Raw genomic sequence first — 44839 nt, 5'->3', positions numbered from 1 at the left:
GCTATGCGCGCTTACGCCGCGGCAACGCAACCGGGCATCGGCACGAAGGACGATGAAGTGCGCGCGGTCGTCACCCAGGACAGTGACGGTCATGCGCTCAACGGTGCAAACCGCTACGTGATTCACTTCGCACCGAACCAGTTGCCGCCGGTGCGCGGCTTCTGGTCGATCACCGCCTATACGAAAGACGGCGCGTTAGGGGAAAGCGCGCCGGCGCGTCTGGCGGTCGGCGATCGCAACGGCGCGCGCCGCAATCGCGACGGCTCGCTCGATGTGACAGTGTCGTCGACGCGCGGCAAGAGCGGCAACTGGCTGCCGGCGCCCCGCACCGATCTGCAACTGATGCTGCGTCTGTACGCGCCGAAGCCGGAAGCGACCGATGGCAGCTGGCAACCGCCGGCGGTGATGCGTCAGTGAAGTTCGCCAATGAAATGCCTCAGTGAAGTGCGCCTGTGTAGTGCGACAGTGAAGCGCGTCAGCGATATGCGTCACTGCTGTGACAGCAATGCATGAGTAACGCATAAGTCAGCCCTATGTCCGCCGCTTTGTGCCGGCGGACATAGGGCGCCGCAGCGTGAAACAATGTGTAAGTCGCGGCTTACATTTATATCCCGCGTAAGATTCACCACTTATACTGCCGCTTGCGGGATTTTCATTTCGCGGCGGGCTTGCCGCCGCATTACCCAAGACCGAGCATGGCAAGCCTCAATAAAGCATCAATCGCCTCTTCCATGCAGACCATGCGCAATGTCGCGCAGTCACGCCGCACCCGGCGTGTCATCACGAGTCTGCTGATCTTCCTCGTATTGTTCGGTCTGCTGGGCTTTTTCGCGGCGCCGCCGTTGATTCGCCACATTGCCGAGCAGCAACTCAGCAAGCAACTCGACCGGCCTGCCACGATCAGCCGCATTGCGCTTAATCCCTACACGCTTAAACTCGAAGCCGATCGCGTGCATATTGGCGAGCGGGGTGGCGCGGGCGATTTTGTCGATATTTCGCGGCTCATTGTGAAGGCGTCATGGAGTTCGCTGTTTCGCGCGGCGCCGATTATCGATGAGGTGCAACTCGATTCGCCACGCTTTCATATCGTTCGCTACGATGCGCAGCGCTTTAATTTCACCGACCTGATCGAGAAATTCTCGAAGCAGCCGGCCAAACCCGATAGCAAGCCGACACTGTTCTCGGTCTCGAACATTCGTTTGGAAAACGGCCAGATCACGTTCGACGACAAATTGCTCGGCGCAATCCACGTGATCGATCAATGGAAGCTCGGCATTCCGTTTATCGCGACGCTGCCTTCGAAAACCGACATCTTTGTGGAGCCGTTGCTGCGTGCGCGCATCGACGGCAGTCCGCTTGCCATTGACGGTACGACCAAGCCGTTTGCTGCGTCGCGCGAATCGGAAGTGTCACTGCGCTTCGACGGGCTCGACGTGCCCCAGCTCTTGTCCTACGCGCCGGCCAAGCTGCCGGTGATTGTGCAGAGCGGCAAGCTGTCCACCGATCTCAAGCTCAACTTCGTGATGGCCAACGACGCGCCGTCGTTGCGCGTGGCGGGCACCGTCGATTTGAACGACGTGGACGTGCGCGATCAGAGCAAGGCGCCGTTCTTTGCGGCGCACGCGGTGCATGTCGCTGCCGCGACGCTGGAGCCGTTGAAGAGCCTGTATCACTTCGACGATATCCGCATCGACGCGCCAAGCGCCAATCTTGCGCGTGATAAAGAAGGTGTGTTGAGTGTTGAGCGGATGTTCTCGACTGCGCCCGCGGTGGAGGCTTCTGCCTCTGCGCCGGCCTCCGCCGCGGCCACAACGGCTGAAAACGCAGCGAGCGCACCCGCCGTGGCACCCGGAGCAACCGCCACGGAGAAGACCGCACAGCCTCTGGACCTGTCGATCAAGCGTTTCGCGATCAACGACGGCACCGTGAAAGTTCACGATGAAGCCGCCTCGCGTCCGGTCGACCTTGGCCTGCAAAAACTGGCCGTCACGCTGACCGATTTCTCGACGCTCGCTCCCGCTCCCGCGCACTACACGCTTAATACCGGTTTCAAGGACGCCGCCGGCTCGCTCGGCGTGGCCGGTGCGTTCGGTCTTGTCGCGAAGACCGCCAACGCAAAGCTCGATCTGAAGTCGCTGCCATTGCCGCTGCTGCAGCCTTACCTCGACACGGCGACGGCGGCGCAAGTCGTCGACGGCGCGCTTTCCGCCAACGCGAACGTCGACGCGAACTGGTCGAAGTCGCCGGCCGCTGTCATGGTCAGCGATACGCAACTGGATTTGCAGTCGCTCAAACTCGCGGCGCGTGGCAGCAAGACGCCGGCGATCTCGCTCGCGCAAGGCCAGGTGACGATCAAGCAGGTGGACGTGGCGGGACGCACTGCCGATATCACCGGTGTCGACACGACCGGCTTGATGGTCAATGCGCAGCGTCTGAAGGACGGCAGCATCGACCTCGCCGCGCTCGCCGGTCCGCATCAGGCCGAGCAGCAGCGCACGGCGATCCACGCGGCGAAGAAAGCGGAGGCGGAAGGGCCCGCGTGGCACTACAAGATCGGCGAACTCAGCCTGAAAGACGCGACCGCGAATTTCACCGATAACACCACGCCGAATCCGGTGAAGCTGAGCGTGACGCCGCTGCAGTTGAAGGTGCAGCAGATCAGCGACGATCTGAGTAAGCCGCTGCCGGTCGATCTGCAAGCGACGCTTAACAAGAAGGGCACGCTCGGCATAAAAGGCGATGTCACGGCGACGCCGCTCAAGGTGGCCGTCAAGGTGAACGCGGACCGCCTGGATGCGGCGGCTTTCGAACCGTACTTCGGCAGCAAGCTGAATGCGCTGATCGCGAGCGCGTTGCTGAACGCGAACGGCGACCTCGCGCTGAGTCAGACGAAGGCGCTCAAAGCGACGTACCGCGGCGACGTGGCGCTCGTCGACGTGCGGATGATCGACAAGGCGACCTCGGACCCGTTCGCGGGTTGGGCTTCGCTCGCGCTGACTAACCTGAAGGCCGACTATGACGAACACGGCACGGCGGTCGACGCCGGCCGCGTCACGTTCACGAAGTTCTATGGGCGTGTGCTGCTAGATGCGCAAGGCAAGCTGAATCTCAAGGACGTGGTCGCGCATGAAAGCGGCGCCGCGCAATCGCTGACACGCGACAAGAGCGGCGGCCACGAGCCTGTGCCCTTGACGCCGCAGGCTGCATCGGCACCCGAACTGGCTTCGGCGCCGGTACCGGCGTCGTCGGCGACGCCGGCCACGGTCACCGCCGCCACGCCGCCGCAAAGCCCCGTCAAACTGCACTTCGGCCAACTGGTGCTGCAACAGGGCCGCGTGACGTACACCGACAACTTCATCAAGCCGAACTTCACCGCGAACCTGGTTGGCATTCAAGGTACGGTCGGCGCGTTCGGCACCCAATCGACCACACCCGCGCCCGTGGACATCGCCGCGAAACTGGCCGCCAATGGTCCGCTGTCGATTCGCGGTACGGTCAATCCGCTGATCGCGAAGCCGGCACTCGATTTGACTGCGAGCGCGCACGATATCGAACTCACGAATCTCACGCCCTATTCGGCGAAATACGCCGGCTATCCGATCACCAAGGGCAAGCTGAATGTCGATCTGCACTACAAGCTCGATAACGATCAGTTGAACGCGAACAATCATATTTTCATCGACCAACTCACGTTCGGCGATCACGTCGAGAACAATACGGCGACCAAGCTGCCGGTGCGTCTCGCGATCTCGCTGCTGAAAAACTCGCGCGGTGAAATCGACGTGAATCTGCCGGTGTCGGGGTCGTTGTCGAATCCGGAGTTCAGCGTCGGCGGGCTCATCTGGCATGCCGTGCTCAACCTCCTGGAGAAGGCTGTGACCGCGCCGTTCTCGCTGATTGCCAATGCATTCGGCGGCGGTGGCGAGGAATTGGGCTATGTCGAATTCGATCCGGGTTCGGCGACACTTTCGGACGCTGCCGACAAGAAGCTCGACACCATCGTGAAAGCGCTGGCCGACAAGAGTTCGATCCGTATCGATCTGATTGGCCGTGTCGATCCGGCGGTCGACGGGCCGGGCCTGCGTGCTCAATACGTCGAACGCGAGGTCAAGCAGCAGAAGATCAAGGACGTGGTGGGCAATGGCGAGAGCGTCGATCTGTCAACCGTTACTGTTGATCCGAAGGAATACGACAAGTACCTGACCAAGGCCTACAAGGCAGCCGACTTCAAGAAACCACGCAATTTTGTCGGCTTGACCAAGAGCCTGCCGGACGACGAGATGAAGGCCGCGATGGCCGCCGACGCGCCGATCGACGACGCTAGCTTGCGTCAGCTTGCGCAACAACGGGCGCAAGCCGTGCAGCAGTATTTCGAAGGCAAGATCGACAGCAGCCGTGTGTTTGTCGTCGCGCCGAAGCTGAACGCAGACGGCATCAAGGACAAGGGTGCGACGACGCGGGTGGACTTCGGCTTGAAGTGATGCGTTGAGGACGCACGGTGCTACCTGCCTGCCAGGGCGCCGGCGGCGTGTGATTAAGCGGCGCGCGTCGGCTTTTTCGTCAACACCGTCTGCTCGATCACGCGCGCGAGCGTGTCGAATGCCGGGCCGATCTTCTCGTTCGCCACGCAGGCGTATCCCAGCAGCAACCCGCGTCGCGCGGGCTTCTCGCTGCTGTAGTAGGCGGCGAGCGGCCGCACGATTACACCGGCATCGAAAGCGGCTGCCGTGACCGCGCGATCGTTGGCATGGTCAGGCAGGCCGAGCACCAGATGCAGGCCGGCTTCGTCGCCCATTACCGGAAGTTCGTTGCCGAAACGCGCGGTGATCGCGTCGATCAGAATCTGCCGGCGCTCGCCGTAGAGCGCACGCATACGGCGAACATGCGACGTGAGATGGCCGTCCATGATGAAGTCGGTCATTACGGCCTGCTGCATCAATTGCCCCTCGCGATACAACTCCGCGACGCCCGTGCGGAACGTATCCACCAGATGCTCCGGCGCGATCATGTAGCCGATCCGCAAACCTGGAAACAGCATCTTCCCTAAGCTACCTACGTAGATCACCTGGCCGGCGTCGTCGAGTCCTTGCAGCGACGCGAGTGGGCGGCTGCCGTAGCGGAATTCGCTGTCGTAGTCGTCCTCGATGATCCAGACGTTGTGCTGGCGGGCGTATTCGAGCAGCGTGCGGCGGCGCGCGAGACTCATTACCATGCCGAGCGGATATTGATGCGACGGCGTGACGAGCGCGAGACGCGGTGGCTGTTGCAAATCCTGTTCGCGTGGGTTGAGGCCTTCGGCATCAACCGGCACGGGTACCAACGTGATCCCCGACGATTGCAGCACGCTGCGCGCGCCCCAATAGCATGGCTCTTCTACCCACGCGCGATCGCCGACGTCGGTCAATAGACGCACCGCCAGATCGATCGATTGATGAATACCCGTCGTGATGATGATCTGATCGGGCGTGCAATTCACTGAGCGTGCGACACGCAGGTAATCGGACAACGCGCGCCTCAAAGGCCGATAGCCACCGCCGGGCGCATAGGTCAGGAGATCGGGATTGGCCTCCTTCCACAATCTTGCCTGCAAGCGGCTCCATGTGCGCGCAGGAAATTCGGCGACGTCCGGCACGCCTGGCATGAACGCGCCCCACTGTTTGGCGGATACGCCGGCCTGATCGATGAGCCTGCGTCCGCGCGTGGAAAGGTCGCCGAGATCGCGTTTGGGCGGCTTCACGGTTTCGGCGGCCTGATTGGCACTGTCCACATCGACGCTCGCCACCAGCGAACCCTTACGCGTATTCACTGCTGCCGTGTCCGGCCGCGTGTCGGCAACATAGGTGCCACTGCCGGTGGTCGAGATCACATAGCCTTCGGCGGTCAACTGATCGTAGACGTGCAGCACCGTATTGCGCGCGATGCCGAGGTCTTCGGCGAGCGTGCGCGAACTCGGCAACTTGGTGCCAGGCGGCAGCTGGCCGGTCAGGATGGCCTGCTGCATCAGCCGCAACGTCTGTCTGTAGACCGGTTCGGCGGCGGCGCGGTCGAGCCGCGCGGCAAGCCAATCCGACAAGATCACGGTGTCCAAGTGGTTCTATCCGGAATAATGAAATGGTTCCATATTGTAGAACCGTAAGGGTCTATAGTGGGCCACGCAATTGACACAATCCCGCTGTTTTGCAGGGGGAGCCGGCCGGACCGCAGAGGAGACCAGGGCATGAAAACCGATGACGTGATCGTCAGCTTTCGAGGTGTGCGCAAGACGTACGACGGCGAAACGCTGGTCGTGAAACAACTCGATCTGGATATCTATCAGGGCGAATTCCTGACGCTGCTCGGACCTTCGGGATCAGGGAAAACCACGTGTCTGATGATGCTGGCCGGCTTTGAATTTCCCACCGGCGGCGAGATCTGGCTCGACGGCACGCTGCTCAATACCGTGCCGCCGCACAAGCGCAACATTGGCATGGTGTTTCAGAACTACGCGCTGTTTCCGCATTTGACGGTCGAGCAGAACGTCGCGTATCCGCTCACGGTACGCAAACTTTCCGCGGAAGAGCGCGCCCATCGCACGAATAACGCACTGAAGATGGTGCGCATGGGGAGCTTCGCGAAGCGTTATCCGGCGCAGCTTTCCGGCGGCCAGCAGCAACGTATTGCCTTGGCGCGGGCGCTCGTGTTCGAGCCGAAGCTCGTGCTGATGGACGAGCCGCTCGGCGCACTCGACAAGCAGTTGCGCGAACACATGCAGTACGAACTGAAATCCTTGCACGAGAAGCTCGGCGTCACTTTCGTGTACGTCACGCACGATCAGGGCGAAGCGCTGACCATGTCTGACCGCGTTGCCGTGTTCGACAAAGGCATCGTGCAGCAACTCGATACCGTAGACCGTCTGTACGAATCGCCGTGCAACGAGTTCGTCGCGAACTTCATTGGCGACAGCAACAAGCTGCGCGGCACGATCGCGAACGTCGACGGTGAGTACTGCGAGTTTCATCTGATCGACGGCACGCGACTCACGGGACGCAATATCGGCGGCGCGCGGGCGGGCACGCCGGCAGTCGCGTGTATCCGGCCTGAGCGTATGAAGCTTGCCAACGGCGTGTCACGGCCCGGCGCCAATGCACTCAGCGGCGAGGCACGCGGGCTAATCTATTTCGGCGACCACGTGCGTATGCGTTGTGGCCTGCCGGAGCAGGACGAGTGCTTCGTCAAGGTGCCGCTCGGCACCGACGCACTCGAATCCTTCGCGCCCGGTGCGCCTGTCGCGCTGGAGTTTGCGCCTGAGCATTTGCGGATATTTGCGGGGGCGTGAGCCCGTGTGAAGTCGTGTCAGGCGTGGGTAGTTGAACGCATGAAAGAAGCAGTTCACGTGAGCAGCACATAAAAAGCCGCACCGTACTAAGCTGAAAGTCGAAAGCACACCACCAAAGGAGAGCAACACACCATGAGCAAGATCGGGAAATCGCGCTGCGCCATCGCTGTCGGTGCTGTAGCGCTCGCGCTGGGCGCCGCGCAGGTCAATGCAGCTGAACTGACAGTCGTCAATTTCGGCGGCGCGAATGGCGACGCGCAAAAGGTCGCATTTAACCAGCCGTTCGAAACGCAAACCAGCAACAAGGTGACCGCGGTCGAATACAACGGTGAGCAGGCCAAAATAAAGGCGATGGTCGAAGCGAAGCATGTGAACTGGGACGTGGTGGAAGTCGAATCGGGCGACATTGGCCGCGGCTGTGACGAAGGGCTGTTCGAGAAGCTCGACTGGTCGAAAATCGGCAAGAAGTCGGATCTGATTCCGGAAGCACCGCAGACCTGCGGCGTGGGTTTCTTCGTGTGGTCGACGGCACTTGCCTATAACGCCGACAAGCTGAAAACCGCGCCGACCGGCTGGGCCGATTTCTGGGACGTGAAGAAATTCCCGGGCAAGCGTGCGATGCGCAAGGGTGCGCGTTACAACCTCGAATTCGCGTTGATGGCCGACGGCGTGCCGCCGAAGGACGTCTACAAGGTGCTTGCCACCAAGGAAGGTCAGGATCGTGCGTTCAAGAAGCTCGACGAACTGAAGCCGAACATCCAGTGGTGGGAAGCGGGCGCGCAACCGCCGCAATTCCTGGTTGCGGGTGACGTGGTGATGTCCACCGCGTACAACGGCCGTATCGATGCCGCGCAGAAGGAAGGGAAGAACCTCAAGGTGGTGTGGAACGGCAGCATCTACGACCTCGACTACTGGGCGATTCCGAAGGGCACACCGAACAAGGCGCTGGCTGAGAAGTACATCGCGTATTCGCTTTCGTCGAAGCCGCAGCAGGACTACGCGCACAACATCGCGTACGGTCCGGTGAATTTGGCGGCCATCAAGGCGCTCGATCCCAAGACGTTGGCGAATTTGCCGAACTCGCCGGCTAACGGTAAGAACGCCGTGCTGCAGAACCTCTCGTTCTGGACCGACCATGGTGATGAGCTGGAGCAACGTTTTTCGTCTTGGGCTTCGAAGTAATTAGCCGGGTGTGAGAAGGCGCGGTTCGATTAAGTCGAGTTGCGCTTTGACGAAGCAACGCAAGGCGCGCGCATGTCGGTCCGATGTGCGCGCGGTATGAGGCATGGGACCGGAGTAAGTGCTCTGCATGGGACCAGCGTAACGCGCTAAAGCGCGAACTCTGGTCGACAGCTGAAGCGCTAACTCCAGTCGACAGCTTTGCATGGGACTGGAGTAAGTGCTCTGCATGGGACCAGCGTAACGCGCTAAAGCGCGAACTCTGGTCGACAGCTAAAGCGCTAACTCCAGTCGACAGCTTTGCATGGGACTGGAGTAAGTGCTAAAGCGCTAACTCCAGTCGACAAAGGAGACGGATGTGACTACGATGACGATCGCCGACGATTCGACGCTTGAGTCGAGTGTTCGACTCAAGCGAGAACTGAAGGCCGCGGAAGCGAAGAAGCGCGCGATGGCGCTGCTGCTGATTGCACCGCTCGCCATCTTTCTGCTGCTGATTTTTGTCGTGCCGATCGGTGCGTTGCTGACGCGCGCCGCACAGAATCCGGAAGTGGTCAATGCATTGCCGCATACACTGAGTGCGTTGAGCGGGTGGGATCGCAAGACGCCGCCGCCTGACGCCGCGTATGCCGCATTGGCTGTGGACCTCACTGCCGTCGCCGATAGCGATGGCATGGGCGCGCTGGCACGTCGCTTGAACGTCGAGATTCCCGGTTACCGCTCGCTGGTAGCGAAATCGGCGCGCGCGATGCCGTTCGCCGACGACAACAGCAAACCGCTGACACTCACCCCTGCGCAAATGCACGCCAAGTTCGTCGAGCTCGATGAACGCTGGAACGACATCACCTACTGGCAAGCAATTGCAAAGAATTCCGGCGCCTATTCGCCGTTCTATCTGCTTGCGTCTTTAGACCATAAACAGGACGCGTTCGGCCACATTATCCCGACCGATCCCGACCAACAGATTTATCTCCACGTGTTCAGCCGCACCTTTGTGATCGGCGCGGCCGTGACGTTCTTCGCGCTGCTGCTCGGCTATCCGCTCGCTTACTGGATCTCGACGCTCTCCGACCGTCGCGCGAATCTGGTGATGATCCTCGTGCTGATTCCGTTCTGGACGTCGATCCTCGTGCGTGTTGCCGCGTGGATCGTGATTTTGCAAAGCGAGGGCCTGGTGAACAAGGCGCTGATGGCCACCGGGCTATTGCATGATCCGCTGTCGCTGCTGTTCAACCGCACGGGCGTGTACATCTCGATGACGCACATTCTGCTGCCGTTCATGATCTTGCCGCTGTACAGCGTGATGAAGTCGATTCCGCCGACCTATCAGCGCGCCGCGATCTCGCTCGGCAGTCATCCGTTCGCCGCGTTCTGGCGCGTGTATGTGCCGCAGACTTATCCGGGCATCGGCGCGGGTGCGTTGCTGGTGTTCATTCTGGCGATCGGCTACTACATCACGCCGGCCTTGCTCGGCGGACCGAACGATCAGATGGTCAGCTACTACGTCGCGTACTTCACCAACGTGACGATCAACTGGGGTATGGCCTGTGCACTCGGCGGATTGCTGCTCGCCGCGACGCTCGTGCTGTATGTCATCTATGGACGCTTTACGCGTTCGTCCCTGAGCCTCGGCTGATCGCCTGAACGGAGCTTACTCGCGATGAAACTTGCCAAGCCCTTGTTTGCGCCGCATACGTCCTTGACTGAACGCGTGTGGTATTTCGCGCTGCGCGCGCTGGCCGTGCTCACGCTGCTATATCTGATCCTGCCGGTGCTGGCGATCGTGCCGCTGTCGTTTTCTTCCAGCACGTTTCTGGTGTATCCGATTCCGGGCTGGTCGCTGCGCTGGTATGAGAACCTGATCGGATCCGATGAATGGCGCATGGCGGCGAAGAATAGTTTCATCGTCGCGCCCTCGGCGACGGTCGTGGCGACTGTACTCGGCACGCTGGCGGCAATCGGCCTGACCAAGGCGAACTTCCGCGGCAAGGCGCTGCTCATGGCGATTCTGATTTCGCCGATGATCGTGCCGGTGGTGGTGGTCGGCGTCGGCATGTATCTGTTTTTTGCGCCGCTTGGGCTGGCGAACACCTATATCGGGCTGATTCTCGCGCATGCGTCGCTGGGCGTGCCGTTTGTGGTGACGACGGTGGCGGCGACGTTGCAAGGCTTCAATTACAACCTGGTGCGTGCGAGTTTGTCGCTGGGTGCGAATCCGGTGAAGACGTTCTTTCGCATCACGTTGCCAGTGATTGCGCCGGGGGTGATTTCGGGCGCGCTGTTCGCGTTTGCTACTTCGTTTGACGAAGTGGTCGTGACGCTATTCCTGGCTGGAGCGGATCAGACAACCTTGCCGCGCCAGATGTTTACCGGTATTCGCGAGAACATCAGCCCGACTATCGCGGCGCTGGCGACGATTTTGATTGTGTTTTCGACGTGTCTGTTGCTCGCGTTGGAATGGCTGCGCGGGAGGAATGCGGCGCGGGCGGTGGCGGCGTAGCGGCAGTGCGGTGAAGTGGGATGGCTACGACGTTGAAGTCGCCGTAGCCTGCGACCCGCCACTCAGTGACTGAAGTAACGCAGTCGTATCGGATGGGATCGCTACGGCGTTGAAGTCGCAGTAGCCTGCCACCCGCCTCCCAGCGACTGAAACAAAGCAGCCGTATCGGCGAACCGGTCGGCCTGTGCGCGAGTGCGGTCTAGCGCGGTTTGCAACACCTGACGCTGCGTGTCGAGCAGGCCGAACTGACTGACGCCGCCCGCCGAGTACTGCGCCTGTGCGATAAGCCGGCTCGCTTGCGCCTGCTGGGCGGCATCATCGCGAGCCTGCAGTTCGTGGGCATCGTTTTGCAGTGCCGTCAGCGTGTCAGCAACCTGCTGCAACGCCTGCAGCACCGTCTGCTGATAGTCGGCGAGCGCTGCATCGTAAGCTGCCTGCGCCGAACGCTTCTTCGCGCGCAATTCACCGCCGCGGAAAATCGGTTGGGTGAGATTCAGGCCGAAATTCCAGATATTCAGCCCACTGACCACGTCCTGGATGTTCGTGCGTTCCGAACCGATCCCAGCCGAAATGGAAAACTGCGGATACAGATTCGCCGTCGCCACGCCGACATTCGCGCTCGCCTGATGCAACAACGCTTCCGATGCACGGATATCAGGCCGTTCGCGAGCGAGCGTCGATGGCAACGTGAGCGGCAATGTCTCTGGCAGACGCAGCGAATCGAGCGTCAGGTCGGCGAAGTCCGCCTTCGAGGGCGGCATGCCAAGCAGGATCGCAAGTTGATGTTCGGTCTGCGCAAGTTGTGTCGCGAGTGGCGGCAACGACGCACGCGTCTGCGCGAGCAGCGTGCGCTGGCTGCGCACGTCGAGTTGCGAGACGCCGCCTGCCGCAAGCCGTCCTTCGGTGATCTTGAGTTGCTGCGCCTGGGTGTCCGCAAGGCGCTGCGTCAAGGCGATCTGCTGCTTTAAAGACGCGCGTCGAATCGCAGTCGAAACCACATTGCCCGCGAGCGAGAGCCGCGCCGCTTCGAATTCGAACGACTGATAGTCGACTTGCGCCATGAGCGCTTCCAGCGCCCAGCGATTGCCGCCGAAAATATCGAGCGTATACGACACGCTCACCGACGCGTTGTAAAGCGTAAACGGCCCCTGATTGGGCACGTTCGGAATGCCGAACGCCGCGATATCGACTCGCTGCCGTACGCCGGATACGGTCGCATCGACTGCCGGGAATGCGGTCGCGCCGAATTGTGCGTTGTAGTTTTCGCGCGCCTCGATCAGCTTTGCACGGGCTTGCGTGAGCGAGGGGCTGTGTTGCAGGGCCAGCTCGACGAGACGGTTGAGCGCATCGGATTGAAACTGCTTCCACCACATCGGCGTCGCATGCTCAGCTGCGACAAATGTCTGCGATGCGCCAGCGACACCGCTGGCCGCGACGGTCACAGCGGGTTGCGCTTCATGGGCATAGGTTTGCGTGTCTGGCGCCGCCGGTGGCTGAAAATCCGGCCCCACCGCGCAACCGCACAGCGCGACGACGGATAAGAAAGCGAGCGGTTTCATCGACCGACCCTCCTAATCGAGCGTGCGCCGGTAGAAACGCAGCGCGATGCCCATCACGACGACCATGAACAGCGCCACGGGCCACACCGACGGCCACAGATCGGCCCAGCCGTTTCCTTTGAGCAGGATGCCGCGAACCAGCCTGTTGAAATAGGTGAGCGGTAGCAGATTGCCGATGAATTGCGCCCAGCGTGGCATGCCCGCAAACGGGAACATGAAACCGGATAGCAGCAGACTCGGCAGAAAATAGAACACGGTGAGTTGCATCGCCTGCAACTGATTCTGTGCAATCGACGAAAGCGTGATGCCGACCGTCAGATTCGCTGCGATAAACAGCAACGCAGCGAGATAGATCGCCAGCAGGCTGCCGGCAAATGGCACCCCGAACACGAAGCGTGCCGCAGTCAGAATGATCGATGCCTGCACCAGCCCGATCATCACGTAAGGCACGATCTTGCCGGTCATCACTTCGATCGGCAGCACGGGCGTGGCGAGCAGGTTTTCCATCGTGCCGCGCTCGCGTTCGCGCGTGATCGCGAGGCCAGTCATCATCACCATCGTCATGGTCAGGATCACACCCATCAGGCCCGGCACGACGTTGTATTGCGTGATGCCTTCGGGGTTGTAGAGGCGGTGCACCTGGACGTCGAAAGCGGCCGGGGAGCCGTTCAGATGGGCGAGCGGCCCGGTGATGTCCTTGTCCGCGACCGGCTGCACGAGGCCCGGGAGCGCTGCCAGCGCGGTGTTCGTCGCGGTGGGGTCGGTCGCATCGGCTTCGACCAGCAGCGAAGGGCGCTCACCGCGCAGCAGACGTTTCGAAAAATCCACTGGCACCGACAACACGAACTGCACCCGGCCTTGGGCAAGCGCGCGGCGGCCGGCCTCCTCATTGGGCAAGGTTTCGACGATGTCGAAATAGTCCGAGTTCTTCATCGCCGCGACGAAGCTGCGCGAAAACGTACTGTCGTCGCCGATGATGACAGCGGTTGGCAGATGCTTCGGGTCGGTGTTGATGGCGAAGCCGAACAGCGTGAGCTGAATGATCGGCAGGCCGACGATCATCGCGAACGTGATCCGGTCGCGCTTTAGCTGCAAAAACTCTTTGAGCACGATGCTCCACCAGCGCGACAGCGAGAACAGGACGCGCGTGCTCACGGTTGCGCTCCGTAGTTGTCGGTGGAGTGGCCCATCAGGTAGATGAACACGTCTTCAAGCCCGGTTTCGATGCGCTCGGCGCGCAGCGCGGTGCCCTCGATTGCGTGCCTGACGGCGGTTTCGAGCGCAGCATGGTCGATGCCGCTGACGTGCAGCGCTGAGCCGAACACGACAGTCTGGTCGACGCCGGGCGTCTTGCTTAACTGTTCCGACAATTTGCTCAGGTGTTCGCCGTAGATGGTCCAGGTCGCGAGATTTTGCGATTCAATTACGTCCTTCGAGGTGCCTTGCGCGAGCAGCTTGCCGTACGCAATGTACGCCAGCTTGTGACAACGCTCGGCTTCATCCATATAATGCGTACTGACAAGAACCGAAATGCCCTGCGCGGCGAGGCGATGCAACTCTTCCCAGAATTCGCGGCGTGCGTTCGGATCGACGCCTGCAGTCGGTTCGTCGAGCAACAGCAGCTGAGGCTCGTGCAGCATGCAGGCGGCAAGCGCAAGCCGCTGCTTCCAGCCGCCGGACAGCGCGCCGGTCAATTGATTCGAGCGGCTTTGCAGACCGAGCGATTCGAGCGAGCGGTCAACCGCTTCGCGTCGGTTCGTCATCTGATAGATGCGAGCGACGAAGTCGAGATTCTCGCGAATCGTCAGGTCGTCCCAATACGAGAAGCGTTGCGTCATGTAGCCGACGTTGCGTTTGATCTGAGCGCTCTCGCGCACGATGTCGTAACCGAGACAGGTGCCGCTGCCCGAATCCGGCGTGAGCAGTCCGCACATCAGACGGATCGAGGTGGTCTTTCCGCTGCCGTTCGGCCCGAGAAAGCCGAAAATTTCGCCACGCGCGACCTGCAACGTCACGTCGTTCACGACATGTTTATCGCCGAAGTGCTTGTTGAGCTTGTGCACGTCGATCGCGTATTGCGTGTATTGCGGCGCGGGCTGGTTCATTGCAGGCTCACCGCAACGGGTTGGCCGGGGTGCAGCTTGACTGCGTCGGCGACGGAGGGACGGCCTTCGACCATGAACACCAGCTTCGCGCGGTTTTCGTTGCTGTAGATCACCGGCGGCGTGTATTCGGCTTCGCTCGATATGTACGTGATTTTCGCTGGGACGTCGGCGGCGCAACCGTCGCAATGAATGGAAAGCGCACGGCCTGGGGCAAGCTTGCCGACCACGGTCTCCGGTACGAAGAAGCGGACTTTCACGTTCTGTGGTGGCAGCATCTGGACGACAGGATTGCCAGCTTGTACCCACTCGCCGACGCGATACAGCGTGTCGTAGACGAGTCCTTCCGCCGGTGCGTTGACGCGCTTCTGATCGAGCTTCCATTGCGCCTGTGCGACGGCAGCCTGGGCGGCTTCGACCTGCGCGTTCTGCGCGGTGATTTGTTGCGAACGGCCGGGGAGCAACGCGACATCCACCTGATTGCTGAGTTCGCGGACTTGCGCGGCGGTGGCGTCCGCGTTGGCGCGCGAATCGTCGAGTTGTGCTTTCGGAATGCCGCCCGCGCGGTACTGCGCCTCATCGCGCGTGAGTTGCAACGCTGCCTTGCGCGCATTGGCGACCGCTTGAGCGAGTTGCGCTTTGGTGACGTTCACTTCGGGACGGCGCTTGCCGGTCTGAATATCGGCTAGCTGTGCGCGTGCCGCGGCGAGTTGCTGTTGTGCCTGCTGCAAAGCGGCGGTCTCGTCCACGGATTCGAGCGTGAATAGCGGTGCGCTTGCGTCAATGGTTTGCCCTCGTGCGACCGCCAACTGCGTCAGCGTGCCGGACTGCGACGAGCCGAGATACACGAACTCACCTTCGACGTAGCCTTGATAGACGTTCTCGTCACGATGCGAGCAGGCTGCGAGGGTCATCGCCGCGAGCAGCAGACAAACGCCGGCGCTGAAAGGACGACTCATGACTGGCTCCCTCCGTCTTTGCGGTGGCGGCGTCCTGATGGAGGCTTCGGCTTCGGCTTCGGCTGCTGTGCCTGCGCTCGCACTTGTGCTTGCACCGATGCCGTATGTGGCACCGGCTGCATGCCGCCGATCAGCAGTGCGGTCACATGCCGGCGCAACACATCACGCCCGATGACGGGCAGACCTCGTGCGCTTTGCCAGATCTTTGCCGTGGCGAGCGGCAGCATCACGAGCGCCAGAATTGAGTTGAACAGCAACATGGCTTCCAGGTCGCCATTGACGACGCCGTTCTGCTGCGCGTGTGCAACACGACTGCCGAAGCGCTTGATGTTGTCGAACGGGATGCGCTGCATCATTCGTTCGCGCAACAGCCCGCCTTCGTTGACGATCTCCCGCAGCCAGAGCGGCGGCAACCAGGGCATGCGGTCCGTCACGTCAAAGAGGCGCGCGACGAATTCGTGAACCAGGGCGAACGGATCGCTCGCGGCGTCTTCAACGGCCGGGTGCCAGACGAATTCCGCCGCGGGGGCCATCCGCTCGTCGGCCACTGCATCAAGCAGCTTTTCGCGATTCGTGAAGTAGTAGTGGACTAGTGCCGATGTGACGCCCGCTTCGCTCGCGATCCGCGCGACCGTTGTGGCCGCGATGCCGCGTTCGGAAAAGAGCCGCGTCGCGGTGTCGAGCAGATGTTCGCGCACGTCGAAGTCCTCGACGGCCGGGCGGCGGCCGAGCGGCTTCGCGGGAGAACGTGTCGGGCTCATCAATTCAGATTAATTGATGAGTTAGTTAAATTCAAGACGGGCGTTGCTGTATGCGGTCCGCATTATCGACGGCCTGTCCGTCTGACAGAACTCTAGGAATCTTCCCATTCCATGCTGCTTTGCGCCTGTCCATACTCAAAACTTCTTAAAAGTGAATGCGTTCTTCGCAAGGACTCCATGAAATTTCAGTTAACGCTGCTGGCATGTGCGCTGGCTTTGTCGGGTTGCGCGGGGCAGGCCGCACGAGACCGGCTCGGTATCGAAGACCCGACCGTTCTGAAGACGGGCGTCGGCGTGACACAAGATGCGGCTGCTGGCGCGCCGACGTCCCAATGGCTCAGCACGTACGCACCGATCACGAGCGGCGGCGAGGCGCTTGCTGCCCTGCAACAGAAGCTGAACAAATTGCCCGGTGACAAGAACAGTTATTTCCGCGCGAAGGCTCAGTGCTGGATCGATGCCGGACAGCAGGAATGGCGTGCACATGACCAATGGGGCTTCGTCGAAGAAGCCATCGGCCAAGCCGCGATGATAACGATGAGCCTCGAAAATGACGCGCCGTTGTCCGCTGCTAATCCAGTTCTGCGCACCGTGTCGACAGTGCGTCCTGATCTGTGGAAAATCGTCAATACGATCAAGGGCGATCCCGCCTTCGCTCAGTGTCCCGAAGCTCAACAACCCCTTGCGTGCGCTAAAGTCGAACTGATGCACGCAGGGCATGATGCATGGGCGCGCAGGTTCCCCGCCGCTGAAAAGCGTTTGCCAGAAATACAGGATAACTTACGGAAGTCGGCGGAAACGGCGTTGCAATGCGCGCAAGCGAAGCAGGTGTCGGCAGAACCGGCGCGAGCACCGCAAAAGATTACGCTTCGAGCGGATTCCCTCTTCCGCTTTGATGGCGCTAGCGAGGCAGCAATTTTGCCTGCCGGCAAGAAACGCCTTGATGACGTGGTGACTGGCCTGAAGCAGGCTCCTGCTGTACATGAACTGAAGATCACGGGCTACACCGACCGTCTCGGCAGCGATGCTTACAACGAGCGGCTGTCTTTACAGCGTGCACGGACGGTCACGCAGTATCTGCGCGCTCGTGGTGTGACATTACCGATAACCGCGTTGGGTCAGGGCAGTGCGAATCAGGTGGTCGCTTGTCAGCAAACGAAGCGTGACGAACTGGTGCGATGTCTTGCGCCGAACCGGCGCGTGGAGATCGAATTCGCGGCTGCTGGCTCATAGCTTGCCCGTGCATCGGGAATGACTGTTGGTATCGACGGATGACGCCTTTGTTAAATCGGTCGACACTTCCGCTTATCAACGTCATTTCCTGGTGTTATCTCAGTTCATCAATCTCTTTTCCATTTAGCTTCCGGCCGGGAGGCGGGCAAGCTCGACCGGCAACATATTCGCAGTCTGAATTTTCCGATAGACAACGAGGTAGACTCCTTTGGCTCGAACGCCAATTCTTTGAACTTGTTATCGACAAGAGCCGGTGTGATAAGGGGAAGCTTTCATTAGGCATACAATATATGTCTACAATCTTGATTATTGATGACCACCCCGCATTTCGGATGGTTATCAAGATGCAGCTTATGCAACTGCTTGGCGTCGAGGAGGTGATCGAGGCCGATAACGGGCAAACGGCCGTTGAATTGGCCCGTCAGCACACGCCGAAACTTGCGATACTTGATCTCGATATTCCGCGGATCAGCGGGCTTGATGTCATCCCACGCCTCAAGCTTGCACATCCGTCAATGCGCATGCTGGTGTTGTCAGGCCAGGATCCCGTTACATTTGCGCCACGGGCAATGCGTTCCGGTGCACAAGGTTTCGTTGCCAAGTCGCAGGAAATGAAGGAGATCATGCGCGGCGTAGAGGCCGTGTTGGCTGGGTATACGGTGTTCCCCGTAATCTCGGGCGGCGGTGGGTTCTCGCCCAATGCCGGTGGCGAAAAAGAGGAAGACAAACTCACCCTGTTATCGGACAAGGAACTCGTGATTCTGCAGATGCTTTCGAAAGGTATGTCGAACAAGGCGATCGGAGACGCGCTGTTTATGAGCGACAAGACCGTAAGCACGTACAAGAGCCGTATCCAGGAAAAGCTTGGGCTGTCGTCGTTGGCCGCGCTAATCGAGTTCGCGACATTGCACCGACTGATCGACTGAGTTTTGCGGGCTATGAATAAAATGGGCCGTCTTGGTTCTTCAGCGGGCACGCGTAGTCGTGCGTCGCGTTTCTCGCAGAATGCGGGACTTACTTCGGTCCGCTTCGCGACGGTGCTGGGCGGTCTTTGCGCGTTTGCGCTGCTGTGCATGTTCTCGCTACAGGCCAACGCGGCACTGCTAGCCGACGGCGCACCACGAGTACTACACGCCAGCAATTTGCATCCGGCTGTAGTGTTGGCCGCCCGAGATGCCGTAGCACAACTCGGGCAACCGGCTCACAACACTCATTCGCGCGGCGAGACTGCCGCCAGCGCGCCTTCTGTGCTTGCTTCGCGTGATAGTCGCTACGTCACGGGCCAACCGGCAACGGGCGCACGTGATACCGAGATCGACCGGCAAACGTGGCTATTGGCGCTCGCTGCCACCGCGGTCGTAGCGCTTGCCGGTGCGTGCTTGTCTCGCGCGGCGCTGAGGCGTGCTGCTGAGAAATGGCGCCGCGCTGAAGATGAATGGACGCGCCGTTGCGATGCAGCCGAAGCGCGGGAGCAGGCCGCACGTCTCGAGGTGTCCATCCAGGCAAATGCCGCCGCAAAGCAGGAGCGGCTCTGGCTGCTCGGCGCGATGCGCCTCTATGCAGAAGCTCCTTTGACCGCCGTAACGGGTCTGCTTGAATCGCTCGGAACCGCAGCCCTGCCTTCCGCTCAACGCGCGCGAGCGTTGACGATCCGATCCGCGATGCGCACGTGGGCCCAAACGCTTCACGACCTGCTGGACATTTCGCCGCTGGAGTCCCGCGCCATTGTTCTCGACGAAAGCGTGACGAATCCGCGGGAGGTCATCGACGGTGTCGTCGCGCTGTTGGCTCCGGCCGCAGCGCAGCGAGGCTTGCGTCCGAGCGTGAGCGTTGACCAAACGGTGGCCACGCTGATACTCGCCGATAGCGCGCGGTTCGGTCAGATTTTCTTCCACCTGCTAAACCGTACGATCCAACTCAATACGCGGGGAGAGATTGCCGTCGTTGTGCAGGCGGATCCGTTGAATGCGGGCTCGCAGCGTATTACTATCAAATTGATGGATACCGGAAGCGATGCTGTTCACGTTGCACAACAGCCACTTTTCGGGCCGAGCGCCGATCCAGCGTTCGCTGGAGAATGGCCCGCCCACCTGGATGCTTGCTTGGCGCTTTGCCAGATACTCGCGCAGCGTATGCAAGGCGAGCTTTTAGTCACGAACGACTCAACGTCTGCCATTCGCGCGAGCTTCAGTGCGCCGTTCAGCGTCGAACAATGGGGGCCATCCGCCGAATTGACGAGCAACGCACAGGCGCCCCTGTTCGCCATTGCAGCACCGTCTCAGGACGTTGCCACGAGCGCCTCGTCTGAACCCTTCGAACGACGCTATCTCGACGCGCTGTCGGAAGAGGGTATCAATCTCCACACGTTTCTGAGTGCCTGGCGCCGTTCGATGACGGATGACCTAGACCGCCTGAGCGGCTTGCATCGCCAGCATGACATTGATGGGTTACCCACCTTGCTGCACAGATTGAGTGGGGCCGTGGGTCTGGTCGGTGCGCGCAGTCTGATGGAAGCGCTACGGCGCGCTAGTACGGCACCGGATCAGGAGGCCAGTGCAATCGACTCGCTCATCGAGCGCGGCAGGACCTTGGTCACGCAATTCGACACGGCGATCGACCCACAGTGGAGCACCATACGATGAACCGACCTCTGGCCTTGATTGACGGCGCTCTGGCGTTTCCGAAGCCGCGCCCGTTCGATGGTTTGCCGCCGCCTTTCGGTTCGCGACGACGTACCGCGCGAGCCACGGCACAAGACGCAACGCAACGCGCCTCGCAGCCCATCGCTCAAACCGGAGCACAACGGGCGATGCAGGACGCAGTGCAACGCCGGGCGCAGCAGGCACGCCCCGGTCCGTTTCCTCCGGGTGTGAAGCATCTTTTCTTCTATAAGGTGCCGCCGCAACGTGTAGATTCCCACCGCTTTGACGCGGCGCTGGCTGAAGCAAAGCGCTACCTCGAGGCAGGCAGGGCACGTCCGCGCTCGTCGCGTTCGGATCACATACTCGGTGGGGCGATCTTCGTGGGTTGCAGCATTGCGCTGGCCTGGTTGCTGGCGACATGCGCGATGCGAGACGCCACTAAGGCGAGCGAACTTGCCGTGAAACTGCCGGTTGCGCCGGCGGTCAGCAGTCCGCCCATCGTCGAGACGCAAGAACCGATCAAGCTGGCGCAGTTGGCCGTTGAACAGGCGCGGACAATTCCGCTGAGCGTGCCTTCCGTAGGCAAATCGACCGTTGCGGATATGCAGACTGCGGTTGTCGCGGAGAAGGCGTCGCCGCGGGACATTGGTCCGAAGCGCGCTACCCAGGTATTACCACGGCAGACCGTGCAGGTCATCGCACGTGACGACGAAGTCGCGACGCCGCCAGCAAAACCCGCGAAGCGGGTCAACGTGACGCGTCTGTCTGACGCTCACGTCAGCGAACGTATGGCTCTGAATCGGGCAACCCACCCGACAACGCGGCCCGCTATGTCGAAGCAACCGGAGTGGACCGCTGGCGTATCACTTTCGCGCAACGACGTTTCAACCGACGACGCGCCGTGGCTGAACTGGTCCACCCAACAGCATCGTCCGTCGCCAACCGTTCGTGCAGCGACGCCGCTCGACAACAGTTGGAACGACCACATGACCCAGCGCCGGATCACCGATGATCCCGCCGCCTTCCACACGGATCGCGGCTGGAAATAAAAAAAGCCCGGCCAAAGCCGGGCTCTCAAATCGGCTGCGTCCTTCCACAAGGACGCAGCACCTGCAAAACAACCTGCAGCTACTGCATACGTTACCTAATACCTTAGGCAGCCAGCAGCGAACGCAACACGAACGGCAGAATCCCGCCGTGCTTGTAGTAGTCCACTTCGATCGGCGTATCGATACGCAGCAGAACCTGCACGCGCTTTTCCTTGCCGTCCTTGCCGCGAATCACCAGCGTCACTTCCTGCTGCGGCTTGAAGTCCGAACCCAGACCTTCCACGTCGAACGTTTCTTCGCCGGTGATACCGAGCGATTGCACGCTATCCGAGCCCTTGAACTGCAGCGGCAGCACGCCCATGCCGACCAGGTTCGAACGGTGAATCCGCTCGAAACTGCGAGCAACCACAGCCTTCACGCCCAGCAGTTGCGTACCCTTAGCCGCCCAGTCACGCGAAGAACCCGTACCGTACTCTTCGCCCGCAAACACAACCGTCGGCGTGCCCGCGTCGATGTACTTCATCGCTGCGTCATAGATCGACTCTTGTTCGCCGCTCGGCTGATGAATCGTCAGGCCGCCTTCCACGCGCGTGCCGTCTGCCTTCGCCGGGATCATCAGGTTCTTGATCCGGACGTTCGCGAACGTGCCGCGCATCATCACGTCGTGGTTGCCGCGGCGCGAGCCGTAGCTGTTGAAGTCGGCCTTCTGCACGCCGTTTGCCTTCAGCCACTTGCCTGCCGGCGAGTCTTCCTTGATCGAGCCTGCCGGGCTGATGTGGTCGGTCGTGACCGAGTCACCGAAGATGCCCAGTGCGCGTGCGTTCGTCACAGCAGCAATGCTGTCGGCCGGCGTCATCGAGAAGTCCTTGCCGAAGAACGGCGGCTCAGCGATGTAGGTCGACTTCGGCCAATCGTAGACCTGACCTTCTTCGCCTTCGATCTTGCTCCACAGGTCGCCCTTCTTGGTCAGGTGCGCGTAGTTCTTGCGGAACGCGTCCGCGTCCAGCGCGAACTTGAGCAGCGCGTCGACTTCTTCGCTGGTCGGCCAGATGTCGCCCAGGTAGATGTCCTTGCCGCCCTTGCCCTTGCCGACCGGTTCGGTCATCAGGTCGCGCGTGATGTTGCCGGCAATCGCGTAAGCCACAACCAGCGGCGGCGAGGCCAGGAAGTTCGCGCGGATGTTCGGGTGAATACGCGCTTCGAAGTTACGGTTGCCCGACAGCACCGCTGCCGCGACGATGTCGTTCTTCGTGATCGCTTCGTTCAGTTCCGGCGTCAGGTCGCCTGCGTTACCGATACAGGTCGTGCAACCGTAAGCGGCCAGCGTGAAACCGAGCTTGTCGAGGTACTTCATCAAGTCGGTCTTCGTCAGGTATTCCGTGACGATGCGCGATCCCGGAGCCAGCGACGTCTTGATGTGCGGCGCGACCGTCAGGCCAGCTTCCACAGCCTTCTTCGCCAGCAAACCAGCGGCCAGCAGCACGCTCGGGTTCGACGTGTTCGTGCACGACGTGATCGCGGCGATCAGAATGTCGCCGTTCTTCACGTCGACGCCGTTGCTCGTCGTGTATTGCGTGTCGAGGTCTTCCGACTTCTTCGCAAAGCCGTTTTCTGCCACCGGCTTCGAGAACAGGTCGCTGAAGGTCGATTTCACGTGACCGATTTCGATACGGTCTTGCGGGCGCTTCGGACCTGCCAGCGACGGCGTGACCGTGCCGAGATCCAGCGTGACGACCTTGGTGTAGTCGATCTGGCCGGCCTTCGGAATACCGAACAGACCCTGCGCCTTGAAGTAGTTTTCGAAGGCGGAGATTTCTGCGTCGGTGCGGCCCGTGCCCTTGAAGTAGTCGATGGTTTTTTCGTCGACCGGGAAGAAGCCCATGGTTGCGCCGTATTCTGGCGCCATGTTGCCGATCGTCGCGCGGTCCGGCAGCGACAGCGACTTGGTGCCTTCGCCGAAGAACTCGACGAACTTGCCGACAACCTTTTCCTTGCGCAGCAGTTCGGTGACGGTCAGGACCAGGTCGGTTGCCGTCAGGCCTTCGCGCAGCTTGCCCTTCAGTTCGACGCCCACCACGTCCGGCGTCAGGAAGTACACCGGCTGGCCGAGCATGCCGGCTTCCGCTTCGATACCACCCACGCCCCAGCCCACCACACCGATACCGTTGATCATGGTCGTGTGGCTGTCGGTGCCGACCAGCGAATCCGGGTAGTACACGGTGTCCGCGCCTTCGGCCTTCTTGTGTACGCCGCGTGCGAGGTATTCCAGGTTCACCTGGTGAACGATACCCACGCCCGGCGGCACGACCTTGAACGTATCGAATGCCTGCATGCCCCACTTCATGAACTGGTAGCGTTCGTTGTTGCGCTGGAATTCCAGTTTCATGTTCAGGTCGAGCGCGTTCTTTTCGCGGAAGTGATCGATCTGCACCGAGTGATCGACGACCAGATCGACCGGGACCAGCGGTTCGATCGACTTCGGATTCTTGCCCATGTGTTTCGCGACACCGCGCATTGCCGCGATGTCGGCGAGCAGCGGCACGCCGGTAAAGTCTTGCAGCACGACGCGCGACACCACGAACGGGATTTCGTCGACGCGCGCAGCGGTCGGCTTCCAGTTTGCGAGTTGCGTGATGTGTTCTTCGGCGATCTTCTTGCCGTCGTAGTTACGCAGCACCGATTCCAGCACGATACGGATCGAAACCGGCAGGCGGTCGATCTTGATGTTCAGTGCCTTGCCGAGTTGCGGCAGGGAGTAGAACTTGCCTTTGCCGGAACCGCTGTCGAATTCCTTGAGCGTTTTGTGGAGGTTGTGGGCCATGGTGTTTTCCTTGGTTTGATCGCGGAACTACTGTACTTAACTAGATGACGTACAAATCGACGTATTCATTGACCGGCATGGCTTCGAGCCTTGCCTGATCCAGCGACACGTCGAGAATCGCCAGTTGTTGCTTGACCGGAAAGCGGCGCGCGAGGTTGGTCTTGAACTTCTCGACCAGCAACGGAATCCCGTCTTTGCGACGACGCTTGTGACCGATCGGGTATTCGACTACAACTTCGTCGAACGTCGACCCATCGTTGAATTCGACCGTCAGTGCATTGGCGATCGAACGCTTCTCCGGATCGTGGTAATCCTTCGTGAACTGCGCGTCTTCGACACACTCCATCTTGGCGCGCAGCACATCGAGTCGCGCGTCCTGCGCGATCGAATCTTCATAGTCCACGGCCGTCAGGCGGCCATGGATCAACGGCACAGCGATCATGTACTGGATGCAATGATCGCGGTCGGCCGGGTTGTTTAGTGGGCCTTTCTTGTCGATGATGCGGATCGCGGCTTCGTGGGTGCGGATCGTGATCTTTTTGATGTCTTCCACGCGTTTGCCCGCTGCGGCGAGTTGCGCGTGCAAAGTCATCGCCGCTTCCACCGCCGTCTGTGCGTGGAATTCTGCCGGAAACGAAATTTTGAAGAGCACGTTTTCCATCACGTACGAACCGTACGGACGCTGAAACCTGAACGCGTTGCCCTTGAAGAGGACATCGTAAAAGCCCCATGTCTTCGCCGTCAGCACCGACGGATAGCCCATCTCGCCGGTCTTCGCGATCAGCGCGAGCCGCACGGCGCGTGAAGTCGCATCGCCGGCCGCCCACGATTTGCGCGAGCCGGTATTCGGCGCGTGGCGGTAGGTGCGCAGCGCATGCCCATCGACAAACGCCTGCGATACCGCGTTGATCAACTCGTCGCGCGTCAAACCGATCAATTGGCCGACCACCGCGGTCGAAGCCAGCTTCACGAGCAATACATGATCGAGCCCGACCTTGTTGAACGAGTTCTCGAGCGCGATACAGCCTTGAATTTCGTGCGCCTTGATCATGCCGATCAAAACGTCTTTCATCGTCAGCGGCTTCTTGCCTGCTGCGATGGCACTGCGCGAGAGCCAGTCGGCCGTCGCCAGAATTCCGCCGAGGTTATCCGACGGGTGGCCCCATTCGGCAGCCAGCCAGGTATCGTTGAAGTCCAGCCAGCGGATCATGGCGCCGATGTTGAAGGCGGCCTGAACCGGGTCCAGCTGGAACGCCGTGCCCGGCACCTTGGCGCCGTTGGGGACGATCGTGCCGGGCACGATCGGTCCCATCAGCTTGGTGCAGGCCGGGTAGGTGAGCGCCTCGAGTCCGCAACCGAGTGTATCGATCAGGCAGTTACGCGCGGTGTCCAGCGCGAGCGTGCTACCGATCGGAAAATCCAGAACGTAATCGACGATATCGACCAGGACGGAGTCCGGGTCGGGTCGCACGTTGGAAATCGGAGCGGACATCGGGGAGCTTTCCTGATGTAACGGATTAGTTAGTCTTGTTGATCGCGTTCGATTGCGTCGGAGCCGGTGCGCCTTGCACCATCTCTGCCGTTTTGCACTCGTCGGCCAGACGCGAGCTGTCCTTATCCGAGAACAACATCGCCTTCGTCGGGATCACGACTAGGTCCATACCCGATGCGGCGTCGTGGAAACGGTCTGCGCCCGTGGTGGTCGATTCGCGCGGCAGATTGTAGTTTTTGTTCGCCCAGTGAACCGTGACGATCTGGTCACGCTTCATGTCGCCCTTCAGGTCGAATGCCAGACCTTCGTTGCACGACCACTTGACCGAGCCGTCCGGTACCGGATCGACCTTCGCTTCCTTGGCCGGATTCGGTTTGCGCTTGATCAGGCGCTTCGGCTGCGGCTTCTTCGGCACAGCCTTGGCAGCCGGCGTGGTGGTGGTTTGCGCAGCGGCGTCCGTCGCAACGGTCAGCATCGTCGTGGACAAAGCGCCGATTACGGCGGCGATCAACAGCTTATTCATGGAGAAGAACCTTTCTATCTAGTTTCAGTTGAACAGTACGCGGGCTACCGGTCCTGGCAACCGCGAGGGTTGAACTGCACGCGCTTTGAAAGCGCACAGCGACCGCTATTTTCTCCTATTTAGCGGCACGTACTTCAAATTCTCAGGTCCGGTGTAATTTGCACTCGGACGAATGATCTTGTTGTCGATCCGTTGCTCGATGATGTGCGCGCTCCAGCCTGCGGTGCGGGCGATCACGAACAGCGGTGTGAACATCGCCGTCGGCACGCCCATCATGTGATACGAGACCGCGCTGAACCAGTCGAGATTTGGAAACATCTTTTTCACATCTGCCATCACTGTTTCAAGTCGCTCGGCGATATTGAACAGTTTCAGGTTGCCCGCTTCCTTCGAGAGCTTCTTCGCGACTTCCTTGATGACCTTGTTGCGCGGGTCCGAAATCGTGTACACCGGGTGACCGAAACCGATTACCACTTCCTTGTTTTCGACGCGCTTACGGATGTCGGCTTCGGCCTCATCCGGCGTCTGATAGCGCGACTGGATCTCAAACGCGACTTCGTTGGCGCCGCCGTGTTTCGGGCCGCGCAGCGCGCCGGTTGCGCCGGTGATCGCCGAGTAGATGTCCGATCCCGTGCCCGCGATCACGCGGGCCGTGAAGGTCGAGGCGTTGAATTCATGCTCGGCATACAGGTTCAGCGACACATGCATCGCGTCGACCCACGCCTTCGACGGTTCCACACCATGCAGCAGGTGCAGGAAATGGCCACCGATCGAATCGTCGTCGGTTTCGACTTCGATGCGCTTGCCGTTGTGCGAGTAGTGGTACCAGTACAGCAGCATCGAACCGAGTGAAGCCATCAGCTTGTCGGCGATGTCGCGTGCGCCCGGCAGGTTGTGGTCGTCCTTCTCCGGCAACACGGTGCCGAGCACCGACACGCCGGTGCGCATCACATCCATCGGGTGGGCGGCGGCCGGAATCCATTCCAGCGCGGCTTTCACGTTCGCGGGCAGGCCGCGCAGCGCCTTGAGCTTCGTTTTGTAGGCGGTGAGTTCGGTCTGCGTCGGCAGTTTTTCATGGACCAGCAGATAGGCGATTTCCTCGAATTCGCATGCGCCGGCGATGTCGAGGATGTCGTAGCCACGGTAGTGCAGATCGTTGCCGGTCTTTCCGACCGTGCAGAGCGCGGTGTTACCCGCCGTCACGCCGGACAGGGCGACGGATTTCTTCGGTTTGAAGCCGCTTTTAGGTTCGCTCTCGCCTTGTGCGCCGGCGGCTTGCGTCGTCTCGCTCATCTCCCGCAATCTCCTTTGTGCCTGCTCATTGCTTCTGGTTGAACCGCGCGTTCGACGTCTACTCCCCGCTGCGCGAGACGCTGCTGTGATTCGCTTGCACGGCTCCCCATGAGGACGCCATCCAGCGCTGCCACGCCGGCTGCTGCGTTGACCATCGTGCTCATCATGTGGCTTGCCCGTTAGTGCCCACTTTCGTGAAGAGTGGCGCGGCGTCTTGCGGCACGGCGCGGCCAGTGGATTGCGCACGACGCAGCACCGACCAGTAATAGCGATAGCTGGCCCGGTCGTGCAGCGCGTCGTGATGGCGCGTCGGGCCCCACTGCGCGGACTGCGCGGCCAGCAAAATTTCAGTAGCGGTGGCGATTTCTTCGTCGCGCGGTGCAAACGCGGCGACGATCGCTTCGATCTGCGCCGGGTGGATGCTCCACATGCGCGTGTAGCCGAACTCGTTGCGGGCGCGGGCGGCATCGTTCGCGACCACGCTCATGTCGCGCACTTCGGTGCTGACGTTATGCGACGGCACCTTGCCATACGCATGGCAGGCCGCCGAGATCTCAAGCTTCGCGCGCCGCACCAGCGGGTGATCGAACTGACCGGGCGAGCGCATGGCGGTATCGGGAATCGCGCCATCGTGTGCGGACACGAAGTCCATCAGGCCGAAGCTCAGTGCCTCGACGCCGGGGAGCGCGGCCAGATCGAACACGCGCGTCAGCGCGCCATGCGTTTCGACCAGCAATTGCACCGGCACCGGCTGCGCAATGCCGAGCTCACGCCGCGTCGCTTCGATGAACGCGACCATTTCAGCGGCATCGGGGACGTTGCGGATTTTTGGAAGGGTGATGTAAGCGGGCGCTCGCTTTGCAGCGCGCAGAATGAGACGGACGTCGTCACGCCAGTGCGCGTGGTCGAAGTCGTGAATCCGTACGCCGACGCGGCCGAAGCGGTCATGCTCGCTGCCCAGCAGCGACGCGACCAGCTCCGCGTGCTCGGCTTCCCGGCCGACCTGCGCGCCGTCTTCGCAATCGAGCGTGATGTCGAACACCGGCCCCAGTTGCTGCTGCAACGCGAGCGATTTCAGCATCAGCTTCTCGCTGCCGGCGTAGTGATCGCAGGCAGGCAGCACAGCGGGCGGCACTTCGCCGTCAAACAGCACTTCGGCGGGTGTGAGGGCGCGCATCTTCGGCGTCAAGGGCGTGGGTGGTCGTTAGGGAAATCTGATGCGGATGCGCTCTGTTCGGCCATGGTCAGGCAGCCGTGCAAAACGCGTTCGGATCAGATGCGGATACTGGCACAACAAATTGCAGAGTGAACTGCAAAAAGGAGCGCCGTACCTGCATTCGCACGTAAAAAACCGGAACCCGCTGCGATAAAGCCACGGAGTTCCGGTTCGTCTGCATCTAGCGCTTAGCCGAGCAGGTGTTGAACGCCTTCGCGCTCTTCCAGCAACTCGTTCAGCGTGCCGTCCATCTTTTCGCGCGAGAACGCGTCGATTGCCAGACCTTCAACGCGCTTGTACTCGCCGTTTTCGCAGGTCACCGGCACACCGTAGATGATGTCTTCCGGAATGCCATACGAACCGTCCGACGGGATACCCATCGTGACCCACTTGCCGTTCGTGCCGAGCACCCAGTCACGCACGTGGTCGATTGCAGCGTTAGCTGCCGACGCTGCCGACGACAGGCCGCGCGCTTCGATGATCGCTGCGCCGCGCTTGCCGACGGTCGGGATGAACGTGTTGCGGTTCCATTCTTCGTCGTTGATCAGCTTGGTCAGGTCTTGACCTTCAGCCGTTGCAACGCGGAAGTCCGGGTACATGGTCGGCGAGTGGTTGCCCCACACAGCCAGTTTTTCGATCGAAGCGACCGGCTTGCCCGACTTGGCAGCCAGTTGCGACAGCGCGCGGTTGTGGTCCAGGCGCAGCATGGCGGTGAAGTTCTTCTTCGGCAGATCCGGCGCCGACTTCATCGCGATGTAAGCATTCGTGTTGGCCGGGTTGCCGACCACCAGCACTTTCACGTCGCGGCTGGCGACTTCGTTCAGCGCCTTGCCCTGAACCGTGAAGATTTCGGCGTTGGCCGACAGCAGGTCTTTACGCTCCATGCCTTTCGAACGCGGACGTGCACCGACCAGCAGGGCAACGTCTGCATCCTTGAATGCAACCTTCGGGTCGTCAGTGATCACGACACCCGACAGCAGCGGGAATGCGCAATCATCCAGTTCCATCACGACGCCTTTGACGGCGCCTTGCGCTTGCGGCAGGTCGAGCAGTTGCAGGATAACCGGCTGATCCTTGCCGAGCAGGTCGCCATTGGCGATGCGGAACAGTAGGGAGTAAGCGATTTGACCTGCGGCGCCGGTGACGGCAACGCGCTTTGCGGGCTTAGCCATTGAGAAATCTCCAGGACGATGCGTTAGACGCTAGGGAAAACGCCATTCTATATGCGCCTTCAGCGAAGCGTTGTGAAACACGGCGGAATTCACTGTTCGCGTACGGCCTCGGAATATGCCGAGGCTGTACGGCGCGCTACGGCAAGACCGCCATGCCGAAAACCTGTACTACTCTGCTTGAGAGGGCGGGGAGCGGGGCATGTTGGCGCCGGGTAGCCGCTGCACGGTGCGGGCTCCTGCAAACAGCGCGTTTCGGCAAGCGTCTGACCAACGAATGGCGGCGAATCGAAACCTGGACTGCGAGGGAACAGCATGGTGCCGAGTGGCTTCCGGTGCGCTGCGGCGCTGTATTGCAACGTGCAAAACAGCCGCCGAAAAACCCGCAAACCCTTGCTCGACAAGGAGTGTAGGAGCCGTCAGACACAAAGTCAACATTATCTTATGTCTTATATAAGACATATCTATTGCGGGGAAAACCCTAGACGCGGCCCGGCCCTTTATGATGAAATGCGCGCATGACTTCGAACCAGGCGAACACCGCGAATCCGAACGGCCATGGGGCCGCGGGCGAAGGTGTATCCGTTGCCGCGCCCGCTACGTCGCCCACTTTCAGCCCCTTGTATCAGCAGATCAAGGGCTTGATTACGCAGAGCCTCGAAACTGGCGAATGGAAACCTGGCGAGATCATTCCTAGTGAAGTCGAATTGGCGGCAAGATACAAGGTCAGTCAGGGAACTGTGCGCAAAGCGATCGACGAGCTTGCCGCCGACAACCTGCTGGTGCGCCGCCAGGGCAAGGGTACTTTTGTTGCAACGCACAATGAAGACCGCGCCCAGTTTCGCTTCCTCAGATTACTGGCCGATGACGGCGCGGAGCACCCGCACGTCAGCCGCCTGCTTGAATGTCGGCGCTTGCGCGCGTCGGCGGACATCGCCCGGCAACTCGATCTGAAACCCGCCGATCCGGTGGTGCTGATCAAGCGCTTGCTGCAGTTCGACGGCGAAGTCACCGTACTCGACGAAATCTGGTTGCCCGGCGCGGTGTTCCGCGGGCTGACGCTCGAGCGACTGTCGGAGTATAAAGGTCCCCTCTACGCGATGTTCGAGACGGAGTTCGGCACCCGCATGATCCGCGCAACGGAGAAGATCCGCGCGGTCGCGGCTGATCCGTCGGTCGCTGATCTGTTGAGTGTGCCGGCGGGTTTCCCGTTGCTTTCGGTCGAGCGCGTGTCCTATACATATGGAGACCGGCCGGTTGAGGTGCGTCGCGGTTGGTATGTCACAACCGGGTATTACTATCAGAACGATCTGAGCTGAGTCGGATGAAAGAAGGCGCCGCGTCCCACACGCGCGCCTGTTTGAAGGCGCCTTTATCGCGCACGCTGTAACGGACTTGTGGTGGTTTTCGCTGCAGCGCGATATAAAAAGGCGCTAAAATTGCGGATTAGTGTGACTACATAGTAGGGGTCTAGCATGGCTGAAGCCGTAAAAAAACCGAGGCCGGAATTCCGGAACATCGGTATCGGGCAAATTTTGACGGCATACCGTCTCCCGCTAGCGGGGCGAGTGTCGATCTTGCACCGCTTGAGCGGTGGTCTGCTTTTTGTTTTTCTTCCGTTCCTGCTGTACCTCTTTGATCAGAGCCTGACTTCCGAACTGAGTTTCGAAGTCTTCAAGGGTTTCCTCTCCAACATCGTCGTCAAACTCATCACGCTCGTTCTCGCGTGGGCCTTCCTGTTTCACTTCTGCGCCGGTGTCCGTCACCTGTTCATGGACACGAGCCACGGCCTCACGACCAAAGAGAAGGGCAAGCAAACCTCCATCGTGGTGCTGGTCGTTTCGTCGCTTCTGACGATTGCATTCGCGCTCAAACTCTTCGGAGCATTCTAAAAAAATGGCAGCTAATAACCGAATCGGTCCGAAGCGTCTCGTCGTCGGCGCACATTACGGTCTGCGCGACTGGCTCGCCCAGCGCATTACCGCCTGCATCATGGCGGTCTACACGGTGATCCTGCTCGCGTGGTTCTTCGGCGCGCGCGATTTCTCGTATGACGGCTGGGCGTCGATCTTTGCAACGCAATGGATGAAGCTCGCCACGTTTGTCACGCTGCTGTCGCTGTTCTATCACGCGTGGGTTGGTATCCGCGACATCTGGATGGACTATGTGAAGCCCGTTGGCATGCGCCTGTTTCTTCAAGCGCTGACGATCGTCTGGCTGCTCGCATGTGCGGGCTACGCTGCGCAGATTCTCTGGAGAGTGTAAAAGAATGGCTGCAATCAAGAATTCTCTGCCGCGTCGCAAGTTTGACGTGGTTATCGTCGGCGCAGGCGGCTCGGGGATGCGCGCTTCGCTGCAACTCGCGCGCGCCGGTCTGTCGGTTTGCGTGCTGTCCAAGGTGTTCCCGACGCGTTCGCACACGGTGGCTGCCCAAGGCGGCATCGGCGCTTCGCTCGGCAACATGAGCGAAGACAATTGGCACTATCACTTCTACGACACGATCAAGGGTTCCGACTGGCTCGGCGACCAGGACGCGATCGAGTTCATGTGCCGTGAAGCACCGAACGCTGTCTACGAACTGGAACACATGGGCATGCCGTTCGACCGCAATGCGGACGGCACGATCTATCAGCGCCCGTTCGGCGGCCACACCGCCAACTACGGCGAAAAGCCGGTGCAACGCGCTTGCGCGGCCGCTGACCGTACCGGTCACGCGCTGCTGCACACGCTGTACCAGCAAAACGTGGCTGCCAAGACGCAATTCTTCGTCGAATGGATGGCGCTGGACCTGATCCGCGACGCCGAAGGCGACGTGCTCGGCGTGACCGCGCTGGAAATGGAAACGGGCGACGTCTATATCCTCGAAGGCAAGACCACGCTGTTCGCTACTGGCGGCGCGGGCCGGATCTTCGCAGCATCCACGAACGCGTTCATCAACACCGGTGACGGCCTGGGCATGGCTGCGCGTTCGGGCATCGCACTGCAAGACATGGAATTCTGGCAATTTCACCCCACCGGCGTGGCCGGCGCGGGCGTGCTGATTACCGAAGGTGTGCGCGGCGAAGGCGGCATTCTGCGTAACTCGAACGGCGAGCGTTTCATGGAACGCTACGCACCGACGCTGAAGGATCTGGCGCCGCGCGACTTCGTTTCGCGTTCGATGGACCAGGAGATCAAGGAAGGCCGCGGCGTGGGTCCGAACAAGGATCACGTGCTGCTCGACCTGTCGCACATCGGCGCCGAGACGATCATGAAGCGTCTGCCGTCGATCCGCGAAATCGCCATGAAGTTCGCGAACGTCGATTGTATTAAAGAGCCAATTCCGGTTGTGCCGACCATCCACTATCAGATGGGTGGTATCCCGACGAACATCAACGGCCAGGTCGTTGGCACGTCGAAGGGTCACAAAGAAGTCGTCAACGGTTTCTACGCAGTGGGCGAATGCTCGTGCGTGTCGGTGCACGGTGCAAACCGTCTCGGCACCAACTCGCTGCTCGACCTGGTGGTGTTCGGCCGCGCGGCCGGTAACCACATCGTCAAGCACGTGCGGGAAATCAAGGAGCACAAGCCGCTGCCGGCCGACGCGGGCGATTTCTCGCTGGCTCGTCTGAACAAGCTGGACAAGTCCACGTCGGGCGAATACTCGCAAACCGTCGCGGCCGAGATCCGTTCCACGATGCAGGCGCACGCCGGCGTGTTCCGCACGTCGAAGCTGCTGGCCGAAGGCGTCGAGCGGATTCGCGAAGTGGCGGCACGTGTCGACAACATCTATCTGAAAGACAAGTCGAAGGTGTTCAACACGGCACGTGTTGAGGCGTTGGAAGTGGAGAACCTGATCGAAGTGGCACGCGCCACGATGGTTTCCGCCGAAGCACGCAAGGAAAGCCGCGGCGCGCACGCGCAAGACGACTTCGAACATCGCGACGACGAAAACTGGCTGCGCCATACGCTGTGGTTCAGCGAAGGCGATCGCCTCGACTACAAGCCGGTTCAGATGCAACCGCTGACGGTCGAATCGGTACCGCCGAAAGCGCGTACCTTCTAAGGCACAAGTCAAAGGAATTCAGAAATGGCTAAGCGTACATTTGAAATTTACCGCTACGACCCGGATAAGGACGCAGCGCCGCGCATGCAAACGTACGAGATCGAAATCGACTCGCACGAACGCATGCTGCTCGACGCGCTGCTCAAGCTGAAGGCGATGGACGAAACCTTGTCGTTCCGCCGTTCGTGCCGTGAAGGCGTGTGCGGTTCGGACGCGATGAACATCAACGGCAAGAACGGTCTCGCCTGCTTGCAGAACATGAACGACCTGCCGCAGAAGATCGTGCTGCGCCCGCTGCCGGGCCTGCCCGTCGTGCGCGACCTGATCTGCGACTTCACGCAGTTCTTCAACCAGTACCACTCGATCAAGCCGTACCTGATCAACGACACGCCGCCGCCGGAAAAGGAACGTCTGCAGTCGCCGGAAGAGCGCGACGAGCTCGACGGCCTGTACGAATGTATTCTGTGCGCTAGCTGCTCCACGTCGTGCCCGAGCTTCTGGTGGAATCCGGACAAGTTCGTCGGTCCGGCTGGTTTGTTGCAAGCCTATCGTTTCATCGCGGATAGCCGCGACGAAGCGACGGGTGAACGCCTCGACAACCTGGAAGATCCGTACCGTCTGTTCCGTTGCCATACGATCATGAATTGCGTCGACGTCTGCCCGAAGGGCTTGAACCCGACCAAGGCGATTGGCAAGATCAAGGAATTGATGGTTCGCCGCGCTGTCTGAGATGGAAGAAACATCGCATCAGTCCGACCCTCTCCGCCGCGCGCGCCTTCGCTGGCGCGCGCGGCGGGGCCTGCTGGAAAACGATCTGATCTTTGAACGTTTTTTCAGCCGATATGAGCATGACCTCAGCGATGCCGATGTGGGCGCTCTCACGCGCCTGCTCGAGCTGAGCGATAACGACCTGATGGACTTGCTGCTCGTTCGCAAGGAACCGGAAGGCGAACTTGCCGACCCCGATGTGATCCGGGTGCTGGAGCTGTTACGCAACGCTTGAGCGCCGTGAACTTGTTGGGCGCCGCTTGTCCGTTGTTCCCAGGCGTGCAAATTATCGAAACCCTGTTTCCATACTTCGATTGAGGATGTGCTATGACCCCGTCAGATGTTAAAGCCACGCTATCGTTCAGCGACAATTCGCCGAGCGTTGAAATGCCGATTTACAAGGGCACCCTCGGCCCGGACGTGATCGACATCCGCAAACTGTACGGCCAGACCGGCAAGTTCACGTACGACCCGGGCTTTATGTCGACGGCGGCGTGCAATTCGGCGATCACCTACATCGACGGCGACAAGGGCGAGCTGCTGTACCGCGGCTACCCGATCGACAACCTCGCGGAAAACGCCGACTTCCTCGAAACCTGCTACCTGCTGCTGAAGGGCGAACTGCCGAACGCAGCGCAGAAGAAGGAATTCGTCGACACCGTCACGAAGCACACGATGGTGCACGAGCAGATGCACTTCTTCTTCCGTGGCTTCCGTCGTGACGCGCACCCGATGGCGATTCTGGTCGCGGCAGTTGGCGCGTTGTCGGCGTTCTATCACGACTCGCTCGACATCAATAACCCGCGTCACCGCGACGTGTCGGCTATTCGCATGATCGCGAAGCTGCCGACGCTGGTGGCCATGGCGTACAAGTACAGCATCGGTCAGCCGTTTGCGTACCCGAAGAACGACCTGTCGTACAGCGCGAACTTCATGCACATGATGTTCTCGAACCCGTGCGAAGAGTACAAGGTCAACGACGTGCTGGTGCGCGCGCTCGACCGTATCCTGATCCTGCACGCTGACCACGAACAGAATGCGTCGACCTCGACGGTTCGTCTGGCCGGTTCGTCGGGCGCTAATCCGTTCGCGTGTATCGCAGCGGGTATCGCTTGTCTATGGGGCCCGGCGCACGGCGGTGCGAACGAAGCCGCACTGAACATGCTGGAAGAAATCGGCTCGGTCGACAACATTCCTGAGTTCATCAAGCAGGTGAAGGACAAGAACTCGGGCGTGAAGCTGATGGGCTTCGGTCACCGCGTCTACAAGAACTACGATCCGCGTGCGAAGCTGATGCGCGAAACCTGCCACGAAGTGCTGGAAGAGCTGGGCCTGCACGACGACCCGCTGTTCAAGCTGGCCATGGCGCTGGAAAAGATCGCGCTGGAAGACGAATACTTCGTGTCGCGCAAGCTGTACCCGAACGTCGACTTCTACTCGGGCATCGTGCAACGCGCGCTGGGTATCCCGACCTCGATGTTCACGTGTATCTTCGCGATGGCACGTACGGTCGGCTGGATTGCACAGTGGAACGAAATGATCGCCGATCCGGAACAGAAGATTGGCCGTCCGCGTCAGCTGTTCGTCGGCGATACGCCGCGTGAAGCGAAGCCGATTGCGCAACGTTGATCGGGTTTGAGTCCGCGTGGTTCGTCGTGGTGTGATGGCGGCGAACCAGTGCGGAATCAGCTGATAAAAAACGCCCCAACGGGTTTACCGTTGGGGCGTTTTGTTTTGGGGTGCGCCGTAGCGCGTGGGATTCTGCTGTGCTTCGCTTCGTGTCATGGCCTGGCTCGCGGCATGCTTCCCTGCCATATTGCGCCGTCAAGCCGGCGCGCGTGTCTGACGTCGTCGGGTTCGTTCTAGCGAAGGCGGCCGGATCTCGAGGTTGGCCGGCGTCGCGCCGGCCTCCTTCGGTGCGTGCCCGTAGGTTTCGAAAAAGCGCCGGTACGCGCTCGGCGTCATGCCGCGCGCCGACAGGAACTGTCGATTGAAATTGGCGAGATTCGGGAACCCGGCCTTTGTGGCGATCAGCGCGATCGGCCAGCCCGTGCCGGTCAGTTGCCGCGTGGCATAGCCGATGCGTAGACGGTTCAGGTAACGCCCGACGCTCTCGCCTACATGCCGCACGAAGTAGCGATGTAGCGAGCGCTCTGAGAGGCTTGCCACCTCGCATAGTTCGGCGATGCGCAACGGTTCGTGGAAGCGCCGATCAAGCAGGTCGAGTACGCGATTCAACCGCTCCGCTTCCGACGCGCTGCCGCCAGACGCGACAGTGGGCGCAATGTTGGCCTTATGCGCGGCTTGTGTCGTTTGCGTCGCTTGTCCGCTTTGAGCACGCCGAGCGTGTTCTTGCCGCATGCCCCTTGTAAGCGCATGAGCATGCGCAGCCGGCGACGCCAGCGGCTCCAATTCCGCCTCTGACAGCCCCGCGAGAACCTGCAGCACCGCGCCAAGCCGTACACGCGGCGACTCATCCAGCAAAGCGCCGATCTGCCCGCGCATCAACGCCGCAGCGTCGGGCGAGAACCGCAGCCCCGGCGCGGCGCGCCTCAACAACGTCCGCAACGAAGCAAACTCCGGACAGCAATCGGCCATCCGCCGCGCCCAATCGCCGCTGAACCAGACCACGATCGCCACCTGCGGCCCGCCCGCATCGATCGGCTCCGTGGACGCCCACGTGTGCGGCATATCCGGCGGCACCAGCACGAGATCATCGCCGCTGTAATCGGCGATATGGTCGCCGACGAAGCGCCTGCCGCGGCTGTTCATCGTCAGCGTGAGCTCATATTCAGGATGGTGGTGCCACTCGAACGGGATCTGCGCGAGCTGCCGATGATAGACGCGGATCGAGCAGCCGTCGGGGATGGTGACGCGTTCGTATTGGGGTTTCACGGTACGCAACCTGGCCGCAGTGGGAATAGCGGCGAATGTCTGAATTGTATCGATAATTGGCCGAACGGGATGCATGCCAGACGCCAAAGGTCCCTAATCTGGACGCACTGCTCGACGCACTGCAGCCCCATACAAAACCGATGCAAGGAGACAAAGCCATGCCGCTCGTCATCGACAATCTTCCTGAAGCGATCCGCACCACAAAACGCGCGCTCCGCGCCGCGTTACCGAACTATGCGCAGGTGTTCAGCGAAGTCGAAGCTGCGATCAGGCAGCAGGTCGACGCCATCCATCGCGACCTTGAGCAGGGGTGCGAAGCCATTCCCGTGTTCGACTATTCGAGCATCGTTTCCGGCGACGTCGACCCTGCCACGACCGCGCGGATCAAGACGCGCGGCGCATGCGTGGTGCGCGGGGTGTTCTCTCGCCAGCAAGCCAGCGACTGGAATGATGAAATTGCGCAATACGTCGAGCGCAATAATCTCGACGACAAGCTCGCCCACCGTGCGGAAGATAAATACTTCGGCAATCTCTCATCAAGCAAGCCGCAGATCTACGGTGTCTATTGGTCCAAGCCGCAGACGGCGGCGCGGCAATCCGGGCAACTGACAAACACGCGCGTGTTTCTTAACCGCCTATGGACGTCGGAGAGCGAAGGGAAGCACCACTTCGATCCGGATCGCGTGCCGGTCTACGCGGATCGTATCCGCCGCCGGCCGCCCGGCTCGGAATCGCTGGGTTTGTCACCGCACGTCGACGGCGGGTCGGTCGAACGCTGGCTCGATCCGAATTTTCGGCAGGTGTATCGCCACGTGCTGTCCGGCAACTGGCGAGCGTACGATCCGTTCGACGCCGCGTTCCGCCCCGATGTGCAGGAGATCCCGTCGCCCGCCGTATGCTCGATGTTCCGCACCTTCCAGGGCTGGACCGCGCTGACGCCGCAAGGACCCGGCGACGGCACGCTGCAACTGATCCCAATCGCCAACGCGATGGCCTATGTCGTCCTTCGTGCGCTGCAGGACGATGTCCCCGATGACGAACTCTGCGGCGCACAACCGGCGCGCGCACTGTCGATCAAACCTGAATGGCACAGCCTGCTGCTTGAAGCGGTCACGCCGATCCCGCACATGCAGGCGGGCGACGCCGTGTTCTGGCACAGCGACGTCGTGCATTCGGTCGAAGACGCGCATAGAGGCAGCGGCTATAGCAACGTCATGTACATCTCATCGGCGCCATCGTGCGCAAAAAACGAGGCGTACCTGAAGCGCCAACTGCCGAGTTTCCTGCGTGGCGAAAGCCCACCGGATTTTCCGGCAGATCATTTTGAAATAGATTTCATCGGCCGCGCAGAGGAAAGCGATTTGACGCCGCTGGGGCGTGCGCAACTGGGGTTCGATCACGAGCGCTGAGCCTAACGCGCGTGGCTGTGCGCATTGGCGCATGACGTGCCACGCCGCGCTGACCCACGACCATGCGTGGCATTGCATCGCGCACGCCACGCAATCCCGTGCCGGGTAACACCCATACAGGTATCGTCACTACCACCCAACTCCCTGTTTTTTATCGGTTTTCTCCGTGATTGACGGGCCCAAAGCGGGGTTCTGCGTGGCATAATCGACCGACACAGTCAGCCCGCAGTTATCACTACTCCGCATACCATGGCACAGACTCTCTACGACAAATTGTGGAACACACACGTGGTCCACACGGAAGAAGACGGCACGACGATTCTCTATATCGACCGTCACCTGCTGCACGAAGTCACCAGCCCTCAGGCGTTCGAAGGCCTGAAGCTGGCTGAGCGTCCGGTGTGGCGTATCAGCGCGAATCTGGCGGTGTCGGACCACAACGTCCCCACCACAGATCGCAGCCACGGCATTGCCGATCCGGTTTCCAAGCTGCAAGTCGATACGCTCGACAGCAACTGCGACGCGTACGGCATCACGCAGTTCAAGATGAACGATCTGCGTCAAGGCATCGTGCACATCATCGGGCCGGAGCAGGGCGCCACGCTGCCGGGCATGACGATCGTCTGCGGTGACTCGCACACGTCCACGCACGGCGCATTCGGCGCGCTGGCGCACGGTATCGGCACGTCGGAAGTGGAACACGTGCTGGCCACGCAAACGCTCTTGCAGAAGAAGAGCAAGAACATGCTGGTGAACGTCGAAGGCCCGTTGCCGCGCGGTTGTACGGCGAAAGATATCGTGCTCGCGATCATCGGCAAGATCGGCACGGCAGGCGGCACCGGCTACGCGATCGAATTCGGCGGTTCGACGATTCGCGCGCTGTCCATGGAAGGCCGGATGACGGTCTGCAACATGGCGATCGAAGCGGGCGCGCGCGCCGGCATGGTCGCCGTGGACGACACCACGATCGACTACCTGAAGGGCCGTCCCTTCTCGCCGGAAGGCGTCGAGTGGGATCACGCGGTCGAGTACTGGAAGCAGTTCAAGACGGACGACGGCGCGCAATTCGATCGCGTGGTCGAGTTGAACGCGGCGGAAATCGTGCCGCAAGTCACGTGGGGCACGTCGCCGGAAATGGTCACGGCAATCGACGGCCGCGTGCCGGATCCGGAGCGCGAAAAAGACCCGGTCAAGCGCGACGCAATGGAGCGCGCGCTGAAATACATGGCGCTCGAACCGAACGCGCCGATCGAATCCATCAAGCCGGATAAAATCTTCATCGGGTCGTGCACCAACGCGCGCATTGAAGACATTCGCGCCGCGGCATACGTCGTGAAGAAGCTCGGCCGCCGCGTCGCACCGAACATCCGTCTGGCCATGGTGGTGCCGGGTTCGGGTCTGGTGAAGGCGCAAGCGGAACGCGAAGGCCTCGACAAGGTCTTTACTGATGCCGGTTTCGAATGGCGTGAGCCCGGTTGCTCGATGTGTCTCGCGATGAACGCCGACCGGTTGGAACCGGGCGAGCGTTGCGCGTCCACGTCGAATCGTAATTTCGAAGGTCGTCAGGGCGCCGGTGGCCGTACCCACCTCGTGAGCCCCGCGATGGCTGCCGCTGCGGCTATCGAAGGGCATTTCGTCGATATTCGCAAGCTTGGATAAATCGCATGATGAAGAACATGAATCGCACCACTCTATTGCGCCGTTTCGCACTCGGTACGCTGGCCGGGCTATTGCTCGGTCTAGCCGGCTGCAACACGGTGCACGGATTCGGCGAGGACATGTCACACCTCGGCAATTCGATCAGCAACCACGCTGATAAATGAGCGGTTTTTGATTTTTGCCGGCGGTGCGCGGGGCGGCTTTCCGGTCGTCACGCGCATCGCCCGGTCTCGAAACAGGCGCAAGCGTCATGGATAAATTCATCGTACACACCGGCGTCGTGGCGCCGCTCGATCGCGAGAACGTCGACACGGACGCGATCATTCCGAAGCAATTCCTGAAGTCGATCAAGCGCACGGGCTTCGGTCCGAACGCGTTCGACGAATGGCGTTACCTCGACCACGGCGAACCCGGCCAGGACAACTCGAAGCGTCCGCTGAATCCGGATTTCGTGCTGAACCAGCCGCGCTATCAAGGTGCGTCGGTGCTGTTGGCGCGCAAGAACTTCGGTTGCGGCAGCTCGCGTGAGCACGCACCGTGGGCGCTGCAGCAATACGGCTTCCGTGCGATCATCGCGCCGAGCTTCGCCGATATTTTCTACAACAACTGCTTCAAGAACGGCCTGCTGCCGATCGTGCTGACCGAACAGCAAGTCGACCACCTGTTCAACGAAACGTACGCATTCAATGGCTTCCAGTTGACCATCGACCTGGACGCGCAAGTCGTACGCACAACGGATGGCGGCGCCGCGTATCCGTTCGAAGTCGCGGGCTTCCGCAAGTACTGCCTGCTGAACGGCTTCGACGATATCGGCCTGACGCTGCGTCACGCGGACAAGATTCGCCAGTTCGAAGCCGAGCGGATCGCGAAGCAGCCGTGGCTGAATCACCGCATCGTCGGATAAAGGCTTACAGGCCTGAGAGCCCGACGGCTCGCTGATTCACGTTCAACAGTCTCCAAGAAAATCATCAAGGAAATTCGCATGAAGATCGCAGTCTTGCCGGGCGACGGCATCGGTCCCGAAATCGTCAAGGAGGCCGTGAAGGTCCTGAACGTACTCGGCGAAAAGTTCGAACTCGAAGAAGCGCCGGTTGGCGGCGCGGGCTACGAAGCGAAGGGCCATCCGCTGCCGGATTCGACGCTGGCACTGGCGAAAGAAGCCGACGCGATCCTGTTCGGCGCCGTCGGCGACTGGAAGTACGACTCGCTCGAACGCGCGCTGCGCCCGGAGCAGGCCATTCTCGGTCTGCGCAAGCACCTGCAATTGTTCGCGAACTTCCGTCCGGCGATCTGCTATCCGCAACTGACGGGCGCTTCGTCGTTGAAGGAAGAAATCGTTTCGGGTCTCGACATTCTGATCGTGCGCGAACTGAACGGCGACATCTACTTCGGCGCGCCGCGCGGCGTGCGTTCTTCGCCGGATGGGCTGTTCGAAGGCGCGAAAGAAGGCTTCGACACGATGCGTTATTCGGAACCCGAAGTGCACCGCATCGCGCACGTCGCGTTCCAGGCGGCGCAAAAGCGCCAGAAGAAACTGACGAGCGTGGACAAGGCGAATGTGCTCGAAACGTCGCAGTTCTGGCGCGACGTGATGATCGACGTGTCGAAGGAATACCCAGACGTCGAGCTGTCGCACATGTACGTGGACAACGCGGCGATGCAGTTGGTGAAGGCGCCGAAGGCGTTCGACGTGGTTGTGACCGGCAACATGTTCGGCGATATTCTCTCCGACGAAGCCGCCATGCTGACGGGTTCGATCGGCATGCTGCCGTCGGCCTCGCTCGACAAGAACAACAAGGGCTTGTACGAGCCGTCGCACGGCTCCGCGCCGGATATCGCCGGCAAGGGCGTGGCGAATCCGCTGGCAACGATCCTGTCGGCCGCGATGATGCTGCGCTATTCGCTGAACAAGGCGGAACAGGCGGATCGCATTGAAACTGCGGTGAAAAAGGTGCTGGAACAGGGCTTCCGCACCGGCGACATTCTGACGCCCGGTTGCAAGCAGGTCGGCACCGTGGCGATGGGCGACGCGGTCGTCGCCGTGCTGTAAGGGCTCTTCAGGCAGTAAGTGGTAAAGGTGGCAGTTAGGTCGTCAAACGGCCTTTAAAACGCGAATTGGCCTCGAAACAGGCCGATTCGCGCGTAATGCGGACGATAGCGACAGACAATCAGGTCGCCAGATTCCGGTTTTCGTGTATATTGTAGCGATGGCGCACCTAGCTCAAATCTCCTCGATTTCGAAACTGCACGGCAAAACGGCCCGTGTGGTTGCGCTCGCCATTACCACCAAAACGATTACCCCGAAAACGATCACGAAACGCTGATCGTCCGTCGTGCCCGCTCATCTTCCCCGCGCGGTCACTGCGGGCAAAGATGCGGGGAAGTTTCCATTCGAAGGGTATGAAGTCATGAACGTAGGTCTCGTAGGTTGGCGCGGTATGGTCGGCAGCGTCCTGATGCAACGTATGCAGCAGGAAGGCGATTTCGACTTGATCGAACCGGTGTTTTTCAGCACCAGCAACGCTGGCGGCAACGCGCCGTCGTTCGCCAAAAACGAGACCAAGCTCAAAGATGCGACAAGCATCGAAGACCTGAAGAAGTGCGAAGCGATCATCTCCTGCCAGGGCGGCGATTACACGAACGAAGTGTTCCCGAAGCTGCGCGCAGCGGGCTGGAACGGCTACTGGATCGACGCGGCTTCGTCGCTGCGTATGAAAGATGACGCGGTCATTATTCTCGATCCGGTCAACCTCGACGTGATCAAGAACGCGCTGGTCAAGGGCCAGAAGAATTTCATCGGCGGCAACTGCACGGTCAGCCTGATGCTGATGGCGCTGGGCGGCCTGTTCCGCGAAAACCTCGTCGACTGGATGACGGCCATGACGTATCAGGCCGCTTCGGGCGCGGGCGCGCAAAACATGCGCGAGCTGCTGCAGCAAATGGGCACGCTGTACGGTGCAGCCAAGGAAGACCTGGCTGATCCGTCGTCGGCGATTCTCGACATCGACCGCCGCGTGCTGAGCGCCATGAACAGCGACCGCATGCCGACCGACAACTTCGGCGTGCCGCTCGCCGGCTCGCTGATTCCGTGGATCGACAAGGATCTCGGCAACGGCATGTCGAAGGAAGAGTGGAAGGGCGGCGCGGAAACCAACAAGATTCTCGGCAAGCCGGCTATGGGCACGCCGGGTTCGATCCCCGTGGACGGTCTGTGCGTGCGGATCGGCGCAATGCGCTGCCACTCGCAGGCGCTGACCATCAAGCTGAATAAGGACGTGCCGCTGGACGAAGTGAACAGCATCCTCGCGTCGGGCAACGACTGGGTCAAGGTTGTGCCGAACGAACGCGAAGCTTCCATGCGCGATCTGTCCCCGGCTGTGGTCACGGGTACCCTGACGGTGCCGGTCGGCCGTGTGCGCAAACTGGCGATGGGCGGCGAATATCTGTCGGCCTTCACGGTCGGCGATCAACTGCTGTGGGGTGCGGCCGAACCGCTGCGTCGCATGCTTCGCATTGTGCTCGACAAGTAAAGTAAACTACGCGCTCACGACGCGTAGAAAACTCAAGAAGCGTCGCGCTTGCGCGGCGCTTTTTTCATTGTGTGCTCCGATTATCTTGTCTCTTTCCAACCGCAAAAAAGGGCTGCGCGCTGACGCGCCAGGAGTCCCGATGAACCTTCGACTCTCTTCCCTTCGGGCTATGTTTATGCATCAAGGTACAGGTCGCCTGACGGCCGCAGCCGCTTTGGCGTTCGCGCTGGCTGGCGCAGGCGTGGGTAGCGCTGTGGCCGCGCCCGGCGACGCCGCAAGCGCGCCGGAGGGTGCCTCCGTGTCTTACGCCGCCGGGAGTCAATATACGGTGCGGCCCGGGCAATCGCTGAACGACGTGGCGATTGCCGTCACGCAATCGCACGACAAGGGAACGCTCGCTCGCGCTTCGCGCGCGCTGTTCGATGCGAATCCGAATGCCTTCATGAGTCATGACCCGAGCCGGATGCGCGTCGGCGCGCTGTTGACGATCCCGGCGCTGGATGCGACCGGCGCTCCGGCGGCTTCTGCGCCGGTTGCGGGGTCTGCGTCGGCCGCACCATCGGCGGCTACGGCTGCGCCGGCTTCTGCGCCGGACGCGGCGGCGGTCGGTGCGGCGGTTGGCGCCGCGAGCGGTGTGGCGCAGGTCAATGCCGCCGCAGCGAGCGCGGCAAGCGCCGCGGCTCGCGCTGCTGCGCCGGCGGTTTCGGGGACGGCCAGTTC

37 protein-coding genes are annotated in these 44839 nt (G+C 60.9%); 24 read left to right on the top strand and 13 right to left on the bottom strand.

Annotation, left to right across the window (positions count from 1 at the left end):
* Together GNZ12_RS01090 and GNZ12_RS01085 are read left to right on the top strand one after the other, a co-directional pair.
* A partial coding sequence (locus GNZ12_RS01090; RefSeq protein ID WP_172308611.1) for a DUF1214 domain-containing protein occupies window positions 1-417 on the top strand: 417 nt, incomplete at its 5' end.
* Window positions 418-695: 278 nt separating this feature from the next.
* Window positions 696-4481: a DUF748 domain-containing protein gene (locus tag GNZ12_RS01085; protein WP_172308610.1), complete on the top strand. Its 3786-nt coding sequence runs from the start codon at window positions 696-698 to the stop codon at window positions 4479-4481.
* 53 nt (window positions 4482-4534) lie between these two features.
* On the opposite strand, the gene pdxR is transcribed toward GNZ12_RS01085, so the two are convergent.
* Window positions 4535-6088: a MocR-like pyridoxine biosynthesis transcription factor PdxR gene (gene pdxR / locus GNZ12_RS01080; protein ID WP_172308609.1), complete on the bottom strand. Its 1554-nt coding sequence runs from the start codon at window positions 6086-6088 to the stop codon at window positions 4535-4537.
* 129 nt (window positions 6089-6217) lie between these two features.
* Between pdxR and GNZ12_RS01075 the strand changes: the two genes are divergently transcribed.
* The 4 genes from GNZ12_RS01075 to GNZ12_RS01060 all read left to right on the top strand — a co-directional run bounded on the left by GNZ12_RS01075 (window position 6218) and on the right by GNZ12_RS01060 (window position 10994).
* Window positions 6218-7315, top strand: a complete 1098-nt coding sequence (locus tag GNZ12_RS01075) for an ABC transporter ATP-binding protein (protein ID WP_172308608.1) — start codon at window positions 6218-6220, stop codon at window positions 7313-7315.
* Window positions 7316-7447: 132 nt separating this feature from the next.
* Complete coding sequence (locus GNZ12_RS01070; protein ID WP_172308607.1) at window positions 7448-8497, top strand: ABC transporter substrate-binding protein; 1050 nt, start codon at window positions 7448-7450, stop codon at window positions 8495-8497.
* 364 nt (window positions 8498-8861) lie between these two features.
* Window positions 8862-10130, top strand: a complete 1269-nt coding sequence (locus GNZ12_RS01065) for an ABC transporter permease (RefSeq protein ID WP_172308614.1) — start codon at window positions 8862-8864, stop codon at window positions 10128-10130.
* A gap of 24 nt (window positions 10131-10154) precedes the next feature.
* Window positions 10155-10994 (top strand): ABC transporter permease, encoded by an 840-nt coding sequence (locus GNZ12_RS01060; RefSeq protein ID WP_172308606.1) that lies wholly within the window; start codon window positions 10155-10157, stop codon window positions 10992-10994.
* 101 nt (window positions 10995-11095) lie between these two features.
* Here GNZ12_RS01060 and GNZ12_RS01055 read toward each other — a convergent pair whose 3' ends face one another.
* Genes GNZ12_RS01055 through GNZ12_RS01035 form a run of 5 tightly spaced genes read right to left on the bottom strand, consistent with a single transcriptional unit; the run spans window position 11096 to window position 16375 of the window.
* Window positions 11096-12553 carry an efflux transporter outer membrane subunit gene (locus GNZ12_RS01055; protein ID WP_172308605.1) on the bottom strand — a complete coding sequence of 486 codons (1458 nt, stop codon included), beginning with the start codon at window positions 12551-12553 and terminating at the stop codon, window positions 11096-11098.
* Between the two features lie 12 nt (window positions 12554-12565).
* Entirely contained in the window at window positions 12566-13708 is a 1143-nt protein-coding gene (locus GNZ12_RS01050) for an ABC transporter permease (protein ID WP_172308604.1), read from the bottom strand.
* Entirely contained in the window at window positions 13705-14658 is a 954-nt protein-coding gene (locus GNZ12_RS01045; RefSeq protein ID WP_172308603.1) for an ABC transporter ATP-binding protein, read from the bottom strand. Before GNZ12_RS01045 ends, GNZ12_RS01050 begins: the two co-directional genes overlap by 4 nt.
* Window positions 14655-15614, bottom strand: coding sequence for an HlyD family secretion protein (locus GNZ12_RS01040; RefSeq protein ID WP_172308602.1), 960 nt, complete (start codon window positions 15612-15614; stop codon window positions 14655-14657). Before GNZ12_RS01040 ends, GNZ12_RS01045 begins: the two co-directional genes overlap by 4 nt.
* Entirely contained in the window at window positions 15611-16375 is a 765-nt protein-coding gene (locus tag GNZ12_RS01035; RefSeq protein ID WP_172308601.1) for a TetR/AcrR family transcriptional regulator, read from the bottom strand. The genes GNZ12_RS01040 and GNZ12_RS01035 overlap by 4 nt, the downstream gene beginning before the upstream one ends.
* Before the next feature lie 177 nt (window positions 16376-16552).
* On the opposite strand from GNZ12_RS01035, the gene GNZ12_RS01030 reads away from it, so the two are divergent.
* The 4 genes from GNZ12_RS01030 (at window position 16553) to GNZ12_RS01015 (ending at window position 21299) form a co-directional block, all read left to right on the top strand.
* Entirely contained in the window at window positions 16553-17608 is a 1056-nt protein-coding gene (locus tag GNZ12_RS01030; protein WP_172308613.1) for an OmpA family protein, read from the top strand.
* Window positions 17609-17898: 290 nt separating this feature from the next.
* The gene (locus GNZ12_RS01025) at window positions 17899-18534 is read left to right on the top strand and encodes a response regulator transcription factor (RefSeq protein ID WP_172308600.1); all 636 of its coding nucleotides are present in this window, start codon (window positions 17899-17901) and stop codon (window positions 18532-18534) included.
* A 12-nt stretch (window positions 18535-18546) separates the two neighbouring features.
* Window positions 18547-20250, top strand: a complete 1704-nt coding sequence (locus GNZ12_RS44090) for a hybrid sensor histidine kinase/response regulator (RefSeq protein WP_235993510.1) — start codon at window positions 18547-18549, stop codon at window positions 20248-20250.
* Window positions 20247-21299 carry a hypothetical protein gene (locus GNZ12_RS01015; protein ID WP_172308599.1) on the top strand — a complete coding sequence of 351 codons (1053 nt, stop codon included), beginning with the start codon at window positions 20247-20249 and terminating at the stop codon, window positions 21297-21299. The genes GNZ12_RS44090 and GNZ12_RS01015 overlap by 4 nt, the downstream gene beginning before the upstream one ends.
* Before the next feature lie 103 nt (window positions 21300-21402).
* On the opposite strand, the gene acnA is transcribed toward GNZ12_RS01015, so the two are convergent.
* The 6 genes from acnA to GNZ12_RS00985 all read right to left on the bottom strand — a co-directional run bounded on the left by acnA (window position 21403) and on the right by GNZ12_RS00985 (window position 29816).
* Window positions 21403-24120, bottom strand: coding sequence for an aconitate hydratase AcnA (gene acnA, locus GNZ12_RS01010; RefSeq protein WP_172308598.1), 2718 nt, complete (start codon window positions 24118-24120; stop codon window positions 21403-21405).
* A gap of 40 nt (window positions 24121-24160) precedes the next feature.
* Window positions 24161-25612, bottom strand: a complete 1452-nt coding sequence (locus tag GNZ12_RS01005) for a bifunctional 2-methylcitrate dehydratase/aconitate hydratase (RefSeq protein WP_172308597.1) — start codon at window positions 25610-25612, stop codon at window positions 24161-24163.
* A gap of 25 nt (window positions 25613-25637) precedes the next feature.
* Entirely contained in the window at window positions 25638-26135 is a 498-nt protein-coding gene (locus GNZ12_RS01000; RefSeq protein WP_172308596.1) for a hypothetical protein, read from the bottom strand.
* 105 nt (window positions 26136-26240) lie between these two features.
* Window positions 26241-27428, bottom strand: coding sequence for a bifunctional 2-methylcitrate synthase/citrate synthase (prpC, locus tag GNZ12_RS00995; RefSeq protein WP_172308595.1), 1188 nt, complete (start codon window positions 27426-27428; stop codon window positions 26241-26243).
* A gap of 163 nt (window positions 27429-27591) precedes the next feature.
* On the bottom strand, window positions 27592-28605 hold the full coding sequence (locus tag GNZ12_RS00990) for an HpcH/HpaI aldolase/citrate lyase family protein (protein ID WP_172308594.1): 1014 nt from the start codon (window positions 28603-28605) through the stop codon (window positions 27592-27594).
* Between the two features lie 227 nt (window positions 28606-28832).
* Window positions 28833-29816, bottom strand: a complete 984-nt coding sequence (locus GNZ12_RS00985) for a malate dehydrogenase (RefSeq protein WP_074289036.1) — start codon at window positions 29814-29816, stop codon at window positions 28833-28835.
* 515 nt (window positions 29817-30331) lie between these two features.
* Here GNZ12_RS00985 and GNZ12_RS00980 point away from each other — a divergent pair.
* From GNZ12_RS00980 to gltA, 7 genes are all read left to right on the top strand, one after another.
* Window positions 30332-31132, top strand: a complete 801-nt coding sequence (locus tag GNZ12_RS00980) for a GntR family transcriptional regulator (RefSeq protein WP_172308593.1) — start codon at window positions 30332-30334, stop codon at window positions 31130-31132.
* A 156-nt stretch (window positions 31133-31288) separates the two neighbouring features.
* Window positions 31289-31705: a succinate dehydrogenase, cytochrome b556 subunit gene (gene sdhC / locus GNZ12_RS00975; RefSeq protein WP_074289034.1), complete on the top strand. Its 417-nt coding sequence runs from the start codon at window positions 31289-31291 to the stop codon at window positions 31703-31705.
* A gap of 4 nt (window positions 31706-31709) precedes the next feature.
* Complete coding sequence (gene sdhD, locus GNZ12_RS00970) at window positions 31710-32078, top strand: succinate dehydrogenase, hydrophobic membrane anchor protein (protein WP_063498406.1); 369 nt, start codon at window positions 31710-31712, stop codon at window positions 32076-32078.
* A gap of 4 nt (window positions 32079-32082) precedes the next feature.
* Window positions 32083-33858, top strand: a complete 1776-nt coding sequence (sdhA, locus tag GNZ12_RS00965; RefSeq protein ID WP_172308592.1) for a succinate dehydrogenase flavoprotein subunit — start codon at window positions 32083-32085, stop codon at window positions 33856-33858.
* A gap of 24 nt (window positions 33859-33882) precedes the next feature.
* Entirely contained in the window at window positions 33883-34587 is a 705-nt protein-coding gene (locus GNZ12_RS00960) for a succinate dehydrogenase iron-sulfur subunit (RefSeq protein ID WP_054034792.1), read from the top strand.
* A gap of 1 nt (window position 34588) precedes the next feature.
* Entirely contained in the window at window positions 34589-34861 is a 273-nt protein-coding gene (locus GNZ12_RS00955; RefSeq protein ID WP_172308591.1) for an FAD assembly factor SdhE, read from the top strand.
* Between the two features lie 92 nt (window positions 34862-34953).
* Window positions 34954-36255: a citrate synthase gene (gene gltA, locus GNZ12_RS00950; RefSeq protein ID WP_172308590.1), complete on the top strand. Its 1302-nt coding sequence runs from the start codon at window positions 34954-34956 to the stop codon at window positions 36253-36255.
* A gap of 195 nt (window positions 36256-36450) precedes the next feature.
* Here the strand turns inward: gltA and GNZ12_RS00945 are convergent, their stop codons facing one another.
* The gene (locus GNZ12_RS00945; RefSeq protein ID WP_172308589.1) at window positions 36451-37521 is read right to left on the bottom strand and encodes a helix-turn-helix domain-containing protein; all 1071 of its coding nucleotides are present in this window, start codon (window positions 37519-37521) and stop codon (window positions 36451-36453) included.
* A gap of 158 nt (window positions 37522-37679) precedes the next feature.
* On the opposite strand from GNZ12_RS00945, the gene GNZ12_RS00940 reads away from it, so the two are divergent.
* The 7 genes from GNZ12_RS00940 to GNZ12_RS00910 all read left to right on the top strand — a co-directional run.
* A complete protein-coding gene (locus GNZ12_RS00940) occupies window positions 37680-38930 on the top strand; it encodes a DUF1479 domain-containing protein (protein WP_172308588.1) in 1251 nt (416 codons plus the stop codon).
* A gap of 249 nt (window positions 38931-39179) precedes the next feature.
* Window positions 39180-40589 (top strand): 3-isopropylmalate dehydratase large subunit, encoded by a 1410-nt coding sequence (gene leuC / locus GNZ12_RS00935; protein WP_172308587.1) that lies wholly within the window; start codon window positions 39180-39182, stop codon window positions 40587-40589.
* A 5-nt stretch (window positions 40590-40594) separates the two neighbouring features.
* Window positions 40595-40753 (top strand): entericidin A/B family lipoprotein, encoded by a 159-nt coding sequence (locus GNZ12_RS00930; protein WP_028196115.1) that lies wholly within the window; start codon window positions 40595-40597, stop codon window positions 40751-40753.
* Between the two features lie 86 nt (window positions 40754-40839).
* Complete coding sequence (gene leuD / locus GNZ12_RS00925; RefSeq protein WP_172308586.1) at window positions 40840-41493, top strand: 3-isopropylmalate dehydratase small subunit; 654 nt, start codon at window positions 40840-40842, stop codon at window positions 41491-41493.
* Between the two features lie 78 nt (window positions 41494-41571).
* Window positions 41572-42639: a 3-isopropylmalate dehydrogenase gene (leuB, locus tag GNZ12_RS00920; RefSeq protein ID WP_172308585.1), complete on the top strand. Its 1068-nt coding sequence runs from the start codon at window positions 41572-41574 to the stop codon at window positions 42637-42639.
* A gap of 358 nt (window positions 42640-42997) precedes the next feature.
* The gene (gene asd, locus GNZ12_RS00915; RefSeq protein ID WP_027805102.1) at window positions 42998-44119 is read left to right on the top strand and encodes an aspartate-semialdehyde dehydrogenase; all 1122 of its coding nucleotides are present in this window, start codon (window positions 42998-43000) and stop codon (window positions 44117-44119) included.
* Between the two features lie 139 nt (window positions 44120-44258).
* Window positions 44259-44839, top strand: a 581-nt coding sequence (locus GNZ12_RS00910; RefSeq protein WP_407947672.1) for a type IV pilus assembly protein FimV, incomplete at its 3' end; no start/stop codon positions are given.

It is taken from the genome of Paraburkholderia solitsugae, assembly GCF_013177695.1.
GTDB lineage: Bacteria > Pseudomonadota > Gammaproteobacteria > Burkholderiales > Burkholderiaceae > Paraburkholderia > Paraburkholderia solitsugae.
The sequence above is the reverse complement of the archived record's forward strand: the minus strand, read 5'-3'. Positions and strand labels throughout refer to the sequence as shown.

Bases quoted from the DNA above. Each gene is read 5' to 3' on its own strand.
- GNZ12_RS01035 (WP_172308601.1), bottom strand. From the start codon at position 16,375: ATGAGCCCGACACGTTCTCCCGCGAAGCCGCTCGGCCGCCGCCCGGCC.
- GNZ12_RS00980 (WP_172308593.1), top strand. From the start codon at position 30,332: ATGACTTCGAACCAGGCGAACACCGCGAATCCGAACGGCCATGGGGCC.
- GNZ12_RS00985 (WP_074289036.1), bottom strand. From the start codon at position 29,816: ATGGCTAAGCCCGCAAAGCGCGTTGCCGTCACCGGCGCCGCAGGTCAA.
- GNZ12_RS01065 (WP_172308614.1), top strand. From the start codon at position 8,862: ATGACGATCGCCGACGATTCGACGCTTGAGTCGAGTGTTCGACTCAAG.
- GNZ12_RS01070 (WP_172308607.1), top strand. From the start codon at position 7,448: ATGAGCAAGATCGGGAAATCGCGCTGCGCCATCGCTGTCGGTGCTGTA.
- prpC (WP_172308595.1), bottom strand. From the start codon at position 27,428: ATGAGCGAGACGACGCAAGCCGCCGGCGCACAAGGCGAGAGCGAACCT.
- GNZ12_RS00955 (WP_172308591.1), top strand. From the start codon at position 34,589: ATGGAAGAAACATCGCATCAGTCCGACCCTCTCCGCCGCGCGCGCCTT.
- sdhC (WP_074289034.1), top strand. From the start codon at position 31,289: ATGGCTGAAGCCGTAAAAAAACCGAGGCCGGAATTCCGGAACATCGGT.
- GNZ12_RS00940 (WP_172308588.1), top strand. From the start codon at position 37,680: ATGCCGCTCGTCATCGACAATCTTCCTGAAGCGATCCGCACCACAAAA.
- sdhD (WP_063498406.1), top strand. From the start codon at position 31,710: ATGGCAGCTAATAACCGAATCGGTCCGAAGCGTCTCGTCGTCGGCGCA.
- leuB (WP_172308585.1), top strand. From the start codon at position 41,572: ATGAAGATCGCAGTCTTGCCGGGCGACGGCATCGGTCCCGAAATCGTC.
- GNZ12_RS00990 (WP_172308594.1), bottom strand. From the start codon at position 28,605: ATGCGCGCCCTCACACCCGCCGAAGTGCTGTTTGACGGCGAAGTGCCG.
- leuC (WP_172308587.1), top strand. From the start codon at position 39,180: ATGGCACAGACTCTCTACGACAAATTGTGGAACACACACGTGGTCCAC.
- GNZ12_RS01045 (WP_172308603.1), bottom strand. From the start codon at position 14,658: ATGAACCAGCCCGCGCCGCAATACACGCAATACGCGATCGACGTGCAC.
- GNZ12_RS00960 (WP_054034792.1), top strand. From the start codon at position 33,883: ATGGCTAAGCGTACATTTGAAATTTACCGCTACGACCCGGATAAGGAC.
- acnA (WP_172308598.1), bottom strand. From the start codon at position 24,120: ATGGCCCACAACCTCCACAAAACGCTCAAGGAATTCGACAGCGGTTCC.
- GNZ12_RS00930 (WP_028196115.1), top strand. From the start codon at position 40,595: ATGATGAAGAACATGAATCGCACCACTCTATTGCGCCGTTTCGCACTC.
- GNZ12_RS01075 (WP_172308608.1), top strand. From the start codon at position 6,218: ATGAAAACCGATGACGTGATCGTCAGCTTTCGAGGTGTGCGCAAGACG.
- gltA (WP_172308590.1), top strand. From the start codon at position 34,954: ATGACCCCGTCAGATGTTAAAGCCACGCTATCGTTCAGCGACAATTCG.
- GNZ12_RS44090 (WP_235993510.1), top strand. From the start codon at position 18,547: ATGAATAAAATGGGCCGTCTTGGTTCTTCAGCGGGCACGCGTAGTCGT.
- GNZ12_RS01060 (WP_172308606.1), top strand. From the start codon at position 10,155: ATGAAACTTGCCAAGCCCTTGTTTGCGCCGCATACGTCCTTGACTGAA.
- GNZ12_RS01025 (WP_172308600.1), top strand. From the start codon at position 17,899: ATGTCTACAATCTTGATTATTGATGACCACCCCGCATTTCGGATGGTT.
- asd (WP_027805102.1), top strand. From the start codon at position 42,998: ATGAACGTAGGTCTCGTAGGTTGGCGCGGTATGGTCGGCAGCGTCCTG.
- GNZ12_RS01030 (WP_172308613.1), top strand. From the start codon at position 16,553: ATGAAATTTCAGTTAACGCTGCTGGCATGTGCGCTGGCTTTGTCGGGT.
- GNZ12_RS01005 (WP_172308597.1), bottom strand. From the start codon at position 25,612: ATGTCCGCTCCGATTTCCAACGTGCGACCCGACCCGGACTCCGTCCTG.
- GNZ12_RS01040 (WP_172308602.1), bottom strand. From the start codon at position 15,614: ATGAGTCGTCCTTTCAGCGCCGGCGTTTGTCTGCTGCTCGCGGCGATG.
- GNZ12_RS01085 (WP_172308610.1), top strand. From the start codon at position 696: ATGGCAAGCCTCAATAAAGCATCAATCGCCTCTTCCATGCAGACCATG.
- leuD (WP_172308586.1), top strand. From the start codon at position 40,840: ATGGATAAATTCATCGTACACACCGGCGTCGTGGCGCCGCTCGATCGC.
- GNZ12_RS01000 (WP_172308596.1), bottom strand. From the start codon at position 26,135: ATGAATAAGCTGTTGATCGCCGCCGTAATCGGCGCTTTGTCCACGACG.
- GNZ12_RS01015 (WP_172308599.1), top strand. From the start codon at position 20,247: ATGAACCGACCTCTGGCCTTGATTGACGGCGCTCTGGCGTTTCCGAAG.
- GNZ12_RS01055 (WP_172308605.1), bottom strand. From the start codon at position 12,553: ATGAAACCGCTCGCTTTCTTATCCGTCGTCGCGCTGTGCGGTTGCGCG.
- sdhA (WP_172308592.1), top strand. From the start codon at position 32,083: ATGGCTGCAATCAAGAATTCTCTGCCGCGTCGCAAGTTTGACGTGGTT.